Raw genomic sequence first — 52,438 nt, 5'->3', positions numbered from 1 at the left:
AACCACAACGCGCCAATTCGTCCTCGAAACAGATGGCGTTCACGACGAAACTACTGCCGACTTTTTCAACGGAATCGACCCAAAGCCGATCAGCGGCAGCATCCCCGGCGAAAGACTGGTTTTGGTCCAGAGACATCCGCACTTTGTTCAACGGCTCCTTAGCCCACGCGGACGGTATAGAGAAATTTTGGCGAATTAGACCAGCAATCGGTTACTATCACCAGACGATACTGAGCAGCTGCTTCCACACGCTATAGCCGCAACTCGCGAAAGCACTCTGCCAGCGAATGACGCACCCCAGCCTGTTCTAATCAATCCAGTTGCTGAATGTATTTGCAGCGCTGGGCCGAGCATATGCGCGATCAGAATTGCGATCTGTCTGGGCATCGCTGAGAGGACAAACAACCTGCGCCCGCGCTTCGTTGGTTGCGGATAGACGAGCTGTACGACGGGCTTGGCGTACGAAGGCCATAATCCTTCGCGCGCCCCGAGGTTGATGCATCCTGCGCTGACCCATCAGCACACAACCCGCCGTCTTCATTAGCGTCGCTAGGCCTCGAATAAGTTGATCCGTTTTGCGTCGATTACCGGTCGGCAGACTCGATAAACGCGGCCACCTCCCGCGGATGAGACAGCATCACTGCGTGGCTGCTATTTATTTCTTCCACTCGCGCACCGCTTCGCTTAGCCATCTTTCTCTGTGAACTGGGGGTTATCATGCGGTCCTGAGACGGGATCAGGAAGGAACTCGGCTTTGCCTTCCAGCCCACTTTTGTGGTCTTGGCTTCGACGGCTTTCAGTCCCCATGGCACTTGCGCGGCCGCCATGAACTCAGTCAGCGCCGCAGGGGAATCCGCCGCAAAGGAAGTCGGGAACTTCACGGGATCGACCAGCAGGTAACCGTCTTGCGGCGGCAGCAGGGGCGCCTTCGCCTCGCCAGGCTCTGCCGGCCAGTCATTCAGGGATGCGGCAGATTCGCCAGCGTCCGGCGCAAAGGCCGCGATGTAAGCCAGGCTCTTGACCTTCGGATTGTCGCCAGCCTGTGTGATCACCATGCCGCCATACGAGTGGCCAACCAGCACAACAGGGTATTTGGCTGCTGCGATCACGGCTTCCGTGGCGGCGACGTCACCCTCGAGCGTGATGGTCGGATTCTGGACCACCAGCACTTCGTATCCGCCCTTTTTAAGGAGATCGTATACCGCTTGCCAGCCTGAGCCATCGACAAACGCGCCGTGCACAAGGACGACCGATGTCGTTTTCTGTTGCTGAGCTCCCGCGGAGTTCGACGTGATAGCGAGCGCGCACATTGCCAGCAGAGATGCCAAATAGTTCACAGGAATTCCTTTCGTGTTGTGGGGCGTCGTGATAGATCGGCTACCTTTAAGTTCGTGCGAAAGTCTTGCGTCAGGGCCGTTCATTCGTTCGGTCGAGGAAGTCGCTGATCAGCGGCGCCATCACGTCGAGTTGGTCCTCAAGTGCGAAGTGACCGGTGTCGAGGATGTGTAACTCGGCGTCTGGCAAGTCGCGCAAATAGGAATGTGCGCCGGCTTCAGCGAAGACCTTGTCGTTCTTGCCCCAGAGGATTAGAGCGGGCGGCTTCCTTTCGCGGAAAAACGCTTGGAACGCCGGATAAAGCGGGATATTGGTCGCGTGGTCGTAGAGCAGGTCGAGCTGAATGTCCTTATTGCCGGGACGATCCAGCAGCGCTTGGTCTTGCACCCAATTGTCAGGACTTATGCGCGTCAGATCGCGGACGCCATCGGTGTATAGGAATTTAGTCGCGCGGAGAGAGACGAGGGATGAAAGCGCATTCCTCCGCTCCTCCGTTCCTTCCCTCCAATACGCCTTGATCGGGTCCCAAGCTTCCCGCAATCCTTCTTCGTAAGCGTTGCCGTTCTGGATGATGAGGGAAGTCACGCGCTCCGGATGCTTGAGGGCGAGGCGATAGCCGACCGGTGCGCCGTAATCCATGACGTACATGGTGTAGCGTTTCGCTCCGAGTTGATTCAGCAAGGCGTCGATCATCTCGGCATAGTTCGCAAAACTATAGGAAAAGCGGTTGCGATCCGGCGCATCGCTTTGCCCGAAGCCGGGGTAATCCGGCGCGATGATACGGTATCGGTGGGCTAGATTCGGAATCAGATTGCGGAACATGTGTGAGGACGTCGGAAAGCCGTGCAGAAGGAGAACGACGGGCCCATCTGCTGGCCCAGCTTCGCGGTAGAACACGTTCACGCCGCTGATGGCGGCCGTGCGGTAATGAACGGTTAAATCGCCTACGCTGCCGCCGGGCATTGGCCCGCAACGATGAGCGGGCGTTGCCCCCGGTCCACATGCAGAAGCCGTGGACCTCCCGAGCGATGGATGTGCGCTTACAATGGTTAAGGCGATGAGAGTCGCGCAAGAAAGGCGCATGGCAACTCCTTTATACGGTACGTCGTTCCTCAAACCCGATTATCTCACGTCTACGGATTCCGCGATTACTGCCGTACGTTCGGCCAGTTCGGGAACCCTGGCCAAGTAGGCCTGGTAATGTTGCGAGGCGCGATGTGCTTCGACCGCAGTGATATCTCGGTAGAGCTCATCAAGGACGTAACGATGATCGTTCGAAGTGTCGCGCCAAACGTCCCAACGCAGATTACCGGGCTCTGCCCTGCAATGCGGCGCAAGGCCGACCAGAAGTTCTCTCAGCTCATCGCTTTTGCCGGGGTGAGCAACCAGAAGAGCAGTAATCTTCGACGGCATCGCGATCGACCAAAACTTTTCAGAGTGACTGCTGGCTTCAGTTCAGCCAGGCGATGTTCGGCTGCCTGTCTTATAATTTTCTCAGTGCTGCCAGCAGCTCTTTTGCCAGGCGCCCGGCTGAGGCGGGATTCTGGCCGGTGATGAGACGTCCATCGACGACAACGTGAGGTTCCCAGTTTGCCACGGACGTATATTCGGCGCCCTCTGCCCGCAGGGCGTCCTCAAGTTCGTAGGGAACATCTTCGCGCGCGTAGTCGTACTCTTCCTTCTTCGAGAACGAAGTCAGCTTCTTGCCCTGCACGAATGGCTTGCCATCGCCAAGGTCCACCCCGAGAAGCGCGCACGGACCGTGACAAACGGCCGTCACGAATTTTCCCGTGCTCCAGGCGCGCACGACTGCATTTTGAACGATGGGGTTACGCTGGATGTCGACCATCGGCCCGAGCCCGCCGGGCACGAGAATGGCATCAAAATCCGCAGCATCCACCTCGGCAAGTTTGCGGCTGCGATTGAGGCGGCGAAAAGCCTTGCTTTCAAGAAAGGCCTTTTCCGCAGGATCTTTCTCGTCGTAGGCATCGTAGGGCGTCCATCCGCCTCTCAAGGAAGCGAACTCAACGGCGATGCCTGCCTTGTCAAGAACATCGAACGGATGCGCGACCTCGGCGAAAAAGAAGCCCGTCTTACGATTTTGCGGGCCGATCACCGCTGCGTTGCTGACGATAAACAGGACGTGTTGAGTCATGATTCGTTTCCTGGAGGTATCCATAAAGTCGAAGAGCGCCGCAACGACACTACCCGCGCGGCCCAGAACCGTATTTCCGAATCCTGCGGGATCATGAGCAATCCCTGCGGTACTCCGCATCGGAACGATCGGCATTCACCTCGATCTGGCCGCAGCACAACTCGCGATACTGCCCCGGCGTAAGGCTTGCGGCCTTGCGGAAGACGCGCGTGAAGTTTGCTTGCGAGCCAAAACCGAACTCCAGGGCGATTTCGACCAGCGACAGTCGGTTGCGCGCGAGCTCGTGCCGCGCAGCCTGGACGCGCCGATCGGTCACGTATCGGTGCGGTGACAATCCCGTCGCCTCGCGAAACAGCCGGGAGAAATGATAGGGGCTGAGACAGGCCTGAGCCGCCAGATCCTCGAGTCTGATTTCGTCTCCCAGAGACGACTCGATATAATCGAGCACGCGCTGCAGGCGCCGTGGATCGAGCGACGGAGACCTGTCGGGCGCACGCCAGCGGTCGATCGTATAGTTGCCCAGGAGATGCGCTGCAAGCGCGACTTGAATTCCCTCCACGAACAGCGCGTCAGTCGACTGGCGCGGACGATGAAGCAGATCCCGAAGCGGCGAGCAGATGTGGAAGAGCACCTGGTCCGTCAGACCGTGGGCGTAGGCGATCTCGATCCTTGCCGGATCGATATTGAAGTCCGCAAGCGCGCTCTGGTCCAGCAGCGCCGGCGGGAGGTAGAGGTGAAGACACTCCATCCGGTCCGAAAGCTCGAGATGGCTCTCCTGCGTCCCGACCGGAACGAGGTAGCTCATGCCGGGGCGCGCGAGGCTTTTCTGGACTTCACCGTTGCCGGTGCGACACACCATCCCGCCGCCGGACAGTAGCATTACCAGTTCGGTGCAGATAGGCACCGGCGTCGCCTGGCGCCCCGCTTCGAACTTGCGATGTTCGATGCTCAGCCCTGGCCAATCGTTGGCCGCCGCGAGCTTCTCGCTGTTCTGGTACTTCTGATCTCCATGAGTCACGAGTGCCATCACGACCTCCGCAAGTTGCGGCGAATCCCGGCCCCGTATCGCAAGAGAGCGATCATTCCATCCGGTAAATGAGTGCAGCCCCGGCCCGCTGCCACGCCGATCCTGAATTTCTCACAAGGACCGATAGCGAAGTCCAGAGGCGGCACGGTTAAAAGAAGTAAAAGGCAAGCAAAGCAAAAGGTTGGAGCACGCGCACCGCCGCTTCGAAAGCTGCTCTCATCGAAGATGAGCAAGATGCGTCCATCGTCGCGCAGGAATCGGGAATACCGCAACTTCTCAGCTGCGCTAATGAAGCTCATCAAACGGCAATGTCGCCGTATCAAGGATCGGAGCCTGCTATGAAGCCGCTTATTTCCGCGCTTGTTGCAATGTCGATCGCAACGGCCGTCCCCGCGGTGGCCGCCGAGAAAACCGTTTCCATCGTCCTTGTCCACGGCGCTTTCGTCGACGGCTCGGGCTGGAAGGACACCTACGACATTCTCTCGAATGCGGGCTATGAAGTGCTCGTCGTCCAGCAGCCGACGATCTCGCTTCGTGACGATGTCGCGGAGACCGAACGCGTGATCGCCAAGGCGCGGCATCCGGTCATCCTCGTCGGACATTCCTATGGTGGCATGGTCATCACGGAGGCCGGCGACAATCCGAAGGTTCAGAGCCTTGTCTATCTCGCGGCATATGCTCCCGACGCCGGAGAGTCTGTCAGCACGCTGTCGGAAGGCTCAGTGCCCGCCGGCGAGCAAAAGGGTCCGCTCGTCGTCGAAGGCAACTTTATCTTCGTCGACCGCGACAAATTCCCGACCTCTTTCGCCGGCGGCGTCGACGCTGCGACCGCGCGCTTCATGGCTGCGGCGCAATTGCCGTTTGGATTGCAGGCGGTGCAGTCCAAGGTCGACCGCGTGGCCTGGAAGACCAAGCCGACCTATTACATGGTCACGATGGAGGATCACATTATCCCGCCGACCTGGCTGCGCACCATGGCCAAGCGCTCGGGCGCGAAGGTGACGGAGATCAAAAGCGGCCACGCGGTGATGCTGTCGCATCCGCGCGAGGTCGCGGCCTTCATCAGAAGCGCGGATACCTCCGCGACCGAATGAGACGGGCGGCGCCGCGCACGGGCGGACTTGCCTGTCGCAGACGAGGACACGCAACATGGCCCTCAAGAATATTCTGCCGGGAAGATTGGGCTTCGGCGCGGCGCCGCTCGGCAACATGTTTCGCGACATCCCGGAGCAGGAAGCGCTCGCGACGGTGAGTGCGGCCTGGGACGACGGCATCCGCTATTTCGACACCGCGCCCTTCTATGGCGCGGGTCTTGCCGAGATCCGCATGGGCGCCGCGCTCGCCGACCGGCCGCGAAGCGATTATGTCGTCAGCACCAAGGTCGGAAGATTGATCCTGGACGAGATCGAGGATGTCGGCGCCCGCGACCTCGGCGAGAAGGGGGATGTGTTCAAATACGGGCGTCCGAACAAGATTGTGAACGACTATTCCGAAGACGCGACGCTGCGCTCGATCGAAGACAGTCTGAAGCGGCTCGCGACCTCCCACATCGACATCGCCTTCGTGCATGACGTGGCGCAGGACTTCTACGGCGACGAATGGCTTTCGGTGTTCGAAAGCGCACGCAAGGGGGCGTTCAAGGCGCTCGACCGGCTACGCGACGAAGGCGTGATCAAGGCGTGGGGCCTCGGCGTCAACCGGGTCGAGCCGATCGAACTGCTGCTGGCGCTGGAAGAGCCGCGCCCCGACGGCTTCCTTCTCGCGGGCCGCTACACGCTGCTCGACCATGCGAGGGCGCTTCAGCGTGTGATCCCGATGGTTGCGGAGCATGAGCTCGCGATTGTCGTCGGCGGCCCCTACAGTTCGGGCGCGTTCGTCGGCGGCCCGAATTTTGAATATGCGCCGGCGCCCCCGGAAATCATCGACAAGGTGGGGAGGATCAAGGCAATCGCCGACCGCTACGGCATCAGCATGAAGGCGGCGGGCCTCCAGTTCGTGCTGGCTAACCCGGTGGTGGCTGCCGTCATTCCCGGCGCGAGCCGTCCAGGCCGCATTGCCGAGGATCGCGCCGCGCTCGAGGAAGTCGTCCCCGTCGATTTCTGGCGCGAGCTGCGCTCGCAGGCGCTCGTCAACTCCGCAGCTCCGCTCCCCGGTTGAAGTGGGTGTGAGAGGGTGGTTCGCCGAGGTTCCGACCAATGAAGCGTCGAGATTGTGAGCACAGCGGTTCTTCGCAAGCCAAAAAAATAGCCACACCCGCGTGGTTTTGCGCAGCGGTCGTGAAAGTCAGAACGGCTCACTTCAACAAGTTTGCAGTGCATGATAATACCAAGCGATCTCTTCGATCGATTGGCAATGCGAAATGCGGACGGCCAGACGGCAACGGGGCGCACCTCGACAGAAGCTGACATTCAGCTTCGGCCCGTTTCGACTGGTCCCCGGCCGTCAGTTGCTTCTTCTAGACGAGCGCCCCGTCAAGATTGGCGGACGCGCCTTCGAGCTCTTGCGGCTGCTGGTGCAGCGCCGCGGCGAGCTGGTCAGCAAGAACGAGCTGATGGCGGCAGCCTGGCCGGGCACGTTCGTCCACGACAGCAATCTTAAGGTCAATATGTGGAGCTTGCGGCGCTCGCTGGGAGATACCCAGATCGAGCCCATCTACATCGCGACCGTGGCGCGGCGTGGGTACAAGTTCATCGCCGATGTCCGGGTCGGCATCGGCGAGATCGAGGGGGAGCCTGCGCTGGCCGATCCGCTCCCGCTTTCGCATGCGCCATCGCCGCGCGGCATCGTCGGCCGCGAAGCCGATATCGTTGAAATCGCCGATCTGCTCGCCGAGGACAGGCACGTGACCCTGACCGGCGCAGGAGGGATCGGTAAGACGACCGTAGCCCTGGCCGTCGCCCAGGCGTTCGTGTCAAGGTATCGCGACGGCGTCTGCTTCATCGATCTCGCGACAATCTCCGATCCTACTCTGTTCGGCGCGGCGCTCGTGACGGCACTCGGTATCCGAGGCAATACGGACATGGGGCTGGCTGCTGTCCTCGACTATCTGAGGCCGCGGCAGATGCTGCTCATCCTCGACAATTGCGAGCATGTGCTGCCAGCCGCCACGATCTTTGCCAGCAAGTTCATGACGGACACATCGCCATCCCGGCTGCTTGCCACGAGTCGCGAGCCGCTCGGCACCACCACTGAGCACGTCGTGCGGCTTGGCTCTCTATCTGCTCCGAGTTCAGGCCTTGGGCTGTCGGTGGATCAGGCCGTCAGATTCCCGGCGGTGGAGTTGTTCGTTCGACGCGCCGCCGAATGGTCGGATTACGAGTTCGTCGACGAGGATTGCGACGCCATCGCAGCGGTCTGTCATTCGCTGGACGGGCTTCCCCTAGCCATCGAATTGGCTGCCGCCCAGATCGGCAGGTTCACCCCGCGGGAGCTGTTGGTCGTCCTCGATCAGAGGCTTGGCTTTAGCGCGACCGGGGCCGCCGCCGGGCCGCCGCGCCATGAAACCCTGATGGCAACGATCGATTGGAGCTACCGGCTGCTGTCGCAGACGGAAGCCAGGCTCTTCGCCCTGCTGTCAGTGTTCAGTGACGGGTTCGAGCACGAGGATGCGGTCTTCGTCGCGGAAGCGGCAGGTCTCACGCCGATCGACGTCGCGACCGCACTCGGCAGTCTCGTCGCCAAATCACTGTTGAGCGCGCAGGCGCGGGGCGCGAGCCTGCGCTACCGGCTGCTCGATAGCACGCGTCGCTATGCCGCCGAGCGGCGTCGGGGCGATCCGGCGTGCAGCGGGGCGATGCGCCGCCATGCGGAGCGCATGGCTGCGCTGTTCGAGCAATCCGAGGAGGATTGGAAATGGCGCGAGCCGACCGATTGGACCGAGCGCTACCTTGGCCGCATTGCCGATTTGAGAAGTGCGCTTTCATGGTCGTTCGGCGAGCAGGGCGATGACATCCTCGGAATCAGGCTTGCGGTTGCTGCGATCACCCTGTGGTCGGAGACCTCCATCCTGTCGGAGGCGCAAGCGCGGTTGGAGGTCGCACTCGCGTTGGCCAAGCGCGTTCCATGCGACGATCTGTCCAAGGCAAAGCTCGCCTGTGCCCTCGGATGGAGCCTCTTCTACGCCCGCAAGAGTTCGAACGAGAACGAAGTCACCTGGCTTGACGCAATCGCATTCGCAAGGCGTGCTGACAGTGTCGACCTTCAGCAGCGCGCGCTGACGGGTTTTGCGTTCTATCTGCTCCAGATCGGCGAGATCGCACGTGCCATCACTTATCTCGAGGAGGCCACCTCGCTGGCCGACCGAGACCCCGATTCGACGGCGACATCCGAAGCCGACAAGGCCCTGGCCTGGGCCCACGCCTTCGCCGGCGAATTAAGCAAAAGCCGCCCGGTTCTCGATCGTCTCGCGTCAACCCATTCGCTAGTCCGGGGGCGTTCGCGCAAGGATGCGAATGAGGTCTACCGCTTCATCACCGTCCGCACCAACATGCCTTTTGTAGTGTGGATGCAGGGGCAGGCCGACTACGCCGCTCGACTGGCGCGTGAGGCCGTTGATGCTGCGGACCGCGGTGGCCATTGGGTGTCGCAGTCGAACGCACTTGGGCTCGCCGCACTTCCTATCTCGCTTGAAATCGGCGATCTTGACGCGCTCGATATGTTCACGGAACGCCTGCGTCGCAATCTGGAACGCGAGCGCATCTGGCGCTGGGTTTCGGTCGAGCGCTATTTCTCCGCCTGCCTGCGCGAATTGCGCAGCGATCCGCGCGCGGTGGAGGATATTCGGGCCGCGATTGACGAACTGATCGAATGCCGCTTTCTGATGCGGATCGGCAGCTATCTGGCTTTCCTCGCTCGTGCTTATCTGCGGCAAGGGCGGATCGCGCAAGCGCGTGACGCCGTCACGCGCGCCATCGACTATCAGGAAAGGCAGGGCGAGCGCTGGTGCCGCTCGGAACTTCAGCGAGTCAATGCATCTATCCTTCTTGAGGATGGCGAAACAGTCCGCGCTGAAAAGCTATTAAAGGAGGCGCTGGCTGAAGCTCGCGCTATCGGCGCGTTAACTTTCGCGCTTCGGATCGCCACCGACCTCGCCGCTCATTGGGCGGCGACAAACCGCGAGATGGACGCGGTTCAATTGCTCGCTCCGATTTTTGGCGAATTCACCGAAGGGTTTGGTACGCAAGACCTTGTTCGTGCCTCCCGATTGTTGGCTCAGATAGAGAACCGTACAAGTGGCGTAGGACTCTAAAAACATGCCCCCGAGCACAAGTTGGTGCAACTGGCAAGCCATCGGTCAGAAGGGCTACGAGTTCTGATTGGATTTTTACTCGACTTCTGGAGCGCGGCAAATGCCTCGGGCATCCGCTACTCTCGCGGATACTTCCGCTTCTGGTCCATCTCTGACCTTGCCACCGACGCCGGCTGCGTCCGGTGTTGGAGGGAAAGCGGACCAAAACGCGATTGCGCTGTGACGGTCGCTTTTGACCCTAACTCTGTGAAAACGCCGCGGGTCCGAGTTCCGAGCTCGATCCGGGCTGACGAGAAGGATCTTCCGGAGGTCCTTCGGCTCGAGCATGTCCTTCGTGATTTTCACGTGCTCGATCTCGTCGAAATATTCGGCTCGATCTCGGGTTGACGTGGACGATACGCCTTTGCGTGGCCGTTAGCCTTCTCTTTCACTATCGACAATGCATCCAGCTTCCGAGAGCGTTCAGGACCGTGAATTACTGAATTCATGGTCGCGTGATCGGGAGTGCGGCAATGGACGATCGAAAATATCTGACGCCAGAGGAAGTCTCGGAGCGCTACCGTGGCGCGGTCAGCGTCGGGACCCTTCGCAACTGGCGAGCGATGCGCGTCGGACCCGCCTTCGTCAAAATCGGGAAAGCGGTCCTATATCCGGTTGGCGAACTCGATGCTTGGGACAAGAGAAACATGGTGTCCTGCCGTGCGCCAGGACGATCACCGATGACTGGGCCTGATCAGGCGTGATGATCACGATTTGGCGTGCACTACCGTCCCCACTCTCCGTCCCCCGCTTGATGGTCGGCCTGCTAAATCCGTTATTCTTCAATTACATAGCTGCGGCGCTACGCTCATGCACAATCACCCTTCGGGCGATCCGACGCCGTCGCAGGCCGACATCCGGATGACCAAGACGATCGTGGAGATCGCCAAGCCGCTGGGCATCACGGTTCACGACCACATCATCGTCGGAAGGAATGGCCACACCAGCCTGAAGAGCATCGGGGTGATGTGAAGGCGCGACGCCGACGAGACGACGCATGCAGCGTGCTGCGGTCGGAGCTGCCAAAAGATCGCCGCGGGATGGACGAAACGTCGGGCCGGTTTGAACCGGACGTCTTCCCGCGCCGGCTAATGCGGGCGAAGCGTGGAGAGGAATGACGGATGCGCGCGCCCTTCATCGGACTGATCCTGAGCGTCCTGACCGTCACGGCGGCGGCTGCCTACGACGCCAACGATCCCGCCATTTGCAATGGCATCGGCTGGGACGATGCGCGGCCGCTCGTCGTCGCCAAAGTGAGCGGCCAGCCACGCGTGAACTTCGTCAAGAGCCCCTATGACGATGACTTCAAGGCCGCAGGCTGTCCCGCTGCGACCGACGCCTGCCGGAAGAAGGCTTACCTCGTCCGCGACGACCTCGTGCTGATCGGAAGGACCCGCGGCGATTTCGTCTGCGTCAGCTACCAGCAGCCGCATGCGAAGGCCCAGATCTGGACCACCGGCTGGTTGCCGCGCGCAGCCCTCACCGCTGTCGAGCCGATGGCCGCGCCGGCGACGGCCGACTGGTCCGGAAGCTGGGAGCACCCTGGAGGGGGACTGACGATCAGGAAGGAGGCCGGCAACCGGCTCAGGATCGAAGGCGATCAGGTGTTGCCGGCCGGGCGCGAGTTGCGCAACGGATCGCTCGGCGCGACGGCAGAGCCCAAGGGCGGCCTGATCGCCTTCGTCGACGACGGCAGCACACCGTTCGAGCGGCCGAATGCCGGCGACGAGTGCCGCGTGCGCCTGCAGCGAATCGGCGCGCTTCTGCTGGTCGAGGACAACAATGATTGCGGCGGTGCCGGCGTCAGCTTCACTGGACTCTATCATCGCAAATAGCCGCCGACGGCTCATGCCCAGCGGCGCGCCATTGCCACACAGAGGACGACGATTCCGGCTGCGGCAATCATCGTTGCCGACACCGGCTCATGCAGCAGCAGGCTCGCGAAACCGAGGCCGAGGAAGGGCTGCAGCAGTTGCAGTTGGCCCACCGTCGCAGTGCCGCCGCGCGCGAGCCCGCGGTACCAGAAGGCGAAGCCGACGAACATGCTGAAGACGGAGACGTAGGCGAGGCCCAGCCACGCCGCGGCCGTGATGTCGTGTGACGCGCCGGGCAGCGTCAGCACCGCCATCGACAGCATCAGCGGTGCAGACAACAGCAGCGCCCACGAGATCACCTGCCAGCCGCCGAGCCGGCGGGTGAGCATGGCGCCCTCGGCATAGCCCAGGCCGCAGACGACGATCGCAGCGATCATCGCGAGATCGCCGATCGGCGCCGCGACGCCGTCCCGCGACAGGGCGAAGCCCGAGACCGCCGCAGCGCCAAGTGCTGCGAACAGCCAGAACAACGGGCGCGGCCGCTCGCCGCCGCGCAGCACGCCGAACAAGGCGGTCGACAACGGCAGCAGACCGACGAACACGATCGCATGGGCCGAGGTGATGTGCTGGAGCGCCAGGGCGGTGAGCAGCGGAAAGCCGATGACGACACCGAGCGACACGACCGCCAGCGACATCAGGTCGCGCCGGCCGGGAAGCGGCTGCCGCAACAGCGTGAGACAAAGCGCGCCCAGCACGGCCGCGAGCGTCGCGCGTGCGCCCGTCAGGAACAGCGGCGAAAAACCCTCCAGTGCCGCCCGCGTCGCCGGCAGCGAGCCGCTGAAGATCGTCATGCCGATGATGCCGCTCCCCCAGCCTTCGATCGATCCCTTCATGCACGGCTCCTCCTTGCAGATCCCATAGCCCGATCGGGCTTGTTGCGGCAGCGACAGACCGATACAATTTTGACAATCTGTACTGATGCAAAGGGCAACACACTTGGGACCAGGGACGCCCGATTCCCGCCGAGGCGGCTCGCGGACCATCGCCGTGGTCGATGCGATCCGGCAGCGTCTGGCGACGCGCGCGCTCAGCGCCGGCCAGCGCCTGCCCTCGATCCGCGCCTTCGCCGCGGCGATGGGCGTGTCGCCGGCCACGGTGGTCGAGGCCTATGACCGGCTCGCCGCCGAGGGCGTGATCCGTGCCCGGCGCGGCTCCGGCTTCTATGTCGCCGACACGGCGCTGCCGCCGCTGGCCCTCGCCGATCGCGAGCCGCGCCGTCCGCGCGCGGTCGACCCGTTCTGGGTGTCGCGGCAGTCGCTCGACGCCGGACCGGGAACGCTGACGCCCGGCTGCGGCTGGCTGCCGGCCGAGTGGATGCCGCAGGACGCGCTGCGGCGCGCGGTCCGCGCGCTGGCGCGCAGCGCCGGCCCTGTTCTGAGCGATTATGGCGGAGCGCGAGGATCGCCGGCGCTACGACGGCTGCTGCAGGGCCGCCTTGCCGGCATCGGCATCGACGCGTTCAGCGAGCAGTTGGTGCTGACCTCGTCCGGCACGCAGGCGATCGACCTGATCTGCCGCATGCTGCTGCGTGCCGGCGACGCCGTGCTGGTCGACGATCCCTGCTATTTCAACTTCCTCGCGCTGCTGCGCGCGCATCAGGCGCGGATCATCAGCGTGCCGATGACGCCGGGCGGACCCGACATCGCGCAGTTCGAGGCGATACTCGCGGCCGAGCGCCCGCGGCTCTACATCACCAATTCCGGCCTGCACAATCCGACTGGGGCGACGCTGTCGCTGCAGACGGCGCACCGGCTGCTCAACGCCGCGTCGGCGCATGACACGATCATCGTCGAGGACGACATCTACGGCGATTTCGAACCCGAGCCGTCGCCGCGGCTCGCCGCACTCGACGGGCTGACGCGGGTGATCCTGGTCGGCAGCTTCTCCAAGACACTGTCGGCCTCGGTGCGCTGCGGATACATCGCGGCGCGCGCGGACTGGATCGAACCGCTGATCGACCTGCAGATCGCGACCGGCTTCGGCGGTCCCGGACAATTCGCCGCGGAGACCCTGACCCAGGTGCTGACCAGCGGCAGCTACCGCAAGCACGTCGAGGAGCTGCGCGCACGGCTTGGGCGAGCACGGCCGCGCGTGGCGGCACGGCTGCAGCGCATCGGTATCGCCCCATGGCTGATGCCGCGCGGCGGCTTTCATCTGTGGTGCAGGTTGCCGGACGGCTGTACGGCAATCGAGGTGGCCCAGGCCGCGCTCGATGAACACGTGGTGCTCGCGCCCGGCGACGTCTTCAGCGCGGCGCAATCCGCCGCGACGATGATGCGCTTCAACGTCGCGCATTGCGAGGATCCGCGCGTCATCAACGCGCTGGAGCGCGCGACAAAGCCACCGGCCGCGCGTTCGTTGCGCCGCCAGGCGGTCAATTCAGCCGACCGATAAGACTTAGTAGCAGTAGCGCGGGTGTGCGCGGACCCATGAGCCGTCGCCGCGCTGCAAATAGCAGCCATTGCGATAGGAATAATAGCCGCCACGACGGCGCTCGCCATCGGCCGCGATTGCAGCTCCGGTACCGGCCCCGATCACGGCGCCGATCGCAGCGCCCCGGCCGCCGCCGATCGCGCCGCCCAGGATCGCTCCGCCGGCGCCGCCGAGGATCGCTCCGCCGAGTACGTCCTGCGCGGCAGCCTGATGCACCGGCGCGACGACGGCGAGCGTGAGCAGCGCCGCAGCGCCGAGGCGGGTAGCAAAGGGAATCCCCAGACGTCGGATCATGGACAGGCCTCCGTTCCGGGCACGCTAGTCCGCCCGGCGTGGCCGTTCTTGATGCAGATCAAGGCGACGTCAAGGCAGGGCAATCCACGGCCTTGCCACGTGACGCATCATGCCGCCACGCGCTGATCCTGGGTGCGGTCCTCGATGATGCTGAGGAGATATTTCGGCTCGCCCTCGCCGATCGAGACCGGCAGCCGGCGCACGACGATGTCGCGCGGACCGTTCCCGGGTGTGAGGATGCTATGGGCTCGCGGCTCATCGTCGCCGCGCCCTGCGAGCTGGTCGCGGGCGGCTTCCTCGAGGATTGCGCCGGTCGGCGCGGAGAACAGTTCGCCCGGCGTGCGGCCGATGATGTCGGTGCGTGGCACGCCGAACAGGCGCTCGGCGGCGCGATTGACGAACATGTAGCGCAGCGACTGCGCATCCTTGGCCAGCACCGCCTGCGGGATGTTCTCCAGCAATGCGGCGAGGAAATATTCGGCGCGCGCGAGCTTGCGCTCGGCACGGCGCTGCGCGGTGAAATCCTCATGAGTGGCGATCCAGCCGCCGCCGTCCATCGGACGCTCCGAGATGCGGATGATGCGGCCGTCGGCGAGCTCGACCTCGACGATCTCGGCCCGTCGCTCCTTCATGCGCTCCCGTAGCGCGGCGAGGAACTCCGACGGCTTCTCGCGCAGCAGGCCCAGCTTGGCGCGATGTGCGAGAATCTCGCGTACATGCGCACCGGGCTTCGCAACCGAGGCAGGAAGGCCGTAGAGCTTGCGGTACTGCTCGTTGACGATCAGCACATAGCCGAAGCTGTCGAGCATGATCAGGCCCTGGGCCATGTTGGCGACCGCGGCATCCAGACGCTGCTGGTTGCTGAGCGCGCCCTGCTCCAGCCGCTCGTGCTCGCGTAGGATGTCGGCGTGCTGGCGCTCGATCTCGACCTCGTGCTGCTCGAGCTCCTGAATCCGGAAGGCGCCGTTCTGGAAAGTCTCCACCGCATGGGCGACCCGTCCGATCTCGTCATGGCGCCGCGCATGGGGAATCTTGAGCTTGATGCGGCCGGCGGCGATGCGGTCGGTGACGCGGGCGATGTCCAGCAGCGGCATCAGCACGCCCCAGCGCAGCGCCAGCGCCGCGGCCGCGATCAGCAGGATGATCACCGCCCCGAGCGCGCCCAGATAGAACGCGGCCATGCCGCGCGCGTCGGCCGCCTCGCCGAGCTCGCGGGTGCGGTCGGCATAGAGCCGCGACAATTTCTCGAGGTCCTCGTTGAGCGCGGTGCGCACCGCGCGATTCTCGTCATTGTCGCCGAGCTCGCGCGCCGCCGACGATCCGACCGAGATCGTCTGCCGCGCCATCTCGGTGCGGAATGCGACGAACTGATCGATCCGCTTCCTGAACGGGGCGAACAGCGCGGCGTCGTCATCTGTGACCCGGCTTTCCCATTCGTCAACCACCTTGCTCAGCTGCGCGATCTTCGCAAGCTGCGAATCGGCGTAGCGCCGCGCGACGGTGCGGTCCAACGACATGTAGATGCCGCGCGATTCCATCACGACCGCGTAGATCAGCGCGTTGGTGCGCTCGATGTTGTGGGCTGCAATGGAAAGCGCTTCGAGCCGATCGTAGAACAGGCGCTGCTCGCGCAGCGCCGACAGCGCGCCCAGTGTCGACAGCATCACCAGGACGGCGAACGCGGCCGCAGCCGCAGAGATCTTGTCGTTGAGGCTGAACGACGGCAGCGACCTGTTGAACCGGCGCAACAACTCACGCATGGCGGTCCCCCTCGATGGAGTACAACCATCAGACGCAAGATGCGTAAACAACAAGTTCCAATCAGTGGAACAGGCGTGTAACCGGCCGTTAACCAAATCCGATGCCGGAAGAAGCTTGCCCGCCGCGCGGCAAGGGCGCTCAACGGCGCGCGTCTCGTCCTACTGCCTGAGCATGATCAGCGGATTGGCGCTGTCGGGCACCAGCCGCCACTGCGCATTGTCGTCCGCCTCGAACCGCCAGGTCTCGCCGCGGTCCGACATCAGCATCATCTGGCCGTGCTCGAGCCGCCACTGGCTCGGCGCGAACGCTGCGATCATGGGGTCGCATTTCGGCTTCACGAACACCTGGAAATTGTCGTGGCCGGCGTCGTTGTTGGTCAGCACCAGGCTGCAGATCGTGGCGCCGTTGCCGCGGACCATCGCCCAGTCGCCAATCATCTGGTCCATCGATTTCGCCAGCGACCGCGCCGCCGCCAGGTTCTGCAGGATGTAGACGCCCTCGCCCTGGCGCAGTCCTTCGAAGATGCCGGCCTCGACCTCGGTGAAGTCGATCACCGCCTCGCCGTTGGCGGCCTGGAGACTGACGATGTCGAGGCCCTTCACGGTCCAGCCGGCGATGTCCTTGGTGAAGGGCAGCGCGGCGGCGCAGCCCGGCTCCAGCTCGAGCTTCTGCCCGCGCGGCGCCGCGTCCGGCTTCAGGGTCACGACGCAGGTCTTGCTGCGCTCGGTGGTCGCAAGCTCCCACTGCCCGATCATCGCTTTCTTCAGGCCGGCGGCGTCCTGCGCGACGGCAGGGACGCTCGCCACTGACGACAGCAGCGCGATCAGCATTGGGAGCGAGCGTTTCATCAGCGGCCTTTCACCGGCGTTTCCGGAACGGGCGTCAGCGGCGGCTTGCCGGCAAACCAGACCTTGAGATTGTCGACCACCAGCTGATCCATCGCGTTGCGGGTTACGATGGCAGCCGAGCCGATGTGTGGCAGCAGCACGACATTGTCCATCGCCTTGAGCTCGTCGGGTACCGCCGGCTCCTTCTCGAACACGTCGAGGCCGGCCCCGAGAATCGTGCCGGACTTCAGCGCCGCGACCAAAGCCTGCTCGTCGATCACCGAGCCGCGGGCGACGTTGACGACGACGCCCCGCGGCCCCAGCGCCTTCAGCACCTCGGCGTTGACGATTTTGTTGGTGCCGGCGCCGCCGGGCACGATCACGATGAGCGTGTCGACGTCCCTGGCCATCGCGAGCAGGTCGGGATAGTGCTTGTTGGTGACGCCCGCCGCCGGGTTGCGCGAGTGATAGACCACCGGCACCAGCGAGGCTTCGAGCCGGCGCGCGATCGCCTGGCCGATGCGGCCCATGCCGACCATGCCGACGGTGCGGTCGCGCAGCGAGCCGACGCTCAGCGGATAGGGCTTCGACGTCCACTCGCCGGAGCGCACGAAGCGGTCGGCCTTGATGAACTCGCGGCAGGTGGCGATCAGCAGACCGAGCGCGACGTCGGCGACCTCCTCGGTCAGCACGTCCGGCGTGTTGGTGACAATGATGCCGTGCTGGCCGGCATGGGCGGCCGCGATATGGTCATAGCCGACGCCGAAGCTTGCGATCATCTCCAGCTTCGGCAGCATCGCCATCACGGCGGCATCGGTCTTCACGGTGTGGAAGGTCACGGCGACGCCGCGGATCCGCCCTTTCACGTCCGCCGGCAGCGCTTCGAGATCGGCCTGCGTCGTCGCATGGTGCACGGTGAAGCCGTCCGGGAACCCTTTCTCCAGGATCGGCCGCAGCGGCCCATAGATCAGAACATCGATCTTGTCAGACGAAGTAGCCGCCATCAGTTGTCCTTTCCAAGCGCGCTCTCGTGCCAGCGCCGCAAAACGAGGTGCGAAACTAGCGCCAGCAAGCCATAGATGACAATCCCGGCGACCGACAGCAGCACCAGCGCTGCGAACATGCGGGGTATGTTGAGACGATAGCCGGATTCGGCGATGCGATAGGCGAGCCCTGAGCCCGCGCCGGCGCTGCCCGCGGCGATCTCGGCGACGACGGCGCCGATCAGCGACAGGCCGCCGGCGATGCGCAGACCGCCCAGAATGTAGGGCAGAGCGGCGGGCAATTTCAGATAGCGCAAGGTCTGCCAGCGCGAGGCGCCGTAGAGCTGGAACAGGCCGGCGAGATTGCGATCGACCGAGTTGAGCCCGAGCGCGGTGTTGGACAGCACCGGGAAGAAGCCGACGATCCAGGCGCATACGACCACCGCGGTCTGCTGCGGCAGATAGATCAGGAGCAGCGGCGCGACCGCGATCACGGGGGTGACCTGCAGCACCACGGCATAGGGAAACAGCGCCCATTCCAGCCATCTCGACTGGTTGAACAACAGCGCCAGCGCGATGCCGCCGAGCGCGGCAGCGATGAAGCCTTCGAGCGTGGTGACCAGTGTCGTCAGCAGCGACTGCGCCAGAATGTCCCAGTCGGCAACCAACGTCTTCAGGATGAGCAGCGGCCCCGGCAGCACATAGGGCTGGATGCCGTTGACGCGCACCACCAACTCCCACGCCGTCATCGCTGCGACGAAAACCAAGGCCGGAAAGGCGAGGCTCGCCAGCCGCTCGCCCGCAACGGATGTCGCTCGCTCGGAGGCACCGCTCACAGCGCATGCACTCCGGTGTAGGCCGGCGCCAACGCGTCGGAGACGCGACGGCAGTATGCGGCGTAGTCCGGCGAGGCCCGGAACGCATCATCGCGCGAGTCGACGTCGATCCGGATTTCGGCACTGAGCCGGCCGGGCCGCGCCGTCATCACCAGCACGCGCTGCGACAGGTAGACTGACTCGAACACCGAATGGGTGACGAACAGGACGGTCATGTTCAGGCTGCGCCACAGCGCCAGCAGGTCGTTGTTGAGGCGAAAGCGCGTGATCTCGTCGAGGGCCGCGAACGGCTCGTCCATCAGCAGGATGTCGGGCCGCGTCACCAGCGCCCGCGCCAGCGAGGCGCGCATCTTCATGCCGCCGGACAATTCGCGCGGGAAAGCATCGGCAAAATCCGACAGGCCGACCTGCGCCAAGGCCGCATCGATCCGCGGCCGCGCCTCCATGGCCGGGACATGCGCAAGCTTCAACGGCAATCCGACATTGTCGCGCACGCTGGTCCAGGGCATCAAGGTCGGCTCCTGGAACACGAAGCCGATGCGATGGCCCGGATGCGTCTCGGACGCGGACGCCGCGACATCGACCGCGCCGCCGCTCGGGCGCGCGAGGCCTGCGATCAGCCGCAGCGCCGTCGACTTGCCGCAGCCGGAGGGGCCCAGCATCGAGACGAACTCGCCTTTGGCGATGGTCAGATCGATCGGCCCCAGCGCGGCGACGCCGGACTCGTACACCTTGGTGACGCCGCGCAGGCGTACCGTGGTCGCGACGGCGCGCTCGGACGAAAGGGGGGAGCTCATTTGCTGAAAGTGCCGCTCAAGCGTCCTACTTCTTCGGCCGGAGATCGATGCCGACGCTCTTGTTGACGAAACGCAACGTGTAGGACTTGCGATAGTCGATCGTCGACTTGACCACGCCGGCCCGCACCATCTTGTCGAAGAAGCTGGCGATGCGCTCCTCCGTCATGGCGCCGATGCCCTTCTCCACGCTATCGCCGGAATCGACGATGCCGTACTCCTTCATCTTGGCGACCGAATAGGCCAGCAGGTCGTCTGTCATCTCCGGGTTCATCTTCTTGATCAGCGCATTGCCCGCGGAATTGTCGCCGTAGATGTAGTTGTACCAGCCGATGATCGAGGCATCGACGAAACGCTGCACCAGGTCCGGCTTGCTCTCGATCAGGTCGCGCCGCGTCTCGATCAGGGTCGAATAGGTGTTGAAGCCGTTGTCTGCGAGCAGGATCACGCCGGGCTTGAAGCCGGCGGCGCGCTCGACCGCGAACGGCTCCGACGTGACATAGCCCTGCATTGCGCTCTGCGGCGTGGCGATGAAGGGCTGCGGATTGAACGTGTAGGGGCGGACGTTCTTCTCGGAGAAACCGTATTCCGATTTCAGCCATTGATAGTAGCTGGAGATGCCTTCCTTGGAGACGAACAGGGTCAGCGGCTTCAGCTCGTCGAGCTTGGTGATCCTGGACTCCGGGTGGGTCAGGAACACCTGCGGGTCCTTCTGGAACATCGCCGCGATCGACACCACCGGCACGTTGTTGGCGACCGCGTCGAACGACATCAGCGTGTTCGCGGCCATGAAGAACTCGATCTTGCCCGAGATCAGCAGCATGCGGTTGTTCTCGTTCGGACCGCCCGGCACGATCGTCACGTCCAGACCGTAGCGCTTGTAGGTGCCGTCGGCGACCGCCTGGAAGAAGCCGCCATGCTCGGCCTCGGCGACCCAGTTGGTGCCGAACGAGACCTTGTCCAGGGTCTGGGCATGGGCCGCCGAGATCATCCCGCCCAAAGTCCCGCCGAGGACCAGCAATGCCGCCATTAACGTTCGCGGCAGAAGCGCCTGCGCCATGTCTGGTCTCCCCGGTTCTTTCTGGCTGAACATGTTAAGATCGTTCGGGTGATACCTACCCTGCCCCACGGACGAAGGAAACTGCCCGCGCGATGACCCTGCCGCCCCGCGACTGGACCGAGCTGCACTGGCCCGCTGTGGCAACGCCCGAGGCGGGAACGCCCGAGAGCGCGCGCTGGATCGCAGTGCTGCCGCTCGCCGCCACCGAGCAGCACGGCCCGCACCTGCCTCTCGGCACCGACGTCTACATCGCCGAGGCCTATCTCGCCCAGGTGCGCGCGCTGCTGCCGCCGTCGCTGCCGGTGACGGTCCTGCCGGTGCAGCCAGTGGGGATCTCGACCGAGCATATCGACTATCCGGGCACGCTGACCATGCCGACCGAGGTCGCGCTGCGGAGCTGGCGTGCGCTCGGCGACAGCGTCGCGCGCGCCGGGATCAGGAAGCTCGTGATCGTCACCAGCCATGGCGGCAACAGTGCCGCGATGACCCTGGTCGCACAGGATCTGCGCGCTGATCACCGCATGCTGGTGGTGACGACGTCGTGGTCGCGCTTCGGTGCGCCCGACGGCCTGTTCTCGCCCGATGAGCTGCGGCACGGCATTCACGGCGGCGCCGTCGAGACCTCGATCATGCTGGCCCGCCATCCCACGCTGGTGCGCAGCGATGCGATCGCCGCATTCTCCTCGCGCGGCGCTGAGATGGAAACGACCTACAAGGTGCTCTCGACGCAGCGGCCGGCGCCGATGGCCTGGCAGACGCAGGACCTGAATGCGAGCGGCGCGGTCGGCGATGCCACGCAGGCGTCGGCGGAGAAGGGCGAGCGCGTGCTCGACCACGGCGCGCGGGCGTTCTGTGCGCTGCTGGCGGACATCGATAACTTCGACGTGAACACGCTTCGCCGCGGCCCCCTGCCGGGCGGCTGAGCCAGAGATAACACTCTGGATCTTCTGATGAATCTTCGAACGGCGTCGATCGCGATCAGGCGATTCGAACCGGTTTCGAAAAGGCTCCGTCCAATTTGGCAAGCGGCCGACGCCGGCCGCCGCAACAACAAACAGGAGCCTTCACCATGTCGATCAAGACCAAGATTGCCGTCCTCGCGCTGACCGCTCTCGCCGTGACCGGCAGCATCGCCGCAACGTCGACGCCTGCCGCGGCCAACGGCTTCCATCATCACCATTGGGGCTGGGGCGTCGGTGCCGGCCTCGTCGGCGCCGCCGTCGTCGGCAGCGCCATCGCCGCCAGCAACGACGGCTACTACTATGGCGGCGGCTATCGGTACTGCCGCTGGGTGCCGCAGTACGACGTCTACGGCCAGTATGTCGGCCGCGTGAGGGCCTGCGGCTATTGATGCTGCGGCGTTCGTCGCGCCCCGCCCAACCGCGGCCAAGGCTCGCCTCGCCAAATTCGCCAAGGCCGGGCGTCTACCTGCCCCGATCTGCGGTCTCGACAGCCCGCCCGGCCGCCCGGGCGGGCTGATTGTTGCATGGACGCCACACCCTCGATCAGAAACCAGGTGAGATCGCTCGACGCTTGCTGTTGCGAATTAATCGCAATATAAATCATCCCTAAATTGCCGCGTGTCATCCACACTTCCGATCGAACATCGACGACTCCGTAATCTTCTCGTGACTGTGCGCGGGCAATCAGTTGTGACGTTGCCTGTGTCGTTTGCCTTGCCTTGGGAATCCGCCGCCATGATCCGTTCGAACTGCACCCGGGAAATGATCGCGGCCGGCGCCATGATCGCCGCGCTCGCTGCCCCCGCCGCTGCCGCCGACCTGCCGGTCAAGGCCCGGATGACGCAGACGGTGTTCGACTGGACCGGCGTCTATGTCGGCGTCCATGCCGGCTATACACGTGACCACGGCCGGGCGACCCTGACCGACCCGAGCGGCACGGTCAGCAGCGGCAGCCCTTTCAGCGGTCTCACTGGCGGCGTTCAGGCCGGCTACAACTGGGTCACCCGCTCCGGGCTGTTGCTCGGGCTCGAGGGCGATTTCAGCTTTCCCAACTATCTCACCTCCAACCACACCGTCGCGATGCTCGGCACGCCCGGCTCGAACGTCTCGGAGCTGTGGGACTATCTCGCCACCGCCCGCGGCCGCGTCGGCTACATCAGGGGCGACTGGCTGGTCTATGCCACCGGCGGCCTTGCCTGGACCGGCGGCCGCTTCATCAACACCAATGCAGCCGGCGACACCGAGAAACTGCTGACGACGCGGCTCGGCTGGGCCGCCGGCGCCGGCATCGAACGCAGCTTTGCGCCGCATTGGAGCTGGCGCCTCGAATATCTCTACAGCCATTTCGAGAACGGTGGCGTCCGCTTCTCCAACGGCGCCAGCTACAATTCGCAGCTCGACTTCCAGACCCTGCGGGTCGGGCTCAACCGGAAGCTCGACTTCGCCAGCGGTCCTGACCTGAAGCTCAAGAGCGATCCGTCCGATCCCGAATCCGACCGCTGGGAGATCCACGGCCAGGCGACCGTGATCGGCCAGGGCTATCCGGCGTTCCGCGCCGCCTACACCGGCGCCAACAGCCTGACACCCGCGCGCCAATTCCAGCAGACCTGGAGCAACAGCCTGTACATCAACGCGCGGCTGTGGGACGGCGGCGAGGTCTACTACAATCCCGAGCTGCTGCAGGGCTTCGGCCTCAGCAACACCGTCGGACTCGGCGGCTTCCCCAATGGCGAAGCGCAGAAGTCCGACTTCCCCTATCCGCACTACAACACCTCGCGGCTGTTCCTGCGCCAGACCTTCGGCTTCGGCGGCGAGCAGGAGCAGCTCGGCAGCGGCCAGCTGCAGCTGTCCGGCAAGCAGGACATCTCGCGTCTCACGGTGCAGATCGGCAAATTTCCGGTGCTCGACGTGTTCGACGGCAACGCCTACGCCAAGGATGCGCGCAAGGACTTCATGAACTGGTCGATCTGGGCGCCCGGTGCCTTCGACTACGCCGCCGACAAGCTCGGCCTGACCTATGGCGCCACCGCCGAGCTGAACCAGAGGAACTGGGCGCTGCGCGCCGGCTATTTCCTGGTCGACGCCACCTCGAACTCCAACAATTTCGACACGAACGTGTTCAGGCGCGGCAGCTATGTCGTCGAGCTGGAGACGCGCTATCAGCTGTTCTCGCAGCCGGGCCACCTGCGCACCATCGGCTTCTTCAACAACACCTTCTCCGGCAGCTACCGCGAGACGCTGGACAATCCCGCGCTCAACGCCGACATCACCCAGACCCGCCGCGGCCGCCCCAAATACGGCTACGTCGTCTCTTTCGACCAGGCGCTGTCAGACGAGCTCGGCCTGTTCGGCCGCTGGAGCTGGAACGACGGCAAGACCGAGATCATGGCCTTCACCGACATCGACAACAGCCTGTCGTTCGGCACCTCGATCAAGGGCACGCGCTGGGGCCGTCCCGATGATACGATCGGCCTCGCCGGCGTGACCAACGGGCTGTCGCGCGACCACCGCGCCTTCCTCGCCGCCGGCGGCCTCGGCCCGCTGATCGGCGATGGTGCGCTGAACTATCGGCGCGAGAACATCATCGAGGCCTACTACGCCTACTCGATCAACAAATACCTGACCTTCACGGCGGACTACCAGTTCGTCAACAACCCCGCCTACAACGCCGACCGCGGCCCGGTGTCGATCTTCTCCGGGCGGTTGCACGGGGATTTCTGAGGGCGACAGGCTGCGCCGCCGTCGAGGCCTGCAGTCGAGCGCCGATGAGAGCCACAATTCGCGCCAAAAATGGGTGTCGTCCGGGCTCAAGGCCGGGACGACAGCGGAGGATGATGCGCCCGTCGGTGCGCCAAGCTGACCTGCCGCCAGGGTGCAGTCCCCCATGCGCTTACCGCAATGCGGCATTGGGCGCTTGCCATCCCCATATGCTAGGACCTGTCTCCATTCCCCGCCCCTTCGGGCGCTCACAGGTCGAAATGCTCTCAGTCGAACTCGCCATCATCGTCGTCCTCATCGTCGTCAACGGGCTGTTGTCGATGTCCGAACTCGCGATCGTCTCGTCGCGGCCGGCCCGGCTGGCCATGCTGGCCGAGAAAGGCGTGTCCGGCGCGCGGCGGGCGCTGACGCTGGCGTCCGACCCGGGGCGATTCCTGTCGACGGTGCAGATCGGCATCACCCTGGTCGGCGTGCTCTCCGGCGCGTTCTCGGGCGCCACGCTCGGCCAGCGCCTGACGCAATCGCTGCTGGAGCTCGGCCTGTCGGCTTCCGTCGCCGACATCGTCGGCGTCGGCCTGGTCGTCACCATCATCACCTATGCCACGCTGATCGTCGGCGAGCTGGTGCCGAAGCAGCTCGCGCTGCGTGATCCCGAGGCGATTGCCGTCCGCGTCGCGCCGGCCATGCAGGTGCTCGCCAAGGTGTCGCTGCCGCTGGTGGTCCTGCTCGACCTTTCCGGCAAGCTGATCCTGACGCTGCTCGGCCGTTCCGGCGAGGCCGAGGAGAAGGTCTCGGAGGCGGAGATCCATCATCTGGTGCGCGAGGCCGAGACTGCCGGCGTGCTCGAGCCGGGCGAGAAGGAGATGATCGCGGGCGTGATGCGGCTCGGCGACCGCCCGGTCGGCGCCATCATGACGCCGCGTCCCGAGGTCGACGTCGTCGACCTCAACGACGATCCCAAGGCCATTCGCGAGCTGCTCGCCAGGAGCCCGCATTCGCGCCTGCCGGTGTCGGACGGCGAGCGCGACCGTCCGATCGGCGTGCTCCAGGCCAAGGACCTGCTGGCGGCCTATCTGCGCGACGAGACGCCGGACCTGCGCAACCTCGTGCGCGAGGTGCCGATCATTCCCTCCACCGTCGATGCGCGCGACGTGATCGCGATCCTCAAGGTAGCGCCCGTGCATATGGGGCTGGTCCACGACGAATACGGCGCGTTCGAAGGCGTCGTGACCGCGGCGGATATTCTGGAGTCGATCGTCGGCGCATTCTCGTCCGAGCAGGGTCCCCCCGAGCCCGCCTGCGTCCGCCGCGACGACGGCTCGCTGCTGGTCTCCGGCTGGATGCCGCTCGACGAGTTCGCCGACGTCCTCGCCATCGAGGTGCCGCCACATCGCGGCTATCACACCGTCGCCGGCCTGGTGCTGCAGCACTTCGGCAGCGTGCCCGAGGTCGGCCAGAGCTTCGAGCTGCAAGGGTGGCGCTTCGAGATCATCGACCTCGACGGCCGCCGCATCGACAAGATCCTGGCGACCAGGCTCGCGCCGGAGGGCGGCGAGCCGAATGTGGGGTAGCTGAACCCCTGCTGTCGCCGCAACGACAGTGCGCCCCGCCGGAGCATTCTCGCACCCGCATCGCATCTGCCATGCGATGCGACCTCCCTCGCACGCGGCGGAGGCGCAGATCGAGCGAGTGGCGCGCGATCAGGCATACCCCGGACAGCCGATGTCGCGGGAACGTGAAGACGCGGCCTGCGTATCCTTTGATAGGCCGACATGTGGTACCGGATCCCGGCCGCCGCCGCTTGATATCAAACCATCACACAGGGCACTTAGGGTACGGATTCGGTCGGCAGCCCCAGCCGGCGCGAACCAGCCCATACGCCATGACAAGCACCGTCCGCAGCCACCGCCGATGGCTGCGGACGACGAGACGAGACACGCCGATGATGCTTCAGGAGCTCCGGACCACAGTGCTGCGCGACGCCGTCCGTCCCAACATCTGGGACGTGGTCGCGCTGGTGATCGTGGTGGGCGCGATGGTGCTGATCGTCTATGGCGGCGAGCAGACCACCCAGCCGCTGTCGGCGCTGGATACCGCCCCGGTGTCGCTCGATCCGGCCAACCTTCCGCTCTACGCGCTGCGCACGACCTTGCGCATGCTGCTCGCGATCGCGTGCTCGCTCGTGTTCACCTTCGTCTACGCCGCGCTGGCGGCCAAGAGCCGGCGCGCCGAGATCGTGCTGATCCCGCTGCTCGACATCCTGCAGTCGGTGCCGATCCTCGGCTTCCTCACCTTCACCGTCGTGTTCTTCATGAACCTGCTCCCCGGCAAGGTGCTCGGCGCCGAGCTCGCCTGCGTGTTCGCGATCTTCACCAGCCAGGCCTGGAACATGACCTTCAGCATGTACCAGTCGATGCGCAACGTGCCGAAGGATCTGGAGGAGGCGACGCGCAGCTTCCACCTCTCCGGCTGGCAGCGCTTCTGGCGGCTCGACGTCCCCTATGCGATGCCCGGCCTGATCTGGAATGCGATGATGTCGATGTCCGGCGGCTGGTTCTTCGTCGTGGCCTCCGAGGCGATCACGGTCGGCAACACCACCGTCACCCTGCCCGGCATCGGCTCTTACGTCGCGCTGGCAATTCAGCAGAAGGATCTCGCCGCGATCGGCGCCGCGCTGCTGACCATGCTGCTGGTCATCACCGCCTACGATCAGCTGCTGTTCCGTCCGATCGTGGCCTGGGCCGACAAATTCCGCTTCGAGCAGACCGCCTCGGGCAATCCGCCGAGCTCGTGGATGCTCGACCTGTTCCGGCGCACCCGCGCGCTGCGCTCGCTGTCCGTCCCGTTCGCCGCGGTCAATCGCGCCGTCTCGAACCTGCGGATCAACTGGCCTAAAACCTGGAGCGGCCCGGTGCGGCACGCGCCACCGTCGCAGCTCGTCGACGGCCTCTGGCTCGCCGTCGTCGTTCTCGGTTGTGCCTATGCCGGCTGGAAGACGTACCTCTACCTCTCGGCCACGCTGGCGCCCGCCGATGTCCTCTCCGCCATCGGCTATGGCCTGATCACGCTGATCCGCGTGGTGGTGCTGATCGGGCTGGCGTCGCTGATCTGGGTCCCCGTCGGCGTCTGGATCGGGCTGCGGCCCAAGCTCGCTGAGCGCATCCAGCCGCTGGCGCAGTTCCTCGCCGCCTTCCCGGCCAACCTCGCCTTCCCGGTGTTCGTCGTGCTGATCGTGCGCTTTCGCCTCGACGCCAATGTCTGGCTGAGCCCGCTGATGATCCTGGGCACGCAATGGTACATCCTATTCAACGTCATCGCCGGTGCCAGCGCCTTCCCGACCGACCTGCGCGAGGCGGCCGCGAGCCTGCACCTGACCGGCTGGCGCTGGTGGTTCAAGGTCGTGCTGCCCGGAATCTTCCCCTATTACATCACCGGCGCCATCACCGCCTCGGGCGGCTCATGGAACGCGGCGATCGTCGCCGAGGTCGCGAGCTGGGGCGACACGCATCTGACGGCGTCGGGGCTCGGCGCCTACATCGCCGCGGCGACGGAGCGCGGCGACTTTCCGCGCGTGGTACTCGGCATTGCCGTGATGTGCATCCTCGTCACTCTGTTCAACCGGCTGCTGTGGCGGCCGCTGTATGCCTTCGGCGAGCGCCGGCTGCGGCTCGGCTGACCGGGAGAGATCATCATGCGCGACCAGGTCAAGGACACATCGCTGATCGAGATCAAGAGCGTCAGCCGGCTCTTCCCGAAGGGCAGCGGCGAGGATCTCGTCGTGCTGGAGAAGGTCGACCTCACGATCCGAGCCGGCGAAATCGTCGGCCTGCTCGGACGCTCCGGCTCGGGCAAGTCGACCCTGCTGCGGATCATCGCCGGCCTGGTGTCGCCATCCTCAGGCGAAGCACGATGCCGCGGCGAGATCATCGCCGGCCCCCCTGTTGGCGTCGCCATGGTGTTCCAGTCGTTCGCGCTGTTTCCCTGGCTCACCGTGCTGCAAAACGTCGAACTCGGCCTGGAGGCGCTCGGTGTCGACAGTGCCGAGCGGCGCAAACGCGCGCTGGCCGCGATCGACCTGATAGGTCTCGACGGTTTCGAATCGGCTTTTCCAAAAGAGCTGTCCGGCGGCATGCGCCAGCGCGTCGGCTTCGCCCGCGCGCTCGTCGTGCATCCTGACCTCCTGCTGATGGACGAGCCGTTCTCCGCGCTCGACGTGCTCACCGCCGAGACGCTGCGCACCGACCTCGTCGATCTCTGGACCGACGGCCGGCTGCCGATCAAGTCGGTGCTGATGGTGACGCACAACATCGAGGAAGCGGTGCTGATGTGCGACCGCGTCCTGGTGTTCTCGTCCAATCCCGGCCGCGTCGCCGCCGAGTTCAGGATCGACCTGCCGCATCCGCGCAACCGGCTCGATCCCGCGTTCCGCCAGCTCGTCGACAGTCTCTATGCCCGCATGACGCAGCGGCCCGAGCCGAAGCTGCCGAGCACCGCCAGCGCCGGCGTGGGCATGGTGCTCAACCACGTGTCGTCGAACTCGATCTCCGGCCTGATCGAGACGCTAGCCGGCGAACCCTATAATGGGCATGCCGACCTGCCGGTGCTGGCGGGCCATCTGCAGCTCGAGGTCGACGAGATCTTTCCGCTGGCCGAGGCGCTGCAGCTCTTGCGCTTCGCCCAGCTCAGTGAAGGCGACCTGACCTTGACCGAGGACGGACGGCGGTTCGCCCATCAGGAGACCGACGAGCGCAAGAAGCTGTTCGCGAAGCATTTGATGGAGAACGTGCCGCTGATGGGGCTGATCCGCCGCGTGCTCGACGACCGCCCCTCGCACGCCGCTCCGGCTGCGCGCTTCCGCATCGAGCTCGAGGACTACATGTCCGAGCACTACGCCGACGAGACCTTGCACACCATCGTGTCATGGGGCCGCTATGCCGAGCTGTTCGCCTATGACGAGCAGTCAGAGACCTTCAGCCTGGAGAACCCGCATTGAGGCCAGCGGCGTCACGGCGCGATGGTCAGTGTCGCCTTCATGTTGGGATGAAAGCGGCAGTAGTAGTCGACCGTGCCCGCCTTCTTGAGGACCGAGCTCACCGTCTTGCTCGGCGGCAAAGTGACATCGAAGGCGCCATCCCGCGCCGTGGCCGTATGAGCCAGCGCATCCTTGTTGACCCATTCGACGGTATCGCCGACCTTGGCCGAAGCCGCGGCCGGCGAGAATTCGAGCTTGTCCACCAAGATCCGGATCGTGGCAGCGCGCGCCGGAACGCTCATGGCGGCGAGCACAACCACACTCACGAGAGTGATGCGTCCTGACAGCATCGGATCGTCCTACTTCAGATCCGCCGCGACATGCTCGGCGTGCTGCTCGTGGCCCTGGAAGAGCTTCAAGCCGGTCTGCAGCAACTCCTTCAGCTCGGCGTTGGTTGCGGACGGAATGAGCTGCGTCTCCAGCGCGCCGTTCACCGTCTTGTGGTAGGCGACCTCGTTGGCGATATAGGCCTTGTCGAATGCCGCGCCCTTGAGCTTGCTGAGCTCGTCGAGCTTCTCGCTCGCCTGCTTCGACAGCGCGCGGCTGGTGTCGTTGTCTTCCGGCGTCACTTTCAGCTTCTTGACCAGGGCGAGGGCCTGCTTGTTGACCGCCTCGTGGTCCCGCACCATGCCTTGCGCGAACTCCTTGACCTCCTTGCTGCCGGACTTGTCCAAGGCCTGCTTCGCCGCCTTGATGTCGATTTCGCCGGCGGTGTAAGCGATATGCGCGATCTGCGGATCGCTGAGCTTGGCGCCCTGCGACAGGGCGACGCTGCTCGTGAGGCAGAGCGCGAGGGCGATCGTACCGATATGCTTGAACATGGTTCTCATCTCCTGTGCCGCCGGACCTCGTGGCCGGCGGGTGAATGACTGCACAGGGATTGGATGAAAAGCGGGAGCCGACGTTCCCGGGAATCTTCAGGTCGGACGTCGAAGACGATCGAGCACGGCCTCGGTCAGCCGCTCGCAACGCGGGCCGGCGAAGGGAAACGCGTCCAGAAGGACGGGACCGATCTCTTTTTCGACGTTCTCGCGCAGCATACCGCGGGCGCGATGCAGGCGCGTCTTCACGGTCTCGGGCTTCAATCCGAGCAAGTCCGCCGTCTCGTCGATGCTCATCTCCTCGATCACGCGGGCGATGAACACCAGGCGAAACGGCTCGGACAGGTCATCGATCGCCCGCTCGACGACGGCCTGGATCTGGCGCTGCGCCACCGACTTCTCCGGATCGCTCGACGTGGCGGGAAATTGGATCACCTCGGCCCGAGGCTTGTTCTCTCGCTCCGCATCCAGTTGCAGCGCGGGTCGCCGCCCGCGCAGCCGCCCCATCGCTTCGTTCATCGCGATGCGAACCAGCCACGTCGACAGGCTGGACTGGCCGCGAAACGCGTCCAGGTGGGTGAGCGCGCGGACATAGGTTTCCTGCACGACGTCCTCCGCCTCGCTGTCGTTGCGCAGGATGCCGCGGGCGATCCGGAACAGGCGGCGGTTGTTGGCCTGCAGGATGGACCGAATGGCCGCCTCGTCGCGGGCTTTCGCCCGTCGGATCAGGTCATCCTCGCCGCTCGTCGCCGCGGAGACCGTGGTCGCTGTGGTCCAAGGCATTGTCGATCATCCAAGCTGAGTACACGTAACTTAGATGGAATTGGAGCCGGAAAGTTCCCAAAAACGATCACGCAAGGCGTTTCACTGCACCGCCGCAAACGTATCGGCTCGCGCCATCGCCCAGGCGTCGCGGAAGCGGACGTCCTGGGTGCCCTCGAGCAGTTCGCCCGGCCGCAGCGATGGATACAGCTTGGCAAAGGAGGAGACATCGGTGGTCGACGTCCGCTGTGAGAAGTGGATGGGCCGCAGATCCTGCGGATGCTCGAGGCCGGCGGCGGCGAGCAGTTCGGCCAGCGCATGCAGGGTCGCGTGATGATAGTTGTAGACGCGGTCGAGCTTGTGCGGAACGACCAGCGCGCGGGCGCGCGTCGGATCCTGCGTCGCGACGCCCGTCGGGCAGCGGTCGGTGTGGCAGCTCAAGGACTGGATGCAGCCGAGCGCGAACATGAAGCCGCGCGCCGAGTTGCACCAGTCGGCGCCGATCGACATCGCGCGCGCCATGTCGAAGGCGGTGGCGATCTTGCCGGAGGCGCCGATCTTGATACGATCGCGGACGTTCAGCCCGACCAGCGCATTGTGCACGAAATTGACGCCCTCGCGCATCGGCATGCCGAGGTGGTCCATGAACTCCAGCGGCGCCGCGCCGGTGCCGCCCTCATTGCCGTCGACCACGATGAAGTCGGGATAGATGCCGGTCTCCAGCATCGCCTTGCAGATCGCAAGGAACTCCCAGGGATGGCCAATGCACAGCTTGAAGCCGGCCGGCTTGCCGCCCGACAGCCGCCGCATCTCGCCGATGAACTGCATCATCCCGATTGGCGTCGAGAACGCGCGGTGCGCCGCCGGCGAGATGCAGTCCTCGCCCATCGCGACGCCGCGGATCTTGGAGATCTCCTCGGACACCTTCGCCGCCGGCAGCACGCCGCCGTGGCCGGGCTTGGCGCCCTGGCTGATCTTGAGCTCGACCATCTTGATCTGCTCGGCGGCTGCGACCCGCGCGAACGCGTCGGGGTCGAACGTGCCGTCATGGCGGCGGCAGCCGAAATAGCCGGATCCGATCTCCCAGATGATGTCGCCGCCCATCTCGGCATGGTACGGGCTGAAGCCGCCCTCGCCGGTGTCGTGCGCGAAGCCGCCGCGCTTGGCGCCACCATTGAGTGCGCGCACCGCATTCGGGCTCAGGGCGCCAAAGCTCATCGCCGAGATGTTGAACACCGAGGCGGAATAGGGTTTTGCGCAGTCGGGGCCGCCGATGGTGATGCGGTATTTTTCCTCCGCACGCGGCTTGGGCGACATCGAATGGTGCATCCATTCATAGCCCTCGCGGTAGACGTCTTCCTGGGTGCCGAACGGGCGCTTGTCGAGCACCATCTTGGCGCGCTGATAGACCACCGCACGGGTGTCGCGCGAGAACGGCATGCCGTCCTTCTCGCTCTCGAAGAAATACTGCCGCATCTCAGGCCGCATCTCCTCGAGCAGGAAACGCAGGTGTGCCGCGATCGGGTAGTTGCGCAGCACCGCGTGGCTCTTCTGCATGAGGTCGCGCACGCCGAGCAGGGTGAGCGCGCCGAAGATCAACAGCGGGATCAGGACGAGATCAAAGATCTTGCGGTCGTAGATGCCGAGGATCAGCAGCAAAGCGGTCGCCGTGGCGCAGATCGTCAGCACGATGAAGCGCGGCGAAAACGGGAGCAGCAGCGTATCCATGGAAGGCCTCGGGGCGGCTCGTGGAAGATCTTTGATCACGATACTACTGATATCGCGAAGCAATCGTTACACAAGCGCGCGCAATCGGCCATCGATCATATCACAACGTCGATAGCCGCCTTCTATCGACTGCCGCGCTGCGGGATCGAGCCGCAGCGCCGGGCCGGCCTCCGGGACTCCCGGCGCCGCTACGCGTTGCTCGACGACGGCAGCCGCTTACCCCTGCGCAAACAGCCCCGAATGCGTCTCGCGCAACTGCCGCTTCAGCAGCTTGCCGCTGGGGTTCTTGGGCAGCGCATCGACGAACACGATCCGCTTCGGCGTCTTGAACGAGGCCAGCCTGGCCGAAGCCTGCTCGAGCACGGCCGCCTCGGTCAGCTCACAGCCGGACTTGACCACGACCATCGCCACAACGGCCTCGACCCAGCGCGGATGCGGCAGGCCGACGACGGCGACCTCCGACACTTCCGGGATCAGATAGAGCGCCTCCTCGACCTCGCGGCTGGCGACGTTCTCACCGCCGGTCTTGATCATGTCCTTCTTGCGATCGACGATGGTGATGTAGCCTTCCCCGTCGATGGTCGCGAGATCGCCGGAGTGAAACCAGTCGCCCTGGAAGGCGGCGGCGGTGCGCTCGTCGTCGTGGAAGTAGCCGAGCATCAGATGCGGCGAGCGGTGCACGACCTCGCCGACCTCGCCTGGTGCGACATCATTCATGTCGTCATCGACGACCCGCGTCTCGACGTTGAGCACGGCGCGGCCGCAGGAGCCTGGCTTGCGCAGTTGATCCTCGGGTCCGAGCATCGTCGCCAGCGGAGCGATCTCGGTCTGGCCGTAGAGATTCCACAGCCGCACCTTGGGCAGCCGCTGCGCCAGCTCGCGCAGCACCTCGACCGGCATGATCGAGGCGCCGTAATAGCCCTTGCGCAAGGTGGATACGTCGGTGGTCTCGAACAGCGGCGAGCGCAGGATCGAGATCCAGACGGTGGGCGGCGCGAAGAACGATGTGATCCGATATTTCGCGATCAGCGGCAGCAGATTGTCGGGCGTCGGAAACGCCGTGATGATGTTGGTCGCGCCAACATAGATCGAAGGGCCGAAGAACACGTCGAGCTGCGCGCAATGATACAGCGGCAGCGCGTGCAGGGTGACGTCATCGGCGGCGATGCCAGCATCGACGATACAGCTCACATACTGCCAAATGACGGCGTCATGGGTGAGCATGGCGCCCTTCGGCAGCGACTCCGTACCAGAGGTGTAGACGATCTGCGCGACGTCGCTTCCGGCGATCTCGACGGCAGGCACCGTCGCCGTCGACGCCGCGAGCTCCGCAAAGTCGATCATGTCGCTTTGCCGCTCGCTCGGACCTTCCGACGGCAGCCAGATCATCTGCTCGACCGCCGGCACCAGCGTCTTGGCGGCGCGGGCCACGCCGGCAAAGCCGCTGTCGGTCGCCAGCAGCCGCGCGCCGGCATGCTTGAGGATGTAGGCAACCTCCTCGGGCTTGAGCATGAAGTTGATCGGCACCAGCACGGCGCCGAGCCGCGCCAGCGCGAAGCGCAAGGCCGCGAAGGCATGCGAATTGCGGGCGAGGATGGCCACGCGCTCGCCCTTGCCGACACCGCGGGTGGCGAGGCCGGCCGCGAGGCGGTCGACGATGGCGTTGAACTCGGCGTAGGTCCAGCTGACCTCGCCGCAGATCACGGCCGTCTTTCCCGGCGTGCGCGCCGCGCTCCGCCGCAGGAGGTCACCGAGCGTCTGCCTGCGAACGATGGAATCCATGGCCGTACCCCTTATTGTATCGGGGATGGCCGCCGCTCAGGCAATCCAAGTCCCCTCCCTGTGTCGCGCCGGACGTCTGCAGGTCCGGTCTTGCTGCCGAAAATCGCACAGCCGCTTCGAAACGCGCAAGGAGGATATTGCCAACGAAAAGAGCGCCCCGATTGCGTCGAGGCGCTCTTTCAGAAAAGTCGGAGACGAAGGGGCGACGGCTCAGCGCTCGACGAAGGCCTTCTCGATCACGAAATGGCCCGGCTCGTTGCCGCTGCCTTCGAGGAAGCCGCGCGACTCGAACATGGTCTTGAGCTCCTCCAGCATCGCCGGGCTGCCGCACATCATGATACGGTCCTTGGCGATATCGAGCTCATGCTGGCCGATATCGTTGAACAGCTGCTGCGACGAGATCAGGTCGGTGATGCGGCCACGGTTGCGGAACGGCTCGCGTGTGACGGTCGGATAATACTGCAGCTTGCCGTCGAGCAGTTCTCCGAACAACTCGTCCTCGCGCAGCTTGGCGACGACGCTCTCGCCATAGGCGAGCTCGGCGACCTGGCGGCAGCCATGGACCAGCACGATGCTCTCGAACCGCTCGTAGACGTCGGGGTCCTTGATCAGGCTGGCGAACGGGGCAAGGCCGGTGCCGGTCGACAGCAGCAGAAGCCGGCTGCCGGGCAGCAGGTTGTCGGGGATCAGCGTGCCGGTCGCCTTGCGGCCGACCAGGATGGTGTCGCCTTCCTTGATCTTCTGCAGCCGGGAGGTCAGCGGGCCGTCTTGCACCTTGATGCTGAAGAACTCGAGTTCCTCCTCGTGATTGGCGCTGGCCATGCTGTAGGCGCGCAGCAGCGGGCGGCCCTCGACCTCGAGGCCGATCATCGCGAACTGACCATTCTGGAAGCGGAAGCCCGCATCGCGGGTGGCTCGGAAGGAGAACAGGGTGTCCGTCCAGTGGTGAACGGAAAGAACTTTCTCTTTATAGAACGCGCTCATGTCGTTTGTTTTTTCACGTGGGCTGAAGTTGGAAGAAACAAGTCGTGACGGAGGCAGGACCGCAAAACCCCTATAGATCCAGCGATTTCGGCGCCTGATGTACGTGAAAACAGCGAATAATCAACCCGCATGGACGCACCATTGATCACGATCAAATGCATGCCGGCTGATGTCCGGATTCGCCTCGATCGGCTGTTCGTTCGTACACAAACGATATGGGTAATTTACTTGCCGATATTCCGATTTTCCAGCACTTTAATTCCGCATCTCTGGCCCAATCCTTGAGCAATGATTAACCATCCGCAGGCCCAGCTCGCCGCCATCACCCGCTACTGCGCCGAACGAGGCATCGCGCTCGACGTGCGGGAGGACGGCTGGCTGCTGGTGCTCGAGGATGCCACCCGGCGTCACCTGATCTTCGGCTATGATCTCGGCCTGAACAGTGCGGTGGCGCACAGACTGGCCTGCGACAAGGCGGCGACCTCGGCGCTGCTGAGAGCCGACGGGATTGCCGCGGTTCCACACGCATTCTTTCTGGCGCCGGCCCTCGGCGGCCAGTCCGGGCAGACGGCTGAGGCCGCGCTGGCGCTGCTCGAAACGCATCCGCGCGGGCTGGTGGTCAAGCCCAACGAGGGGACCTCGGGACGGTCGGTGGTCCGCGTCACGGCGAAGGATGACCTGCTGCGCGCAGCGAACAGCATCTTCGAGACCGGCGCGAATGTCGCGATCGCGCCGCTCATGGACATCGTCGACGAAGTTCGTGTCGTGCAGCTCGATGACGCGTCCCTGATCATCTACCGCAAGCAGCGCCCCATCGTGACCGGCGACGGCGTGCAGCCGCTCCTCGACCTCGCGCTGGCGGCCACTCCGGCCACGGGGCACGCGCAACTCCTGCGACGCCTCGATGCGGAATTCGACGCGTCGGCCTTGCGCGCCGTCGTGCCGCGCGGCGAGCAGCGCCTGCTGAGCTGGCGGCACAATCTCGAATTCGGAGCTCAGCCCGTGCTGCTCGAACCAGGCGCGGAGCGGGACCTTTGTGCCGCACTCGCCACCGCGGCGGCAGGCGTCATCGGCATCCGCTACGCATCGGTCGACCTCGTGCTGGCCGATGGACGCTGGCAGGTGCTCGAGATCAATTCGGGCGTGAAGATGGAGGCGCTCGGCCGGCATGCGCCGGAGCTGGTCGAAAGCACCTATTTCGCCGCGCTCGACGCGATCTTCGGCAGAGGCCCGCCGAAATGACCTGCGGCCGGCGACCCGATCTCCAGCAATAAGATTTCCCTGGCCTCGATCGAGATGAGGGATTAGTCTCCGATCCAAAATAAACAGTATACTGTCAATTCGGAGGACGCCCTTGCGCATCGCCGTGCTCGGCGGCGGCCCTGGCGGGCTGTATTTCGCCTATCTTTGGAAGAAGCGGCACCCCGCCGCCGTGGTCGATCTGTTCGAGCAGAATCCGGCCGGGGCGACCTGGGGCTTTGGCGTCGTGTTCTCCGATCAGGCGCTCGAATTCCTGCGCGCCGACGATCCCGACACCGTGGACGCGATCGCGCCGCACATGGAGAGCTGGCGCAACATCACGCTCAATCTGCGCGGCGAGACTGTCGAGATCGACGGCGTCGGCTTTTCCGCGATCGGCCGGCTCGAGCTGTTGAAGCTGTTGCAGGCCCGCGCCGAGAGCGTCGGCGTCGTCGCCCGCTACGGCACGACCATCCAGTCGCTGGACCAGCTCGCAGGCTACGACCTCATCGTCGCTGCCGACGGGCTGAACTCGCTGGTTCGCCGCAGCTTCGAAGGCGATTTCGGCTTCTCCGTCTCCTACTCCAGCAACAAGTTCGCATGGTACGGCACGTCGAAGACCTTTGCCACGCTGTCGCAGACCTTCGTCGCGACCGACCGCGGCAGCTTCAACGCGCACCACTATCGTTATTCGCCGGACATGAGCACGTTCCTGGTGGAATGCGATCGCGCCACGTGGCACGCCCATGGCTTCGCCGAGATGTCGGTCGATGAATCCCGGCGCGTTTGCGAGCAGGTGTTCGCCGCCACGCTCGACGGTCACGCGCTGGTCTCCAACCGATCGGTATGGCGCAATTTCCCTTGGGTCTGGAATGAGCACTGGTGGCACCGGAACATGGTGCTGATCGGCGACGCGCTGCATACGGCGCACTTCTCGATCGGCTCCGGGACGCGGCTGGCGATCGAGGACGCGATCGCGCTCGCCAAGGCGCTCGATGCCGAGACCAGCCTCTCTGACGGCCTCGCCCGCTATCAGGCTGAGCGCCAGCCGATCGTGAAGAAGCTGGTGACGGCGGCCCGGACCAGCAGCGACTGGTATGAGTCCTTCCCGGCTCACATGACGCTCAGCCTGTTGGATTTTGCCTACAGCTACATCACCCGGTCCGGGCGCATCGATGATACCAGGCTGCGCGCGATGGCTCCGCAGTTCATGGCCCGCTACGAGGCATCTCGGAGCACGGGAGCACGCGCATGACGAGAGAGATCGCCGACCAGGTTCCGCGCGACAGCGCCGGCGCGCGCGAGATCGGCTTCGCAATTCCCGCCCGCTACAATGCCAGCCGCGTGCTGTTCGACAACCTCGCCAAGGGCAACGCCAACAAGACTGCGCTGATCGGTCCGGCCGGCCAGCGCAGCTATGCCGAGCTGTGTGCCGACGCCTGCCGTTGGGGCAACGGCTTCACCGCGCTCGGGCTCAGCCGCGGCGACCGGGTCCTGCTGTTCCTCGACGATACACCGGCCTATCCGGCCGCGTTCTTCGGCGCAGTGCGCGCCGGCTTCGTGCCGCTGCTGATCAACACATTGACGCCGCCGGATCTGCTGCAATTCTATCTCGCTGATTCCGGCGCCAAGATCGCCGTCGCCGACGCCGAGTTTGCCGCACGGTTCGACGCACAGGCATGCGCCGAGACCGCGCTGCGCACACTGGTCGTCGTCAATGGCGAGGCGCCGGCCACCGCCGTCGCAACGACGGTCGCGGTCGATGCGTGGCTGCCCAACTTCACCGATCAGTTGGCGGAGGCCGACACCCACCGCGACGAGATGGCATTCTGGATGTATTCGTCCGGCTCGACCGGACGCCCCAAGGGCATCGTCCATCTGCAGCACGACATGGCCTATAGCGAGCAGGCGTTCGCCCGCAACGTGCTGCGGCTCAAGCCGGACGACATCTGCTTCTCGGTGCCCAAGATCTTCTTCGCCTACGGCTTCGGCAATGCGATCACCTTTCCATTCTCGGCCGGAGCGACGACGCTGCTGCTGCCCGGCCAGCCGAAACCCGCCGCCATCTTCGATGCGATCGGCCGCTTCCGACCGACCGTGTTCTTCGGCCTGCCGACGCTCTACACCGCGCTCACCAAGGCCGAGGGTGCGAAGCAGGCCGACGTCTCGTCACTGCGGCTCGCGGTTTCCGCGGCCGAGGTGCTCTCGGCCGAGGTCTTCAACGGCTGGAAGAGCCTGACCGGCTTGGAGATCGTCGAAGGTCTCGGCTCGACCGAGGTTCTCCACGTCTATCTCTCGAACCGCGAGGACCGCAAGAAGCTCGGCGCCGCCGGACTGCGCGTTCCCGGCTACGAGATCGCGCTGCGCGACGGCGAAGGACGCGAGGTCGCCAACGGCGAAGAGGGCATTCTCTGGGTACGCGGCGACTCCAACACGCCGCTCTACTGGAACCGTCCGGACAAGACCGCGGAGACGATCCGCGATGGCGGCTGGATCTACACCGGCGACCGTTTCGTGCGCGATGCCGACGGCTTCCATTTCTTTCGCGGCCGCGCCGACGACCTGGTCAAGATCTCCGGCCAATGGGTCTATCCGCTCGAGGTCGAGCTCTGCCTCGCCGAGCATCCCGATATCAGAGAATGCGCCGTGTTTGCGCACGAGCTGCCGGATCGTCGCATGAGCCTGAAGGCCGTGGTGGTCACCAACGGCGGATCCCCCGACCAAATCCCGACCGTCAAGGCGCTGCAGGACTACGTGAAGGCGAAACTGCTGCCCTACAAATATCCGCGCGAGATCGTCTTCATCGACGAATTGCCGAAGACGGGCACCGGCAAGATCGATCGTCAGGCGGTGATGCGGCTGTGAGCCTACGCCTTGCGCCCGACAACCGCGGAGTTCCGCGATCAGCCGGTCTTGCCGAGATGCTCCAGCGCATCCTCGGCGCGCAGCGGCACCCGCGACACCTCGTTGTTGAGATCGACGAGCTGCGCCAGCAGCGCCATCAGCATCTTGCGATCCGGGGCCTTCAGGGGCGCCAGCATGCGGGCCTGGGCGCGATCGACCGCCGGCATGATCGCACGGAGAAGGGCTCCGCCCGCCCTGGTCAGATAAAGCAGCTTGACGCGCTTGTCCTCGGCCGACGGCCTGCGCTCGATATGGCCCTTGCTCTCCAGCCGCTCGATCACGCTGCCGAGCGTCGAACGGTCGAAGGCGATCACCGCCGACAGCCTGGTGGCATCGATGCCGGGGTGCGTCTGGATCGCGACCAGCGCCGCATATTGCACCGGCGTCAGGTCGAACTCGCGGCACTCCTCGACGAAGATGGACACGGCAATCTGCTGCATCCGCCGGAACAGATAGCCCGGCTTGGTGTAGACTGCGTCCATCGTGATGTCGGCCGGCCTACTCGGCATCGGGCTGACGCTCCGGAGCAGCAGCGGCGAAGGCCGGCAGCGCCTTCGCCGCGGCTTCGGCCTGCAGCAGGCGCGGAAACGCTGCGACATCGACGCCGAAGCGGCGTGCATTGCCGAGCTGCGGCACCAGGCAGAGATCGGCCAAGGTTGGCGCCGCACCGAAGCAGAATGGGCCGGGCTCATGCTTGATCAGCGCTTCGCAGGCAGCGAGCCCCTCGCGGTTGGCCCAGCCGGCCCAGGCCGCGACCTTGTCCTCGGGCAGGCCGAGCTCCCGGAGCCGCGCCAGCACCTTCAGGTTCTGCACCGGATGGGTGTCGCAGGCGAGCACCTGCGCGAAGGCGCGGACCTGGGCGCGTCGCAACGAATCCTTCGGCAGCAGCGGCGGCTCGGGATGAGTCTCGTCGAGCCATTCGATGATCGCAAGCGACTGGATCAACGTGGCGCCGCTGTCGTCCTCGAGCGCCGGGACCAGACCCTGCGGGTTGAGCGCGAGATAGGCGGGCGCGCGCTGCTCGCCCTTGCGGAGGTGATGCGGCAGATGCTCGGCCGTGAGACCCTTGAGGTTGAGCGCAATCCTGACGCGATAGGATGCGCTGCTGCGGAAATAGCCGTGCAGCTTCATCATGGCAGTCCTCCCGATGCGACAGCTCTGGTTGTATTTGACGGTAATCAAATTGGCAGTATACTGTCAATCAAGAACGACATCTGATCATGGGAGGCGCGCATGGCCGCGGTTTCGACACCGGAGCGCGAGGCGTTCTACAAGAAGATCGACGGCGAAAACATGACGGCGCTGTGGACCGTGATGAGCGATCTCATCACGCCCGAGCCGAAGAGCGCCTGCCGCCCGCATCTGTGGCAGTTCGCGGCGATCCGCGACTACATGGTCGAGGCCGGGCGGCTGATCACGGCGAAGGAAGCCGAGCGGCGCGTGCTGATCCTGGAGAATCCGGGACTGCGCGGGCAGTCCAAGATCACCACTTCGCTCTATGCCGGCGTTCAGATGGTGATCCCAGGCGATGTTGCGCCCGCCCATCGGCACAGCCAGTCCGCATTGCGCTTCGTGCTGGAAGGCAAGGGAGCCTTCACGACCGTCGAGGGCGAGCGCACCCTGATGGAGCCGGGCGACTTCATCATCACCCCGTCGATGACTTGGCACGATCACGGCAATGAGACCACCGAGCCGATGTTCTGGCTCGACGGCCTCGACATTCCCCTGGTGCAGTTTCTCGACGCGTCGTTCGCGCAAGGCGCGCAGGAGGACCAGCAGAAGGTCGCGCGCCCCGCGGGCGACAGCTTCGCCCGCTACGGCCACAATCTGCTGCCGGTCGATGCGAAGCGCAAATCCAGGACATCGCCGATCTTCAACTATCCCTACGCCTATACACGCGAGGCGCTGGAGAACGCGAGGCGGAGCGAGGAATGGGACGCCTGCCACGGGCTGAAGCTGAAATTCTCCAACCCGGAGACCGGTGATTTCGCGATGCCGACGATCGGCACCTTCATCCAGCTGCTGCCGAAGGGCTTCAAGACTGCGCGCTATCGCTCGACCGACGCGACCGTGTTCACCGCGATCGAAGGCAGGGGCCGCACCCGCATCGGCGGCCAGACCTTCGAATGGGGCCCGCGCGACCTGTTCGTCGTTCCGAGCTGGCAATGGGTCAGCCATGAGCCGGACGAGGATGCGGTCCTGTTCTCGTTCTCGGATCGCCCGGTGCAGGAGAAGCTCGACTTGTTCCGGGAAGACCGCGGCAACGCCTGACACCGCCGGATCAACGCCAGCGCAGGAGCCGCGCTTCGAGCATGCTGATCAGCCGGCCGACGGCGAGACCGAACAGCGACAGGATCAGGATCCCCGCCATCAGCTGATCGGTCTGCATCAGATTGCCGGCCTGCAGCACGAAGGTGCCGATGCCGGTCTCGGCGCCGATCATCTCCGCCGAAACCACGAGCATCAGCGCGACCGACGCGGTGATGCGGAAACCGGCGAGGATCGACGGCAGCGCGCCGGGCCAGATCACGCGGCGGACGATGGTCGGGAACGGCACGTTGAAGCTCTGCGCCATGCGGATCAGGTTGCGCGGCACCGCATCGACGCCGCTATAGACCGAGATCGTGGTCGAGAAGAACACGCCCAGCGCGATCGTCGCGATCTTCGGCTGCTCGCCGATGCCGAGCCAAAGAATCAGCAGCGGCAGCACGGCGATCTTCGGAATCGGAAACAGCGCAGAGACGAAAGTGATGCCGATGCTGCGCGCAATGCGCCAGAGGCCGATCGCGAAGCCGACGACGATGCCGGTGGCCGTGCCGAGCGCCCAGCCGGATACGATGCGCACGAACGATGCCGAGACATGCTGCCAGAGCGCGCCGCTTTCGGCCAATCGATACAGGGCGCGCAAGATCGTCAGCGGCGCCGGCAGGAACAATGGGTTGACCAGTGCGAGGCTGCCGATGAGTTGCCACAGGCCGAGAGCCGCCGCGAGCGCGAGCCAGCCGGCCCATCGGCTTGCGGCTGGCGTGAAGCCGCCGCCCCGGAACGGCACTTTCCGGCTCTGCTTGCCGACGACCTCAGGCGTTCCGGCCGGGGAGCGTTCAAGCATTCTGAACCTCGCGCTCGGCATCGATTGCCTCGGTCCGGATCAGCCCCCAGAGCTCGTTCTGCAGGTCCAGCAGTTGCGCGCGTACTCCGGCATCGCCGCGGCTGCGCCGCGTCGCCGGGACGCTGACGACCTTCCGGATGCGGCCGGGACGACGCGACAGCACGACGATGCGGTCGGCGAGCCGCACGGCCTCCTCGAGATTATGCGTGACATAGACCGCGCCCATGGTGCCGTCGGCGAGCAGATCGACGAAGTCCTCCATCAGCAGCTCGCGGGTCTGCGAGTCCAGCGCCGACAACGGCTCATCCATCAGCAGGATCGCCGGGCGGACCGCCAGCGCCCGGGCAATCCCGACCCGCTGTCGCATGCCGCCCGACAACTGCTTGGGATAGACGGTCCGGAAGTCTGCCAGGCCGGTTCGCCGCAACGCATCGTCGACGGCGGCGGCGCGCTGCTGCGTCGACAGGGATGTATGGAGGAGCGGAAAGGCAACATTGTCGGCGACGCTTGCCCACGGCAGCAGCGCGAAGTCCTGGAACACGAACGTCAGGGGATTGAGGCTGCCGGGCGGCGGAGCTCCGCGCAGCACCGCCTGTCCCTTGCTTGGCTGCAACAACCCTCCGAGGATTGCCAGCAGCGTGCTCTTGCCGCAGCCGGACGGCCCAACGAGGGCGACCACCTCGCCGGCTCCGACCGTGAACGACACGCGGTCGAGCACATCGAGCGCGTCGAAACGGTGGCTGATGGTCTCGGCGATCAGGTCCATATCAGGCGATCCCGCTGCAGGCCCGCGCTGCGCCTGCCTTCATCAATCCGGCTTCACGAAGTCTTTGGCGATGATCGCGGCCGCATCATAGCCCTGGTCGGCGAACCCCTGAGCCTGCAGCCATTTGATCTGGCTCTCGATGTTCTTCACATCGAGCTTGCCGTCGGGATCGATGTAGGCGCAATTGCCCACGACCTGCTCGACCGGCAGGTTCGTGTACTTGCCGATGATCTCGAGCAACGGCTTGGTCTTGTCGTCGATGGCGGCGGTGCCGTCCTTGACCGAGGCGAGCACGACATCATGATACTCGCGCTCGGCGCGCTGAAGCGACGCCAGCAGCTTGCCGACCAGCGCCGTGTTGGCAAGTGTCTTCGGCCCCGCGAACACGCCGCTGACCTGCCACGGCGTCTCGTCGCCGACCCAGCCAAGATGCTTGACGGCGCCCTCCTCCATCAGCTTGCGCGCCACCGAAACCGGCATCAGCGCCGCGTCGACGGTTTCCCCTTTGATGGCCGCCGACATGTTGGACATCGACTGCAGCGGCACGATCTTCACGTCGGCGAGCTTGAAGCCATATTTATCGGCCAGCAGCCCCACCGAATAGTGAAAGCTCGACCCGACCTGGGTCATCGCCACGCGTTTGCCGGCAATGTCCTTCGGCGTCCTGAGACCTGCCTCATAGGCCTTGTTGCTGGCAAAGTAGCCAATCAGCGGAAAGCCCGGGCGGTCACGGCTCATGCCGGCGATGATCTTCAACGCGCCCTTGCCTGCGAGGTTATACAGTCCTGCGGTGAAGGCGGTCACCCCGACGTCGACGTCGCCGGTGGCCGTCGCCACGGCGATCGGTTGCGCTGCATCGAAAAACTTCAGCTCGACGTCCAGTCCAGCTTCGCGGAAGTAGCCTTTGTCCAACGCGATGAACACTGGCGCGGACGAGGACAGCCGGAGAACGCCGATCCGGAGCTTGGCGTCGTCGGCCAGCGCGGTGCTGATCGATACGAGGCTCCAGAGCAGCCCCAGGACGACGCCAACGTATCGGAACATCACACTCTCCAAGATCTGGCGACCCGCACACCCGGCCTCACCCACGACGCCGACTTGTTGCAATATTTCGCGCTTGATGTCGCGCCAAATTTTCGGGAGTCGGGAGATCGCAGCCTCAGAGGCCGGGCGTCTTGCTCCAAGCCTCCTCGTCCGTCACGGTAACGCGTATTGAGCTAAACGCCCTTGCAATCGGCGGTCCGGTCCTTTGCCGCGACCGTGAGCTTCCTGCAGGGGCCGTGAAACGTCTCGATCTCCTTCAATCCGTCCTCTACACGGACCGACATGGCCGGCAGGCTCGCCGCGCCGAGGGCCAGCAGCCAAACGGATGAAGCTGTCTTTCTCATCGCGATCTTCTGACAAAGTGGATATTGCCGAGCGGGCCGGATTTGTCGCGTGGACTGTACGATGGCGGGTGACGACCGGCGACGCCGCGACGAACTCTCCTGCTGGCCCATCCTGCTTGTGCGCAGGGGTCACGGCCTCAGAAGGTCTGCATCACCGGCTTCTCGCCATTGGACAGAAATAGCCCTTCAAAACGGCCGATCTCGCTGTCGGCTGTGCATTCGAGCAGGTCGGGTCCCTTGAATGGATTGCCGTGGCGGCATTGCCCCTTGGCCGTCACCTTGTTGATCGTCTTGCGACTTTGGCCAATGATCATCATGTCGACCGGCGTGACGAACTTGTCAGGCCCCGGTTGCTCTTGCAGATCGCCGCGGTTCGAGAACGTGACCACGCTGCCGTCGAGCAAGGTGAAGTAGAAGCCGGTGCGCTGATCGTCATAGTCGGTATTGAGCAGCGCGCCCTTGCATTCCGAGCTGCGATCCTTTCCCGCGACGATGAGCTTCTGGCAAGTTCCCTTCACGACCACCATGCCGGTCAGCCTGGCATCGGCGAGCGATGGAGCTGCAGAGATCATCAGCACGCCAAGCGCGCACACCGATAGCGCCACCACTGCTGACTTCATCGAACCCCCTCCCTACCTTTCAATATGACTATGCCTCAACCTCCGGTGACAGAAAAGTTCTGTTTTTGTTCTCATGCCATTTTTCTCCGAAGGAGGCGCTAGGCGCGTCAGCCGGCACACGCTTCGAGAGTCTCCAGCCACGCCGCAAACGCCTTCGTCAGGTCCTCCATGACGGCCCGATCATTCCGGCCGGAGCGCGCAGGCACGTGGAAGGCGTGGTCGGCCTGATCGATCCAATGCAAGGTCGCACGCGGTCCCAGCCGCTTCACGACGGGCGCGAGCAGCTCCATCTCCGCCAGCTTGTCGCGCGTCCCCTGCAGGAACAGCATCGGGACCTCGATCGCATCGAGATGATCGGCGCGCGCGATGGAGGGCTTGCCGGCGGGGTGAAGCGGAAAGCCGAGAAAGGCGAGCCCGGCTATGCCTGGCAGCGGCGCTGCACTCTGCGCCTGCGACGTCATGCGCGCCCCGAACGACTTGCCGCCCGCTACGAGCGGCAGCCCCGGACAGAGCCGCGCGGCCTCCGCCGCGGCAGCCCGCACCGCGGCGTGAGCGAGCGCGGGCGGATCAGGGCGCTTGCTGCCCTTCTCCATATAGGGAAACTGGAAGCGGAGCGTCGCGATGCCGCGCGCGGCAAGGCTTGCGGCCGCTTGGTTCATGAAGACGTGGGTCATGCCGGCGCCCGCGCCATGGGCGAACACGAAACAGGCGCGCGGCCGCGGCGGGGCCATGAACAGCGCGGACACGATGTCCGCGCCGTCGACGGGAAACGCAAGGGAACGCGGCTGGTGCTCGGTCATGCGCCAGAGTGTGAGCCTGCGTCCCCTGCGTCAACTCCACTCGCCACCGGTTTGCGGCTCACGCCGCCGTTCGGATCGTCTGCAGGAAGTCGGCGACATTGCTCTTCAGCGAAGCGGCCTGCTGCTGCAGCGCCGCGGCCGCCGCCAGCGCAGCTTCAGCGCCGGCATCGGTTTGCCCGGCCACGTTGCGCACGTCGCCGATCTCCTGCGTGACCGCCGCCGTACCGCTGGCCGCCTGCTCGACGTTGCGGGCAATCTCGCTGGTCGCCGCCCCCTGCTGCTCAACCGCGGCGGCGATCGCATTGGAGATCTCGGCAATCTCCCGCACGGTCGTGCCGAACTGGGCGATCGCGCCGACCGTCTCCTGCGTCGCGCTCTGGATGGTCGCGATCTGGCTCGAGATCTGCTCCGTCGCCTGCGCGGTCTGCGACGCCAGGTTCTTCACTTCGCTCGCGACGATCGCAAATCCGCGGCCGGCCTCGCCGGCGCGCGCCGCCTCGATGGTGGCGTTGAGCGCCAGCAGGTTGGTCTGGCTCGCGATCGCCTGGATCAGCTGCACGATGGTGCCGATCCTCTCCGCCGCGCTGGACAGCCCGTCGATCAGCTCGGATGTCCGCTGCGTCTCGTGCGTCGCCCGGGTCGACACCGTGACCGAGCGCTGGACCTGGGAGGAGATCTCCCTGATCGAGGCCGCGAGCTCCTGGGTCGCCGAGGCCACGGTCTGCACATTGACGGAGGCCTGCTCGGCCCGGCTGGCGACCGCTTCCGCAAGGCCACGGCCGCGTTCGGCGACGCGCGCCAGCTCGCTGGCGCTCTCGCCCATCTCAGTCGCACGCCCGCCGACGCCGGTGATGACACCCTGCATGCCCTGCTCGAATCGACCAGCCAGATCGGACATCATGCGGGCGCGCTCGGCCTCCGCAGCTTCACGCTGTGCCGCAGCCTCCTGCTCCATGCGGCGCACGGCAAGCGCGTTGTCACGGAAAATCTCCACGGCGCGCGCCATCCGGCCGATCTCGTCGCGCTGCTCGCCGCCGGGAATCGGCTGATCCAATTCGCCGGCCGCCAGCGACTGCATGCGGTCGGTCATGCCGCGGATCGGGGTCGACACGCTGGCGCCGATCAGCCAAGCCAGCACCGCTCCGAATATCACCGCTGCGGCTGCGGTCACGATCACGGTCTGCTTGGTATCTTCGACCGCGACGCCGGTCCTCGCGGCCTGCTCTGCACGCGCGGTACCAAGCTGCCGGTTGATCTGGCTGACCTGGGTATCGATCGAGGCGCTCGCCTTGGCGAGCTCCGCCTGCTTGGCGCGCAGGTCAGCGGCCACCTTGATCACCTCCTCGAGCGCGGCGGCATCCGCCGTGAGAGCCTCTTTCAGCGCAGCAACCAGCGCCTTCAGCTTGGCATCATCGACACCCGCGATCTCGCCCTCCGTATCGGCAATCGCGAGCTTCGCATAGACGAAGGTGAGCCTGGCATCGTCGGCATCGCCATTCGATAACGTGTTGGTATAGCGCATCACCGCAATGCGAACCGCGTCGACGACGCTGGCCAGACGTAACGGATTCATCAGCGGCTCGCTGCCCACACGATTGGCAAGGGCAACCTGGATGCCGCCCATGTTGATGCCGGCAACGGCGCCCAATGCGTCGGTCTTGGTCGTCGCCGCCCGCAGGCGGTCCACGGCCTCGGCTGCGGCAGCGAACGACGAGCGGTAGGCCGCCAGCGCGTTCCGTACCGGCCCAACGCCGTCAGCCAGCACCTTCAGTCCGCCGGACTGCTTCTCGACCTGATCGGCGAGACCGCCGACGGCGTCGATGGCCTTGCTGGCCGCATCCTTGTCACCGACGTTCCAGGTCCGGACGAATCTCTCGACCGCGCCGTTGGCGCCGAGCAGCGCGGCACGCACCTGCGACATGCCGGCGTCCCCGGCCGCGCTGGTAACGAGTTCATCCACGGTGCCGCCGATGCGGCCGACCTGGACCATGGCGAAGCCGCCAAGCAACACCAGGAAGCTCAGGATCAGGGCGAAGCCGCCGAAGATGCGCGGGCGGACGCCGATCCAAGACATCAGAGAAGACAATTTCATCGATTTGCCCGGCTGTTTCACGGAGTGGACCTGATGGTGGCGAGCAGCTCCTTGCCGAAGCGCTTCTCGAAGTCGGCATCGAGCGGCCTGACCGCATCGACGAAGGTCTTGCGGTCGAACGTCTCGATCACCTCCATGCCGGTCTTGCGCAACTCATCGAGCTTCTGCGCATCGAGCTGGGCCTGCCAGGTGACCTCCGCAGCCGCCTTGGCGGCGGCAACCAGCGCATCACGATCCGCCGCATCGAGATGGTCGAACATCGCGCGGTTGGCGACGAAGGCGATCGGCGCGAAGAAATGCCCAGTGAGCGTCAGATATTTCTGCACCTCGTCGAAGCGATTGGCCGCGATGGTGGCAACCGGATTTTCCTGACCGTCGAGCCGACCGTCCTTGAGCGCGGCATAGACCAGCGGGAAATCCATCGGCATCACGTCGGCGCCGAGCGCCTTGAAAGTCATCTGGTAGACCGGATTGGGGATCACGCGGATCCTGAGTCCCTTGACGTCATCGACGGTACGGACCGGGCGCTTCGAGTTGGTGAGATTGCGAAAGCCCTGCTTGCCCAGCGCCAGCAGCACCAGTCCCTTGTCGGCGAACTTGGCGCCGATCGCGGCGGCGACCGGCCCTTGCGCAACCGCCTTGGCATGCGCAGTGTCGCGGAACAGGAACGGGATGTCGAAGACGCCAAGCTCGGGGACCACCGCGCTGGCGATGCCGCCGGACACCACGGCCACGTCCACTGCGCCGCTCTGGGTTGCAGCCAGCACCGCCGCCTCGCTGCCGAATGCGTTGCCCGCACGCTCATCAATGATGAGCCGCTTGCCGGCCAACGCCTGCAGCTTCACGCGAAATTCGTCCGACCCGACCTGCTGCGGGTTCTGAATCTGCGAGTTGTAGACCAGCGACACCATTCGCGGAGACGCCGTCGCCGCTTGGGATCCGAGCAGGGTTCCCACCAATGCCAAGAAACAAAATTCAAGCAGCTGTCTGCGCATAAAACACCGGGCTGTTTTTCCTCGATGCACAACTAACAGCGAGATATGGTTAAGATGTTAAGATGCGATTCCCGTCTTGCCCGCTCCAGCCATTCACTCGCTGATAGTCGCATGCGAGAGAGCCGTAAAACTACGGAGCGCCGTCGACCAGTCGATCCGGGCCTGAGGCGCGGCGCGATATCAGATTTCGATTTACCGTAAATAGCGAGACCGGGCCGCTACGCAAGAGCGGCAGGCTCGATCATCGGCGCATGGCCCCTGACAGCATCACTCGCTTGCCGGCAACCGTAGGAACAGCCATCAGCAGCGCGTTGGCGACGTCCGCCGCCGCGATGGGCTTGTAGTTCGCCGGGATCAGTAAGCCGATGATGTTGTTCAGCCTGTTGCCCCATTCCTCGCCCGGACGACTCGGCTGTCCGAGCTCCGCCCGCGGGCCGACTAGCAGCGAAGGCCGCGCGATCACCAGTCCCTCGAAGGGCAACGCGGTCAGATCGTCCTCGAGCTCGCCTTTCACCCGGCTATAGAAGACGCGCGACCTGCTGTCGGCGCCCATCGCGCTGACCAGACCAACGCGCCTGGTGCCGCTCGCGAGCGCGGCCTTGGCGACGGCGAGGTTGGCGTCGTGATCGATGGCGCGGAAGGCGGCCTGGCTTCCGGCCACCTTGATCGTGGTCCCGAGAGCCAGATAGAGCTCGTCGGCCGGCGGCAGGGACGGCAGCGCGGTGAAATCCACGACATGCGCCGTCAGCTTGGGCGAATGGTCAGGCGGCGCGCGGCGGCCGACGACATGCACATGATCCACGGCCGGGTCGGCAAGCAGACCGCGAAGCAGCTCCCGTCCCACCAGCCCAGTCGCGCCGGCAATGATCACGGTCCGGTTCGTCATGCGCGGCCCCCACTCACAACTCGCCGCCCAAGGTAAGCCTGGCCGCGGAGATAGGGAAGACCGCAACGACACGACGCCGAATGCCATGGCGCCCCAGAAATGACGCCGCAGACGAGACATTCCCTCCGCGGCGCCTCGTCACCATTCGCCTCAGGCGCCCTTGCGCCGCTCTGCGGCCTTGGCCATCGCCGCGGCGAACGCGCCGCCGCCAGACGGCTTCTCCTCACGCGAGGTCATGCGCCCCGCGGGCGGGCGTGCGCTGGTCCGCTTCTCGCCCTTGGCCGGCAGCGGATCGGACAGCCGAAGCGTCAGCGAGATGCGGTTGCGCAGCACATCGACGTCGAGCACCTTGACCTTCACGACCTGCCCCGGCTTCACCACCTCGCGCGGATCGTTGATGCGCTTCTCCGACATCGCCGAGATGTGGATCAGGCCGTCCTGGTGCACGCCGATATCGGCGAAGGCGCCGAACGCCGCGACGTTGGTGATAGTCGCCTCCAGGATCATGCCGGGCTTGAGATGGGTGATCTTCTCGACGCCCTCCTGGAAGGTCGCGGTCTTGAACTCCGGGCGCGGATCGCGGCCGGGCTTCTCCAGCTCCTTGATGATGTCGGTCACGGTCGGGACGCCGAAGCGCTCGTCGGCGAATTTCGCCGGATTAAGCGTCTTCAAGGTTTTGGTGTCGCCGATCAGCACCTTGATGTCGCTCTTGGTCGTCTCGAGAATCTTCTTCACGACCGGATAGGATTCCGGGTGGACACCGGAGGCATCGAGCGGGTTGTCGCCATCGCGGATGCGCAGGAAGCCGGCGCACTGCTCGAACGCCTTCGGTCCGAGCCGCGGCACCTCCTTGAGCTTGTCGCGGGTCGGGAACGGACCATTGGCGTCGCGATGCGCGACGATGTTCTGCGCCAGGCTCTCGCCGATGCCCGACACCCGCGCCAGCAGCGGCGCCGAGGCGGTGTTGAGATCGACGCCGACGGCATTCACGCAGTCCTCGACGGTGGCATCGAGCGCGCGGGCGAGCTCATACTGGTTGAGATCGTGCTGATACTGGCCGACGCCGATCGAGGCCGGCGGCACCTTGACGAGTTCGCCGAGCGGATCCTGCAGGCGGCGCGCGATCGAGACGGCGCCGCGGATCGAGACGTCGAGATTGGGGAATTCCTTCGCAGCGAACTCCGAGGCCGAATAGACCGACGCGCCGGCTTCCGACACGATCGCCTTGGTCAGCTTGAGATCCGGCTTCAGCTTCATCAAATCGTTGACGAGCTTCTCGGTCTCGCGCGACGCCGTGCCGTTGCCGATCGCGACGAGATCGATGCCGTGCTTCACGCAGAGCTGCGCCAGGGTCAGCATGCTTTCGTTCCACTGCCGCTGCGGCTCGTGCGGATAGATCGTGGCGTGATCGACGAACTTGCCGGTGCGGTCGATGACCGCGACCTTGACGCCGGTGCGGAAGCCCGGATCGAGCCCGAGCGTGGCGCGGCCGCCGGCGGGAGCTGCGAGCAGCAGATCGCGCAGGTTCGCGGCGAACACGCGCACCGCCTCCTTCTCCGCCTCCTGCCACAGCCGCATGCGGATATCGAGCGCCAGCGAGGTCTTGATGCGGGTGCGCCAGGCCCAGCGCACGGAGTCCGACAGGAACTGATCGGCCGGGCGGCCCTGGCGCGAAATGCCGAAGGTCACCGCGATACGGTTCTCATACAGCGACGGGTCCTTCGAATCCTCCGGCTCGCCATCGCCGAAATCGAGCTGCAGCACCTCTTCCTTCTCGCCGCGCAGCATCGCCAGGATGCGGTGCGACGGCAGCTTGGTGAACGGCTCGGAGAAATCGAAGTAATCAGCGAACTTGGCGCCCTCGGTCTTCTTGCCATGGCGAACGGACGACTTCACGGCGCCGCGGGTCCACATCTCCTCGCGCAGCGAGCCGACGAGGTCGGCATGCTCGGCGAAACGTTCGACCAGGATCGCGCGGGCGCCGTCGAGCGCGGCCTTGACGTCCTTGACCGGGTTGTCGCCATCCTTCTTGATGAAGGCCTTGGCCTCGACCTCCGGCGCCTTCATCGGATCACCGATCAGCATGTCGGCGAGCGGCTCGAGCCCGGCTTCCTTCGCGATCTGCGCCTTGGTGCGGCGCTTCTCCTTGAACGGCAGATAGATGTCCTCGAGCCGGGCCTTGGT

General features: G+C 65.0%; 48 protein-coding genes (1 of these 48 running past the window's edge). 17 read left to right on the top strand and 31 right to left on the bottom strand.

Annotation, left to right across the window (positions count from 1 at the left end; genetic code table 11):
• Nucleotides 1-584: 584 nt before the first annotated feature.
• The 5 genes from QW887_RS27735 to QW887_RS27715 all read right to left on the bottom strand — a co-directional run bounded on the left by QW887_RS27735 (nt 585) and on the right by QW887_RS27715 (nt 4,517).
• A complete protein-coding gene (locus QW887_RS27735) occupies nt 585-1,310 on the bottom strand; it encodes an alpha/beta hydrolase (RefSeq protein ID WP_042340409.1) in 726 nt (241 codons plus the stop codon).
• A 97-nt stretch (nt 1,311-1,407) separates the two neighbouring features.
• Complete coding sequence (locus QW887_RS27730; RefSeq protein ID WP_316159288.1) at nt 1,408-2,298, bottom strand: alpha/beta hydrolase; 891 nt, start codon at nt 2,296-2,298, stop codon at nt 1,408-1,410.
• A 159-nt stretch (nt 2,299-2,457) separates the two neighbouring features.
• Nucleotides 2,458-2,748 (bottom strand): putative quinol monooxygenase, encoded by a 291-nt coding sequence (locus QW887_RS27725; protein ID WP_315706373.1) that lies wholly within the window; start codon nt 2,746-2,748, stop codon nt 2,458-2,460.
• A 70-nt stretch (nt 2,749-2,818) separates the two neighbouring features.
• Nucleotides 2,819-3,490, bottom strand: a complete 672-nt coding sequence (locus QW887_RS27720; protein WP_015669964.1) for a type 1 glutamine amidotransferase domain-containing protein — start codon at nt 3,488-3,490, stop codon at nt 2,819-2,821.
• A 91-nt stretch (nt 3,491-3,581) separates the two neighbouring features.
• A complete protein-coding gene (locus QW887_RS27715) occupies nt 3,582-4,517 on the bottom strand; it encodes a helix-turn-helix domain-containing protein (RefSeq protein WP_015669965.1) in 936 nt (311 codons plus the stop codon).
• A gap of 338 nt (nt 4,518-4,855) precedes the next feature.
• Here QW887_RS27715 and QW887_RS27710 point away from each other — a divergent pair, with 338 nt between their 5' ends.
• The 6 genes from QW887_RS27710 (at nt 4,856) to QW887_RS27685 (ending at nt 11,639) form a co-directional block, all read left to right on the top strand.
• A complete protein-coding gene (locus tag QW887_RS27710) occupies nt 4,856-5,611 on the top strand; it encodes an alpha/beta fold hydrolase (protein WP_015669966.1) in 756 nt (251 codons plus the stop codon).
• A gap of 55 nt (nt 5,612-5,666) precedes the next feature.
• The gene (locus QW887_RS27705; protein WP_316159289.1) at nt 5,667-6,674 is read left to right on the top strand and encodes an aldo/keto reductase; all 1,008 of its coding nucleotides are present in this window, start codon (nt 5,667-5,669) and stop codon (nt 6,672-6,674) included.
• 202 nt (nt 6,675-6,876) lie between these two features.
• Entirely contained in the window at nt 6,877-9,765 is a 2,889-nt protein-coding gene (locus QW887_RS27700) for an ATP-binding protein (protein WP_316159290.1), read from the top strand.
• Between the two features lie 512 nt (nt 9,766-10,277).
• The gene (locus tag QW887_RS27695; protein ID WP_083938734.1) at nt 10,278-10,508 is read left to right on the top strand and encodes a helix-turn-helix domain-containing protein; all 231 of its coding nucleotides are present in this window, start codon (nt 10,278-10,280) and stop codon (nt 10,506-10,508) included.
• 73 nt (nt 10,509-10,581) lie between these two features.
• Nucleotides 10,582-10,776, top strand: a complete 195-nt coding sequence (locus QW887_RS27690; protein WP_315752322.1) for a JAB domain-containing protein — start codon at nt 10,582-10,584, stop codon at nt 10,774-10,776.
• A 149-nt stretch (nt 10,777-10,925) separates the two neighbouring features.
• Nucleotides 10,926-11,639 (top strand): hypothetical protein, encoded by a 714-nt coding sequence (locus QW887_RS27685; protein WP_315715305.1) that lies wholly within the window; start codon nt 10,926-10,928, stop codon nt 11,637-11,639.
• An 11-nt stretch (nt 11,640-11,650) separates the two neighbouring features.
• Here the strand turns inward: QW887_RS27685 and QW887_RS27680 are convergent, their stop codons facing one another.
• Nucleotides 11,651-12,511, bottom strand: coding sequence for a DMT family transporter (locus tag QW887_RS27680; protein WP_315715304.1), 861 nt, complete (start codon nt 12,509-12,511; stop codon nt 11,651-11,653).
• Nucleotides 12,512-12,596: 85 nt separating this feature from the next.
• Here QW887_RS27680 and QW887_RS27675 point away from each other — a divergent pair, with 85 nt between their 5' ends.
• On the top strand, nt 12,597-14,072 hold the full coding sequence (locus QW887_RS27675) for a PLP-dependent aminotransferase family protein (RefSeq protein ID WP_315715303.1): 1,476 nt from the start codon (nt 12,597-12,599) through the stop codon (nt 14,070-14,072).
• Nucleotides 14,073-14,075: 3 nt separating this feature from the next.
• On the opposite strand, the gene QW887_RS27670 is transcribed toward QW887_RS27675, so the two are convergent.
• The 7 genes from QW887_RS27670 to QW887_RS27640 form a co-directional block, all read right to left on the bottom strand.
• Complete coding sequence (locus tag QW887_RS27670) at nt 14,076-14,405, bottom strand: hypothetical protein (RefSeq protein WP_315715302.1); 330 nt, start codon at nt 14,403-14,405, stop codon at nt 14,076-14,078.
• Between the two features lie 107 nt (nt 14,406-14,512).
• Nucleotides 14,513-16,165 carry a PAS-domain containing protein gene (locus tag QW887_RS27665; RefSeq protein ID WP_316195484.1) on the bottom strand — a complete coding sequence of 551 codons (1,653 nt, stop codon included), beginning with the start codon at nt 16,163-16,165 and terminating at the stop codon, nt 14,513-14,515.
• A gap of 159 nt (nt 16,166-16,324) precedes the next feature.
• Nucleotides 16,325-16,921: an AprI/Inh family metalloprotease inhibitor gene (locus tag QW887_RS27660; RefSeq protein WP_316174645.1), complete on the bottom strand. Its 597-nt coding sequence runs from the start codon at nt 16,919-16,921 to the stop codon at nt 16,325-16,327.
• 92 nt (nt 16,922-17,013) lie between these two features.
• Nucleotides 17,014-17,997 carry a 2-hydroxyacid dehydrogenase gene (locus QW887_RS27655; protein ID WP_315825482.1) on the bottom strand — a complete coding sequence of 328 codons (984 nt, stop codon included), beginning with the start codon at nt 17,995-17,997 and terminating at the stop codon, nt 17,014-17,016.
• Entirely contained in the window at nt 17,997-18,725 is a 729-nt protein-coding gene (locus QW887_RS27650; protein WP_315715432.1) for an ABC transporter permease, read from the bottom strand. Before QW887_RS27650 ends, QW887_RS27655 begins: the two co-directional genes overlap by 1 nt.
• Nucleotides 18,726-18,808: 83 nt before the next feature.
• Nucleotides 18,809-19,609, bottom strand: coding sequence for an ABC transporter ATP-binding protein (locus QW887_RS27645; protein ID WP_316195482.1), 801 nt, complete (start codon nt 19,607-19,609; stop codon nt 18,809-18,811).
• Nucleotides 19,610-19,634: 25 nt separating this feature from the next.
• Nucleotides 19,635-20,636, bottom strand: coding sequence for an ABC transporter substrate-binding protein (locus tag QW887_RS27640; protein WP_315752323.1), 1,002 nt, complete (start codon nt 20,634-20,636; stop codon nt 19,635-19,637).
• Between the two features lie 122 nt (nt 20,637-20,758).
• Between QW887_RS27640 and QW887_RS27635 the strand changes: the two genes are divergently transcribed.
• The 6 genes from QW887_RS27635 to QW887_RS27610 all read left to right on the top strand — a co-directional run bounded on the left by QW887_RS27635 (nt 20,759) and on the right by QW887_RS27610 (nt 29,339).
• Nucleotides 20,759-21,589 carry a creatininase family protein gene (locus QW887_RS27635; protein ID WP_316195480.1) on the top strand — a complete coding sequence of 277 codons (831 nt, stop codon included), beginning with the start codon at nt 20,759-20,761 and terminating at the stop codon, nt 21,587-21,589.
• A gap of 146 nt (nt 21,590-21,735) precedes the next feature.
• Nucleotides 21,736-22,017, top strand: coding sequence for a hypothetical protein (locus QW887_RS27630; protein ID WP_315715297.1), 282 nt, complete (start codon nt 21,736-21,738; stop codon nt 22,015-22,017).
• A 346-nt stretch (nt 22,018-22,363) separates the two neighbouring features.
• Entirely contained in the window at nt 22,364-24,349 is a 1,986-nt protein-coding gene (locus tag QW887_RS27625; protein ID WP_316195477.1) for a carbohydrate porin, read from the top strand.
• A gap of 257 nt (nt 24,350-24,606) precedes the next feature.
• Nucleotides 24,607-25,917 (top strand): hemolysin family protein, encoded by a 1,311-nt coding sequence (locus QW887_RS27620; protein WP_315752262.1) that lies wholly within the window; start codon nt 24,607-24,609, stop codon nt 25,915-25,917.
• Between the two features lie 371 nt (nt 25,918-26,288).
• Nucleotides 26,289-28,022, top strand: coding sequence for an ABC transporter permease subunit (locus tag QW887_RS27615; RefSeq protein WP_315825485.1), 1,734 nt, complete (start codon nt 26,289-26,291; stop codon nt 28,020-28,022).
• A 15-nt stretch (nt 28,023-28,037) separates the two neighbouring features.
• Nucleotides 28,038-29,339, top strand: a complete 1,302-nt coding sequence (locus QW887_RS27610; protein ID WP_315752264.1) for a nitrate/sulfonate/bicarbonate ABC transporter ATP-binding protein — start codon at nt 28,038-28,040, stop codon at nt 29,337-29,339.
• A gap of 11 nt (nt 29,340-29,350) precedes the next feature.
• Here QW887_RS27610 and QW887_RS27605 read toward each other — a convergent pair whose 3' ends face one another.
• The 6 genes from QW887_RS27605 to QW887_RS27580 form a co-directional block, all read right to left on the bottom strand.
• On the bottom strand, nt 29,351-29,668 hold the full coding sequence (locus QW887_RS27605) for a cupredoxin domain-containing protein (RefSeq protein WP_315715292.1): 318 nt from the start codon (nt 29,666-29,668) through the stop codon (nt 29,351-29,353).
• A gap of 9 nt (nt 29,669-29,677) precedes the next feature.
• Nucleotides 29,678-30,199, bottom strand: coding sequence for a DUF4142 domain-containing protein (locus QW887_RS27600; RefSeq protein ID WP_315752265.1), 522 nt, complete (start codon nt 30,197-30,199; stop codon nt 29,678-29,680).
• Between the two features lie 96 nt (nt 30,200-30,295).
• Entirely contained in the window at nt 30,296-30,982 is a 687-nt protein-coding gene (locus QW887_RS27595; protein ID WP_316195475.1) for an RNA polymerase sigma factor, read from the bottom strand.
• Between the two features lie 81 nt (nt 30,983-31,063).
• The gene (locus tag QW887_RS27590; RefSeq protein WP_315752267.1) at nt 31,064-32,689 is read right to left on the bottom strand and encodes an FMN-binding glutamate synthase family protein; all 1,626 of its coding nucleotides are present in this window, start codon (nt 32,687-32,689) and stop codon (nt 31,064-31,066) included.
• Between the two features lie 216 nt (nt 32,690-32,905).
• On the bottom strand, nt 32,906-34,471 hold the full coding sequence (locus QW887_RS27585; protein ID WP_315752268.1) for an acyl-CoA synthetase: 1,566 nt from the start codon (nt 34,469-34,471) through the stop codon (nt 32,906-32,908).
• Between the two features lie 210 nt (nt 34,472-34,681).
• Nucleotides 34,682-35,455, bottom strand: coding sequence for a ferredoxin--NADP reductase (locus tag QW887_RS27580; RefSeq protein ID WP_315715287.1), 774 nt, complete (start codon nt 35,453-35,455; stop codon nt 34,682-34,684).
• A 288-nt stretch (nt 35,456-35,743) separates the two neighbouring features.
• Between QW887_RS27580 and QW887_RS27575 the strand changes: the two genes are divergently transcribed.
• From QW887_RS27575 to QW887_RS27565, 3 genes are all read left to right on the top strand, one after another.
• On the top strand, nt 35,744-36,697 hold the full coding sequence (locus QW887_RS27575; RefSeq protein ID WP_316195474.1) for a RimK-like protein: 954 nt from the start codon (nt 35,744-35,746) through the stop codon (nt 36,695-36,697).
• A 112-nt stretch (nt 36,698-36,809) separates the two neighbouring features.
• A complete protein-coding gene (locus tag QW887_RS27570; protein ID WP_316193296.1) occupies nt 36,810-37,949 on the top strand; it encodes an FAD-dependent monooxygenase in 1,140 nt (379 codons plus the stop codon).
• The gene (locus tag QW887_RS27565) at nt 37,946-39,559 is read left to right on the top strand and encodes a benzoate-CoA ligase family protein (protein WP_315715283.1); all 1,614 of its coding nucleotides are present in this window, start codon (nt 37,946-37,948) and stop codon (nt 39,557-39,559) included. The genes QW887_RS27570 and QW887_RS27565 overlap by 4 nt, the downstream gene beginning before the upstream one ends.
• A 38-nt stretch (nt 39,560-39,597) precedes the next feature.
• Here the strand turns inward: QW887_RS27565 and QW887_RS27560 are convergent, their stop codons facing one another.
• On the bottom strand, nt 39,598-40,107 hold the full coding sequence (locus QW887_RS27560) for a MarR family transcriptional regulator (RefSeq protein ID WP_315715282.1): 510 nt from the start codon (nt 40,105-40,107) through the stop codon (nt 39,598-39,600).
• Nucleotides 40,097-40,729: a maleylacetoacetate isomerase gene (maiA, locus tag QW887_RS27555; RefSeq protein ID WP_315715430.1), complete on the bottom strand. Its 633-nt coding sequence runs from the start codon at nt 40,727-40,729 to the stop codon at nt 40,097-40,099. Before maiA ends, QW887_RS27560 begins: the two co-directional genes overlap by 11 nt.
• Before the next feature lie 102 nt (nt 40,730-40,831).
• Here maiA and gtdA point away from each other — a divergent pair, with 102 nt between their 5' ends.
• Nucleotides 40,832-41,869 (top strand): gentisate 1,2-dioxygenase, encoded by a 1,038-nt coding sequence (gtdA, locus tag QW887_RS27550; protein WP_315715281.1) that lies wholly within the window; start codon nt 40,832-40,834, stop codon nt 41,867-41,869.
• Nucleotides 41,870-41,879: 10 nt separating this feature from the next.
• On the opposite strand, the gene QW887_RS27545 is transcribed toward gtdA, so the two are convergent.
• From QW887_RS27545 to QW887_RS27500, 10 genes are all read right to left on the bottom strand, one after another.
• Nucleotides 41,880-42,707 (bottom strand): ABC transporter permease, encoded by an 828-nt coding sequence (locus QW887_RS27545; RefSeq protein ID WP_315715280.1) that lies wholly within the window; start codon nt 42,705-42,707, stop codon nt 41,880-41,882.
• The gene (locus tag QW887_RS27540) at nt 42,700-43,473 is read right to left on the bottom strand and encodes an ABC transporter ATP-binding protein (RefSeq protein ID WP_315715279.1); all 774 of its coding nucleotides are present in this window, start codon (nt 43,471-43,473) and stop codon (nt 42,700-42,702) included. The genes QW887_RS27545 and QW887_RS27540 overlap by 8 nt, the downstream gene beginning before the upstream one ends.
• A 42-nt stretch (nt 43,474-43,515) precedes the next feature.
• A complete protein-coding gene (locus QW887_RS27535; protein ID WP_315715278.1) occupies nt 43,516-44,517 on the bottom strand; it encodes an ABC transporter substrate-binding protein in 1,002 nt (333 codons plus the stop codon).
• A 173-nt stretch (nt 44,518-44,690) separates the two neighbouring features.
• A complete protein-coding gene (locus QW887_RS27530; RefSeq protein WP_315715277.1) occupies nt 44,691-44,861 on the bottom strand; it encodes a hypothetical protein in 171 nt (56 codons plus the stop codon).
• A 137-nt stretch (nt 44,862-44,998) separates the two neighbouring features.
• Nucleotides 44,999-45,481, bottom strand: a complete 483-nt coding sequence (locus tag QW887_RS27525) for a hypothetical protein (protein WP_315715276.1) — start codon at nt 45,479-45,481, stop codon at nt 44,999-45,001.
• Nucleotides 45,482-45,588: 107 nt separating this feature from the next.
• Nucleotides 45,589-46,281 (bottom strand): alpha/beta family hydrolase, encoded by a 693-nt coding sequence (locus QW887_RS27520; RefSeq protein WP_315715275.1) that lies wholly within the window; start codon nt 46,279-46,281, stop codon nt 45,589-45,591.
• A gap of 58 nt (nt 46,282-46,339) precedes the next feature.
• Nucleotides 46,340-48,355: a HAMP domain-containing methyl-accepting chemotaxis protein gene (locus tag QW887_RS27515; RefSeq protein ID WP_315715429.1), complete on the bottom strand. Its 2,016-nt coding sequence runs from the start codon at nt 48,353-48,355 to the stop codon at nt 46,340-46,342.
• A gap of 35 nt (nt 48,356-48,390) precedes the next feature.
• On the bottom strand, nt 48,391-49,368 hold the full coding sequence (locus QW887_RS27510; protein ID WP_410052622.1) for a TRAP transporter substrate-binding protein: 978 nt from the start codon (nt 49,366-49,368) through the stop codon (nt 48,391-48,393).
• Nucleotides 49,369-49,609: 241 nt separating this feature from the next.
• Nucleotides 49,610-50,254: an NAD(P)H-binding protein gene (locus QW887_RS27505; RefSeq protein WP_315715273.1), complete on the bottom strand. Its 645-nt coding sequence runs from the start codon at nt 50,252-50,254 to the stop codon at nt 49,610-49,612.
• Between the two features lie 150 nt (nt 50,255-50,404).
• Nucleotides 50,405-52,438, bottom strand: partial view of a Tex family protein gene (locus tag QW887_RS27500; protein ID WP_315715272.1) — the 3' portion only. 279 nt of this gene lie beyond the right edge of the window; the window shows 2,034 of its 2,313 coding nt (coding positions 280-2,313); the start codon falls outside the window, past its right edge — the gene reads right to left on this strand; the stop codon is at nt 50,405-50,407.

The organism is Bradyrhizobium sp. SZCCHNRI3052 (assembly GCF_032484895.1).
GTDB lineage: Bacteria > Pseudomonadota > Alphaproteobacteria > Rhizobiales > Xanthobacteraceae > Bradyrhizobium.
The sequence above is the reverse complement of the archived record's forward strand: the minus strand, read 5'-3'. Positions and strand labels throughout refer to the sequence as shown.

Coding starts and splice junctions, on each gene's coding strand:
- QW887_RS27735 (WP_042340409.1), bottom strand. CDS start 1,310: ATGTGCGCGCTCGCTATCACGTCGAACTCCGCGGGAGCTCAGCAACAG.
- QW887_RS27730 (WP_316159288.1), bottom strand. CDS start 2,298: ATGCCCGGCGGCAGCGTAGGCGATTTAACCGTTCATTACCGCACGGCC.
- QW887_RS27725 (WP_315706373.1), bottom strand. CDS start 2,748: ATGCCGTCGAAGATTACTGCTCTTCTGGTTGCTCACCCCGGCAAAAGC.
- QW887_RS27720 (WP_015669964.1), bottom strand. CDS start 3,490: ATGACTCAACACGTCCTGTTTATCGTCAGCAACGCAGCGGTGATCGGC.
- QW887_RS27715 (WP_015669965.1), bottom strand. CDS start 4,517: ATGGCACTCGTGACTCATGGAGATCAGAAGTACCAGAACAGCGAGAAG.
- QW887_RS27710 (WP_015669966.1), top strand. CDS start 4,856: ATGAAGCCGCTTATTTCCGCGCTTGTTGCAATGTCGATCGCAACGGCC.
- QW887_RS27705 (WP_316159289.1), top strand. CDS start 5,667: ATGGCCCTCAAGAATATTCTGCCGGGAAGATTGGGCTTCGGCGCGGCG.
- QW887_RS27700 (WP_316159290.1), top strand. CDS start 6,877: ATGCGGACGGCCAGACGGCAACGGGGCGCACCTCGACAGAAGCTGACA.
- QW887_RS27695 (WP_083938734.1), top strand. CDS start 10,278: ATGGACGATCGAAAATATCTGACGCCAGAGGAAGTCTCGGAGCGCTAC.
- QW887_RS27685 (WP_315715305.1), top strand. CDS start 10,926: ATGCGCGCGCCCTTCATCGGACTGATCCTGAGCGTCCTGACCGTCACG.
- QW887_RS27680 (WP_315715304.1), bottom strand. CDS start 12,511: ATGAAGGGATCGATCGAAGGCTGGGGGAGCGGCATCATCGGCATGACG.
- QW887_RS27675 (WP_315715303.1), top strand. CDS start 12,597: ATGCAAAGGGCAACACACTTGGGACCAGGGACGCCCGATTCCCGCCGA.
- QW887_RS27670 (WP_315715302.1), bottom strand. CDS start 14,405: ATGATCCGACGTCTGGGGATTCCCTTTGCTACCCGCCTCGGCGCTGCG.
- QW887_RS27665 (WP_316195484.1), bottom strand. CDS start 16,165: ATGCGTGAGTTGTTGCGCCGGTTCAACAGGTCGCTGCCGTCGTTCAGC.
- QW887_RS27660 (WP_316174645.1), bottom strand. CDS start 16,921: ATGATCGGGCAGTGGGAGCTTGCGACCACCGAGCGCAGCAAGACCTGC.
- QW887_RS27655 (WP_315825482.1), bottom strand. CDS start 17,997: ATGGCGGCTACTTCGTCTGACAAGATCGATGTTCTGATCTATGGGCCG.
- QW887_RS27650 (WP_315715432.1), bottom strand. CDS start 18,725: ATGACGGCGTGGGAGTTGGTGGTGCGCGTCAACGGCATCCAGCCCTAT.
- QW887_RS27645 (WP_316195482.1), bottom strand. CDS start 19,609: ATGAGCTCCCCCCTTTCGTCCGAGCGCGCCGTCGCGACCACGGTACGC.
- QW887_RS27640 (WP_315752323.1), bottom strand. CDS start 20,636: ATGGCGGCATTGCTGGTCCTCGGCGGGACTTTGGGCGGGATGATCTCG.
- QW887_RS27635 (WP_316195480.1), top strand. CDS start 20,759: ATGACCCTGCCGCCCCGCGACTGGACCGAGCTGCACTGGCCCGCTGTG.
- QW887_RS27630 (WP_315715297.1), top strand. CDS start 21,736: ATGTCGATCAAGACCAAGATTGCCGTCCTCGCGCTGACCGCTCTCGCC.
- QW887_RS27625 (WP_316195477.1), top strand. CDS start 22,364: ATGATCCGTTCGAACTGCACCCGGGAAATGATCGCGGCCGGCGCCATG.
- QW887_RS27620 (WP_315752262.1), top strand. CDS start 24,607: ATGCTCTCAGTCGAACTCGCCATCATCGTCGTCCTCATCGTCGTCAAC.
- QW887_RS27615 (WP_315825485.1), top strand. CDS start 26,289: ATGATGCTTCAGGAGCTCCGGACCACAGTGCTGCGCGACGCCGTCCGT.
- QW887_RS27610 (WP_315752264.1), top strand. CDS start 28,038: ATGCGCGACCAGGTCAAGGACACATCGCTGATCGAGATCAAGAGCGTC.
- QW887_RS27605 (WP_315715292.1), bottom strand. CDS start 29,668: ATGCTGTCAGGACGCATCACTCTCGTGAGTGTGGTTGTGCTCGCCGCC.
- QW887_RS27600 (WP_315752265.1), bottom strand. CDS start 30,199: ATGTTCAAGCATATCGGTACGATCGCCCTCGCGCTCTGCCTCACGAGC.
- QW887_RS27595 (WP_316195475.1), bottom strand. CDS start 30,982: ATGCCTTGGACCACAGCGACCACGGTCTCCGCGGCGACGAGCGGCGAG.
- QW887_RS27590 (WP_315752267.1), bottom strand. CDS start 32,689: ATGGATACGCTGCTGCTCCCGTTTTCGCCGCGCTTCATCGTGCTGACG.
- QW887_RS27585 (WP_315752268.1), bottom strand. CDS start 34,471: ATGGATTCCATCGTTCGCAGGCAGACGCTCGGTGACCTCCTGCGGCGG.
- QW887_RS27580 (WP_315715287.1), bottom strand. CDS start 35,455: ATGAGCGCGTTCTATAAAGAGAAAGTTCTTTCCGTTCACCACTGGACG.
- QW887_RS27575 (WP_316195474.1), top strand. CDS start 35,744: ATGATTAACCATCCGCAGGCCCAGCTCGCCGCCATCACCCGCTACTGC.
- QW887_RS27565 (WP_315715283.1), top strand. CDS start 37,946: ATGACGAGAGAGATCGCCGACCAGGTTCCGCGCGACAGCGCCGGCGCG.
- QW887_RS27560 (WP_315715282.1), bottom strand. CDS start 40,107: ATGCCGAGTAGGCCGGCCGACATCACGATGGACGCAGTCTACACCAAG.
- maiA (WP_315715430.1), bottom strand. CDS start 40,729: ATGAAGCTGCACGGCTATTTCCGCAGCAGCGCATCCTATCGCGTCAGG.
- gtdA (WP_315715281.1), top strand. CDS start 40,832: ATGGCCGCGGTTTCGACACCGGAGCGCGAGGCGTTCTACAAGAAGATC.
- QW887_RS27545 (WP_315715280.1), bottom strand. CDS start 42,707: ATGCTTGAACGCTCCCCGGCCGGAACGCCTGAGGTCGTCGGCAAGCAG.
- QW887_RS27540 (WP_315715279.1), bottom strand. CDS start 43,473: ATGGACCTGATCGCCGAGACCATCAGCCACCGTTTCGACGCGCTCGAT.
- QW887_RS27535 (WP_315715278.1), bottom strand. CDS start 44,517: ATGTTCCGATACGTTGGCGTCGTCCTGGGGCTGCTCTGGAGCCTCGTA.
- QW887_RS27530 (WP_315715277.1), bottom strand. CDS start 44,861: ATGAGAAAGACAGCTTCATCCGTTTGGCTGCTGGCCCTCGGCGCGGCG.
- QW887_RS27525 (WP_315715276.1), bottom strand. CDS start 45,481: ATGAAGTCAGCAGTGGTGGCGCTATCGGTGTGCGCGCTTGGCGTGCTG.
- QW887_RS27520 (WP_315715275.1), bottom strand. CDS start 46,281: ATGACCGAGCACCAGCCGCGTTCCCTTGCGTTTCCCGTCGACGGCGCG.
- QW887_RS27515 (WP_315715429.1), bottom strand. CDS start 48,355: ATGTCTTGGATCGGCGTCCGCCCGCGCATCTTCGGCGGCTTCGCCCTG.
- QW887_RS27510 (WP_410052622.1), bottom strand. CDS start 49,368: ATGCGCAGACAGCTGCTTGAATTTTGTTTCTTGGCATTGGTGGGAACC.
- QW887_RS27505 (WP_315715273.1), bottom strand. CDS start 50,254: ATGACGAACCGGACCGTGATCATTGCCGGCGCGACTGGGCTGGTGGGA.